The sequence below is a fragment of the Flavobacterium sp. Arc3 genome (genome assembly GCF_041431375.1).
GTDB lineage: Bacteria > Bacteroidota > Bacteroidia > Flavobacteriales > Flavobacteriaceae > Flavobacterium.
In genome coordinates this window covers 1-57,671 of record NZ_JASMRI010000023.1, presented here as the reverse complement: position 1 = coordinate 57,671, position 57,671 = coordinate 1, and the positions used below count along the sequence as shown (strand labels likewise).

General features: G+C 33.4%; 49 protein-coding genes (1 of these 49 running past the window's edge). 16 read left to right on the top strand and 33 right to left on the bottom strand.

Going from position 1 to position 57,671, the window contains the following annotated elements:
• The 7 genes from QO200_RS15415 to ppsA form a co-directional block, all read right to left on the bottom strand.
• Positions 1 to 870, bottom strand: partial view of a M50 family metallopeptidase gene (locus tag QO200_RS15415; RefSeq protein ID WP_371541714.1) — the 5' portion only. It extends 216 nt beyond the left edge of the window; only the first 870 of its 1,086 coding nucleotides appear in the window; the start codon lies at positions 868 to 870; its stop codon lies beyond the left edge, outside the window.
• A 208-nt stretch (positions 871 to 1,078) separates the two neighbouring features.
• Positions 1,079 to 3,658, bottom strand: coding sequence for a calcium-translocating P-type ATPase, PMCA-type (locus QO200_RS15410; RefSeq protein WP_371541711.1), 2,580 nt, complete (start codon positions 3,656 to 3,658; stop codon positions 1,079 to 1,081).
• Positions 3,659 to 3,909: 251 nt separating this feature from the next.
• The gene (locus tag QO200_RS15405) at positions 3,910 to 4,899 is read right to left on the bottom strand and encodes an NAD(P)-dependent oxidoreductase (protein WP_371541709.1); all 990 of its coding nucleotides are present in this window, start codon (positions 4,897 to 4,899) and stop codon (positions 3,910 to 3,912) included.
• 10 nt (positions 4,900 to 4,909) lie between these two features.
• Positions 4,910 to 5,164 (bottom strand): zinc ribbon domain-containing protein, encoded by a 255-nt coding sequence (locus QO200_RS15400; RefSeq protein WP_371541706.1) that lies wholly within the window; start codon positions 5,162 to 5,164, stop codon positions 4,910 to 4,912.
• A 113-nt stretch (positions 5,165 to 5,277) separates the two neighbouring features.
• On the bottom strand, positions 5,278 to 6,741 hold the full coding sequence (locus tag QO200_RS15395) for a trypsin-like peptidase domain-containing protein (protein ID WP_371541704.1): 1,464 nt from the start codon (positions 6,739 to 6,741) through the stop codon (positions 5,278 to 5,280).
• A gap of 77 nt (positions 6,742 to 6,818) precedes the next feature.
• Positions 6,819 to 7,574: an SDR family oxidoreductase gene (locus QO200_RS15390; protein WP_371541765.1), complete on the bottom strand. Its 756-nt coding sequence runs from the start codon at positions 7,572 to 7,574 to the stop codon at positions 6,819 to 6,821.
• 22 nt (positions 7,575 to 7,596) lie between these two features.
• Positions 7,597 to 10,011: a phosphoenolpyruvate synthase gene (ppsA, locus tag QO200_RS15385; protein WP_371541702.1), complete on the bottom strand. Its 2,415-nt coding sequence runs from the start codon at positions 10,009 to 10,011 to the stop codon at positions 7,597 to 7,599.
• 571 nt (positions 10,012 to 10,582) lie between these two features.
• Here ppsA and QO200_RS15380 point away from each other — a divergent pair.
• The 7 genes from QO200_RS15380 (at position 10,583) to QO200_RS15350 (ending at position 20,537) form a co-directional block, all read left to right on the top strand.
• Entirely contained in the window at positions 10,583 to 14,107 is a 3,525-nt protein-coding gene (locus tag QO200_RS15380; RefSeq protein WP_371541700.1) for a PAS domain S-box protein, read from the top strand.
• 3 nt (positions 14,108 to 14,110) lie between these two features.
• Positions 14,111 to 14,839: an ATP-binding protein gene (locus QO200_RS15375; RefSeq protein ID WP_371541697.1), complete on the top strand. Its 729-nt coding sequence runs from the start codon at positions 14,111 to 14,113 to the stop codon at positions 14,837 to 14,839.
• 3 nt (positions 14,840 to 14,842) lie between these two features.
• Positions 14,843 to 15,253, top strand: coding sequence for a response regulator (locus QO200_RS15370; protein ID WP_371541693.1), 411 nt, complete (start codon positions 14,843 to 14,845; stop codon positions 15,251 to 15,253).
• Between the two features lie 25 nt (positions 15,254 to 15,278).
• Positions 15,279 to 15,704: a response regulator gene (locus QO200_RS15365; protein ID WP_371541691.1), complete on the top strand. Its 426-nt coding sequence runs from the start codon at positions 15,279 to 15,281 to the stop codon at positions 15,702 to 15,704.
• Between the two features lie 5 nt (positions 15,705 to 15,709).
• Complete coding sequence (locus tag QO200_RS15360) at positions 15,710 to 18,064, top strand: response regulator (RefSeq protein WP_371541688.1); 2,355 nt, start codon at positions 15,710 to 15,712, stop codon at positions 18,062 to 18,064.
• A 174-nt stretch (positions 18,065 to 18,238) separates the two neighbouring features.
• Positions 18,239 to 18,601, top strand: coding sequence for a response regulator transcription factor (locus tag QO200_RS15355; protein ID WP_371541685.1), 363 nt, complete (start codon positions 18,239 to 18,241; stop codon positions 18,599 to 18,601).
• 403 nt (positions 18,602 to 19,004) lie between these two features.
• Complete coding sequence (locus QO200_RS15350) at positions 19,005 to 20,537, top strand: SulP family inorganic anion transporter (protein WP_371541683.1); 1,533 nt, start codon at positions 19,005 to 19,007, stop codon at positions 20,535 to 20,537.
• Between the two features lie 258 nt (positions 20,538 to 20,795).
• On the opposite strand, the gene QO200_RS15345 is transcribed toward QO200_RS15350, so the two are convergent.
• The 10 genes from QO200_RS15345 to QO200_RS15300 form a co-directional block, all read right to left on the bottom strand.
• Positions 20,796 to 21,110, bottom strand: coding sequence for an HPF/RaiA family ribosome-associated protein (locus QO200_RS15345; RefSeq protein ID WP_371541680.1), 315 nt, complete (start codon positions 21,108 to 21,110; stop codon positions 20,796 to 20,798).
• A gap of 332 nt (positions 21,111 to 21,442) precedes the next feature.
• Positions 21,443 to 22,066 (bottom strand): murein L,D-transpeptidase catalytic domain-containing protein, encoded by a 624-nt coding sequence (locus tag QO200_RS15340; RefSeq protein ID WP_371541678.1) that lies wholly within the window; start codon positions 22,064 to 22,066, stop codon positions 21,443 to 21,445.
• Positions 22,067 to 22,250: 184 nt separating this feature from the next.
• Positions 22,251 to 22,802, bottom strand: a complete 552-nt coding sequence (locus QO200_RS15335; protein WP_371541675.1) for a GNAT family N-acetyltransferase — start codon at positions 22,800 to 22,802, stop codon at positions 22,251 to 22,253.
• Between the two features lie 659 nt (positions 22,803 to 23,461).
• A complete protein-coding gene (locus tag QO200_RS15330; RefSeq protein ID WP_262488538.1) occupies positions 23,462 to 23,593 on the bottom strand; it encodes a hypothetical protein in 132 nt (43 codons plus the stop codon).
• Positions 23,594 to 23,997: 404 nt separating this feature from the next.
• The gene (locus QO200_RS15325; protein ID WP_371541671.1) at positions 23,998 to 24,582 is read right to left on the bottom strand and encodes a fasciclin domain-containing protein; all 585 of its coding nucleotides are present in this window, start codon (positions 24,580 to 24,582) and stop codon (positions 23,998 to 24,000) included.
• Positions 24,583 to 25,672: 1,090 nt separating this feature from the next.
• On the bottom strand, positions 25,673 to 26,197 hold the full coding sequence (locus tag QO200_RS15320; RefSeq protein WP_371541668.1) for a hypothetical protein: 525 nt from the start codon (positions 26,195 to 26,197) through the stop codon (positions 25,673 to 25,675).
• Positions 26,198 to 26,483: 286 nt separating this feature from the next.
• A complete protein-coding gene (locus QO200_RS15315) occupies positions 26,484 to 27,080 on the bottom strand; it encodes a heme-binding protein (RefSeq protein WP_371541665.1) in 597 nt (198 codons plus the stop codon).
• Positions 27,081 to 27,358: 278 nt separating this feature from the next.
• A complete protein-coding gene (locus QO200_RS15310; RefSeq protein WP_371541762.1) occupies positions 27,359 to 28,000 on the bottom strand; it encodes a formyltransferase family protein in 642 nt (213 codons plus the stop codon).
• Positions 28,001 to 28,490: 490 nt separating this feature from the next.
• Positions 28,491 to 30,677: a TonB-dependent receptor plug domain-containing protein gene (locus QO200_RS15305; protein ID WP_371541662.1), complete on the bottom strand. Its 2,187-nt coding sequence runs from the start codon at positions 30,675 to 30,677 to the stop codon at positions 28,491 to 28,493.
• 52 nt (positions 30,678 to 30,729) lie between these two features.
• Positions 30,730 to 31,047, bottom strand: a complete 318-nt coding sequence (locus QO200_RS15300) for a DUF6660 family protein (RefSeq protein ID WP_371541659.1) — start codon at positions 31,045 to 31,047, stop codon at positions 30,730 to 30,732.
• Positions 31,048 to 31,323: 276 nt separating this feature from the next.
• On the opposite strand from QO200_RS15300, the gene QO200_RS15295 reads away from it, so the two are divergent.
• Positions 31,324 to 32,166, top strand: a complete 843-nt coding sequence (locus QO200_RS15295; protein ID WP_371541656.1) for an alpha/beta hydrolase family protein — start codon at positions 31,324 to 31,326, stop codon at positions 32,164 to 32,166.
• Between the two features lie 264 nt (positions 32,167 to 32,430).
• Here QO200_RS15295 and lpdA read toward each other — a convergent pair whose 3' ends face one another.
• The 3 genes from lpdA to truA form a co-directional block, all read right to left on the bottom strand.
• Entirely contained in the window at positions 32,431 to 33,819 is a 1,389-nt protein-coding gene (gene lpdA, locus QO200_RS15290; protein ID WP_371541654.1) for a dihydrolipoyl dehydrogenase, read from the bottom strand.
• 561 nt (positions 33,820 to 34,380) lie between these two features.
• On the bottom strand, positions 34,381 to 36,135 hold the full coding sequence (locus tag QO200_RS15285) for an ABC transporter ATP-binding protein (protein WP_371541651.1): 1,755 nt from the start codon (positions 36,133 to 36,135) through the stop codon (positions 34,381 to 34,383).
• Positions 36,136 to 36,297: 162 nt separating this feature from the next.
• Positions 36,298 to 37,032 (bottom strand): tRNA pseudouridine(38-40) synthase TruA, encoded by a 735-nt coding sequence (gene truA, locus QO200_RS15280; RefSeq protein ID WP_371541648.1) that lies wholly within the window; start codon positions 37,030 to 37,032, stop codon positions 36,298 to 36,300.
• Positions 37,033 to 37,365: 333 nt separating this feature from the next.
• Between truA and QO200_RS15275 the strand changes: the two genes are divergently transcribed.
• Positions 37,366 to 37,848: a metallophosphoesterase gene (locus QO200_RS15275; RefSeq protein ID WP_371541645.1), complete on the top strand. Its 483-nt coding sequence runs from the start codon at positions 37,366 to 37,368 to the stop codon at positions 37,846 to 37,848.
• On the opposite strand, the gene QO200_RS15270 is transcribed toward QO200_RS15275, so the two are convergent.
• The 3 genes from QO200_RS15270 to QO200_RS15260 form a co-directional block, all read right to left on the bottom strand.
• Positions 37,849 to 39,543, bottom strand: a complete 1,695-nt coding sequence (locus tag QO200_RS15270) for a sensor histidine kinase (RefSeq protein ID WP_371541642.1) — start codon at positions 39,541 to 39,543, stop codon at positions 37,849 to 37,851.
• Positions 39,544 to 39,642: 99 nt separating this feature from the next.
• Positions 39,643 to 40,302, bottom strand: a complete 660-nt coding sequence (locus QO200_RS15265; protein ID WP_371541640.1) for a response regulator — start codon at positions 40,300 to 40,302, stop codon at positions 39,643 to 39,645.
• Positions 40,303 to 40,451: 149 nt separating this feature from the next.
• Positions 40,452 to 40,865, bottom strand: coding sequence for a DUF4293 domain-containing protein (locus QO200_RS15260; RefSeq protein ID WP_371541637.1), 414 nt, complete (start codon positions 40,863 to 40,865; stop codon positions 40,452 to 40,454).
• 182 nt (positions 40,866 to 41,047) lie between these two features.
• Here QO200_RS15260 and rho point away from each other — a divergent pair, with 182 nt between their 5' ends.
• Positions 41,048 to 42,787, top strand: a complete 1,740-nt coding sequence (gene rho, locus QO200_RS15255) for a transcription termination factor Rho (protein WP_371541634.1) — start codon at positions 41,048 to 41,050, stop codon at positions 42,785 to 42,787.
• A gap of 167 nt (positions 42,788 to 42,954) precedes the next feature.
• On the opposite strand, the gene QO200_RS15250 is transcribed toward rho, so the two are convergent.
• The 3 genes from QO200_RS15250 to QO200_RS15240 form a co-directional block, all read right to left on the bottom strand.
• Positions 42,955 to 44,241 carry an RsmB/NOP family class I SAM-dependent RNA methyltransferase gene (locus QO200_RS15250; protein ID WP_371541632.1) on the bottom strand — a complete coding sequence of 429 codons (1,287 nt, stop codon included), beginning with the start codon at positions 44,239 to 44,241 and terminating at the stop codon, positions 42,955 to 42,957.
• A 138-nt stretch (positions 44,242 to 44,379) separates the two neighbouring features.
• Positions 44,380 to 46,341, bottom strand: coding sequence for a KUP/HAK/KT family potassium transporter (locus QO200_RS15245; RefSeq protein WP_371541629.1), 1,962 nt, complete (start codon positions 46,339 to 46,341; stop codon positions 44,380 to 44,382).
• 125 nt (positions 46,342 to 46,466) lie between these two features.
• Positions 46,467 to 47,777 (bottom strand): hypothetical protein, encoded by a 1,311-nt coding sequence (locus tag QO200_RS15240; protein ID WP_371541626.1) that lies wholly within the window; start codon positions 47,775 to 47,777, stop codon positions 46,467 to 46,469.
• Between the two features lie 117 nt (positions 47,778 to 47,894).
• On the opposite strand from QO200_RS15240, the gene QO200_RS15235 reads away from it, so the two are divergent.
• Positions 47,895 to 48,071, top strand: a complete 177-nt coding sequence (locus QO200_RS15235) for a hypothetical protein (RefSeq protein ID WP_371541624.1) — start codon at positions 47,895 to 47,897, stop codon at positions 48,069 to 48,071.
• 33 nt (positions 48,072 to 48,104) lie between these two features.
• Positions 48,105 to 48,959 (top strand): oxidoreductase, encoded by an 855-nt coding sequence (locus QO200_RS15230; RefSeq protein WP_371541621.1) that lies wholly within the window; start codon positions 48,105 to 48,107, stop codon positions 48,957 to 48,959.
• 60 nt (positions 48,960 to 49,019) lie between these two features.
• On the opposite strand, the gene QO200_RS15225 is transcribed toward QO200_RS15230, so the two are convergent.
• From QO200_RS15225 to QO200_RS15210, 4 genes are all read right to left on the bottom strand, one after another.
• Positions 49,020 to 49,472 (bottom strand): sensor of ECF-type sigma factor, encoded by a 453-nt coding sequence (locus tag QO200_RS15225; protein WP_371541618.1) that lies wholly within the window; start codon positions 49,470 to 49,472, stop codon positions 49,020 to 49,022.
• Positions 49,473 to 49,507: 35 nt separating this feature from the next.
• Positions 49,508 to 49,927 carry a hypothetical protein gene (locus QO200_RS15220; protein ID WP_371541615.1) on the bottom strand — a complete coding sequence of 140 codons (420 nt, stop codon included), beginning with the start codon at positions 49,925 to 49,927 and terminating at the stop codon, positions 49,508 to 49,510.
• 33 nt (positions 49,928 to 49,960) lie between these two features.
• A complete protein-coding gene (locus tag QO200_RS15215) occupies positions 49,961 to 50,503 on the bottom strand; it encodes an RNA polymerase sigma factor (RefSeq protein ID WP_371541613.1) in 543 nt (180 codons plus the stop codon).
• Positions 50,504 to 50,567: 64 nt separating this feature from the next.
• Positions 50,568 to 51,761, bottom strand: coding sequence for an SRPBCC family protein (locus tag QO200_RS15210; protein WP_371541609.1), 1,194 nt, complete (start codon positions 51,759 to 51,761; stop codon positions 50,568 to 50,570).
• A 328-nt stretch (positions 51,762 to 52,089) separates the two neighbouring features.
• On the opposite strand from QO200_RS15210, the gene QO200_RS15205 reads away from it, so the two are divergent.
• A complete protein-coding gene (locus QO200_RS15205; protein ID WP_371541606.1) occupies positions 52,090 to 54,126 on the top strand; it encodes a dihydrofolate reductase in 2,037 nt (678 codons plus the stop codon).
• A 67-nt stretch (positions 54,127 to 54,193) separates the two neighbouring features.
• Here the strand turns inward: QO200_RS15205 and QO200_RS15200 are convergent, their stop codons facing one another.
• On the bottom strand, positions 54,194 to 54,382 hold the full coding sequence (locus tag QO200_RS15200; RefSeq protein ID WP_339921057.1) for a hypothetical protein: 189 nt from the start codon (positions 54,380 to 54,382) through the stop codon (positions 54,194 to 54,196).
• Positions 54,383 to 54,463: 81 nt separating this feature from the next.
• Between QO200_RS15200 and QO200_RS15195 the strand changes: the two genes are divergently transcribed.
• Positions 54,464 to 54,850, top strand: a complete 387-nt coding sequence (locus tag QO200_RS15195; protein WP_371541604.1) for a hypothetical protein — start codon at positions 54,464 to 54,466, stop codon at positions 54,848 to 54,850.
• A 157-nt stretch (positions 54,851 to 55,007) separates the two neighbouring features.
• Here QO200_RS15195 and QO200_RS15190 read toward each other — a convergent pair whose 3' ends face one another.
• Positions 55,008 to 56,075, bottom strand: a complete 1,068-nt coding sequence (locus tag QO200_RS15190) for a branched-chain amino acid aminotransferase (RefSeq protein WP_371541601.1) — start codon at positions 56,073 to 56,075, stop codon at positions 55,008 to 55,010.
• Positions 56,076 to 56,380: 305 nt separating this feature from the next.
• Between QO200_RS15190 and mnmD the strand changes: the two genes are divergently transcribed.
• Both mnmD and QO200_RS15180 read left to right on the top strand, forming a co-directional pair.
• Positions 56,381 to 57,046 (top strand): tRNA (5-methylaminomethyl-2-thiouridine)(34)-methyltransferase MnmD, encoded by a 666-nt coding sequence (gene mnmD, locus QO200_RS15185; RefSeq protein WP_371541599.1) that lies wholly within the window; start codon positions 56,381 to 56,383, stop codon positions 57,044 to 57,046.
• 154 nt (positions 57,047 to 57,200) lie between these two features.
• Positions 57,201 to 57,398, top strand: coding sequence for a hypothetical protein (locus QO200_RS15180; protein WP_371541596.1), 198 nt, complete (start codon positions 57,201 to 57,203; stop codon positions 57,396 to 57,398).
• Between the two features lie 121 nt (positions 57,399 to 57,519).
• Here QO200_RS15180 and QO200_RS15175 read toward each other — a convergent pair whose 3' ends face one another.
• Positions 57,520 to 57,660, bottom strand: a complete 141-nt coding sequence (locus tag QO200_RS15175) for a transposase (protein WP_371541759.1) — start codon at positions 57,658 to 57,660, stop codon at positions 57,520 to 57,522.
• Between the last annotated feature and the right edge of the window lie 11 nt (positions 57,661 to 57,671).

Below are 57,671 nucleotides of genomic sequence, written 5' to 3'. Positions count from 1 at the left end.
AGCTGCTATAATTTGATCCCGATTTAGAGTTCCAACGGGTTCTTTGTTCTCGACTATCATAAATATCTTGGACTGACTGTCCAGTAGTAACGCAATAGCTTTTTTGATCGGCTCATCTGCATCGATAGTTTGATATTGTTTCATAATTACATCTCGCACTTTAAACCCCTTGAGAATAAATTTGGAAGCTACGTGTTCTGTTTCCATTTGGGCAGCTATAATAACAAACAGCCCTATGACAATTAGAAAAGGATTAGAAAAAAATCCTAAAAAAATAAACCCCACAGCTATAAATTGACCAATTCTTGCTGCTATTCTGGTCGCTACATGTCTTTTAAATTTAAAGGATAGTAATGCCCTAAGAACTCGTCCTCCATCCATAGGAAAGGCCGGAATCAAATTAAAAACGGCTAATACAATGTTTACAATATAGAAATTAAGGAAAAAATTACTTGCATTTACGCCAGCTGATAATTGTGCTGCAAGTGCCTCCGGAGAGTCTGGAAGAGTTATGAAAATACCTGTTATTATTGCTAAAAAAATATTTACCATTGGCCCGGCAAAAGCAACTACTAATTCTTCTAGTGGTTTTTCAGGCATTCTGTCTAATCGTGCTAAACCGCCAATGGGTAATAAAGTGATGTCTTTAGTTTGTATTCCATAGTTTTTAGCGGCTAACGCATGCCCTAATTCATGCATTATAACCGTGATAAAAACACATAGAACGAAAACTACTGACCACAGTATCTGAACGGCATTATAACCTGTTCGATAGTTTATAAAAATAATAAAGGCAATAAGTAACGAAAATGTCCAATGCACAAAAAGATTAATACCAGCTACTTTTCCAATTTTGAATTTTCCTTTCATTTTTCCTTGTTTAGTAATATTATAAATTTCAATATAATTATTATTAAGTATTTAAAAATCAGAGTATTATTTAATTTGTGTAGGGAAGGGGTTTTGTTCTTACACTAAAGTACAATTTTTTTTCTGAAGAAATGATACTAAAGGTAATATAGGACAGACAAGTTTTTTTGTCTCGATCTTAAACCTAAGGGGTATGCTCGTATTACATTTATTTACTACTTCTAATGATCCATTTCCCTATTTCTACGGCCCAAAAAACGATACTTGATGCTAGTAATGTTATTAGTAACTCGTACCACGACAACGGTTGTGTTTTGAAAACCATATTAAAGAAAGGAACGTAGATAATCATCATTTGGAGTAAAACAGTTAGCAGCAGTGCCGCTAAAAGAGGTTTATTCGAAAAAACTCCAATTTTAAATAGAGATTCGCGTCCTGAACGAATTGCCATAATATGTCCCATCTGACTAAAACAAAGAACCGTAAAAGCAATGGTTTGCCAGTGTTGAATGTTTGCTTGTATTGCCCAGTATTGAATTCCCAGAGTTACCAAGCCCATTAGTAGGCCAACACTTAGTATGTGTAATGCCATCTTTCCTGCAAAAATATTTTGCATTGGATCTCTTGGGTGGCGGCTCATTATACTATCTCCCGCTGGTTCAGAAGCCAATGCCAAACCTGGTAGCCCGTCCGTTACAAGATTAATCCATAAAATATGAATGGCGAGTAGAGGAAGGGGTAAGCCAAAGAAAGGGGCAAGGAAAATCGCGCAGATTTCTCCAAAATTCCCCGTCATAATGTACTTTATAAATTTTAAAATATTATCAAATATAACTCGACCATGCTTTACGGCAATCATAACGGTAGCAAAATTATCATCAAGTAAAACCATATCAGCTGCCTCTTTGGTAATGGCTGTTCCATTGATTCCCATAGCAATCCCAATATTTGCGCTTTTTAGGGCAGGTGCATCATTTACTCCGTCACCGGTCATCGCTACAAATTGGTCTTTTGCTTGTAGTGCTTTAATGATTTTTAATTTTTGCTTTGGGTTCACACGAGCATAAACACGAACATGTTCAACCATATCTGAAAACTCTTCTTCTGATAGCGTTGCCAGTTTTGTTCCGCTCAATATAATATCTTCTTCTGAGGTGATAATACCCAGCTGCTTTGCAATGGCTTTTGCGGTGAGTTTGTGATCGCCAGTAATCATTACTGGGATAATTCCAGCTTGTCTGCATTCTGAAACTGCGTTCTTTGCTTCACTTCTAGGCGGATCAATCATTCCTGCAAATCCTATAAAGGTTAATGATGATTCTATTTCATCTATATTTAAAGTTTCTGGCAAGTTTTTCATTTCTTTTATGGCATAGCCAATAATGCGATAGCCTTCATTTGCTACGTCATTTGCTTTTTGATCAAACTCAGAAATAAGCGGTTCTTGTTCGTTAGCGATTTTATTTAACAGTACATCGACAGCCCCTTTAGTGATAACGAGTATTCCTTTTTCTGTTTGATGTAGCGTTGTCATGCATTTTCTTGAAGAATCGAATGGAAATTCTGCCACTCTTGGAAATTCTTTTTCCAAGTCCTTTTTATTCCTGTTTTTACTTAATGCATATTGTACTAAAGCGATCTCCGTTGAATCGCCATGCCAACTTCCGTCTTCTTTTTCTGAGACATCACTATTTAATACCATTGCAGTGAGTAAGGCAGTGTTTTCAACAAACAGAGTTTCCGTTTTTACATTGGGAGTCACATAAACTTGCTCAACGGTCATTTGATTCTTAGTCAGCGTTCCTGTTTTATCAGTGCAGATGTACGTCACCGACCCTAGTGTTTCCACGGCTGGAAGTTTTCTTATCAAAGCATTATTTTTTGCCAGTCGTTTGGCACCAAAGGCAAGTGCAATTGTAACAAGAGCTGGTAAGGCTTCTGGAATGGCAGCCACAGCAAGTGAGATAGATGTTAATAGCATGGTTAATATATTTTCGCCATTAAACCAGCCTATCATAAAAATCAAGGTGCAAATTATTAAGATTACTATGGACAACCGCTTGCCAAATGCTGCTAACCGTATTTGCAGTGGAGTTTGTGATTCATTTACTTGAATCATCTGGGCAATGTGACCAAGTTCTGTCTCCATACCAATTGTCGTAACGTAGGCGCTGCCATGTCCTTTTGTGATAAAAGTACCTTTAAAGCCTAAATTGCTGCGCTCCCCAATGGAGTAGTCACCGTCAGGCAGTTTTTCGGCCATTTTATCAATGGTATTTGATTCGCCCGTAAGCGTTGATTCATCTACTTTTAATTGGTGGGTTTCAATAAAACGAACATCAGCTGGAATCCTGTTTCCGGCTTCAAGCAAAACCAAATCACCGGGAACTATCTCAGTAGAAGCAATGTTTATAGTATTTCCCGCCCTAATTACCCTTGTTTCTTCAGGAATTATATTCTTAAGCGCTTCCATCGCCTTTTCAGCTCGGTATTCTTGCACAAAACCGATTACGGCATTGACAATAATGATGATAAGAATAATAACAGTATCAGTTAAGTCACCCATTATACCTGAGACAATTGCCGCTAGGATAAGAATCAGAATCATAAAATTGGACAATTGATGAAGTATCATCCGTAAAACAGAGTTCTTGTTTTTAAAGTCAATCTTATTTTTACCATACTTGGCCTGGCAGTCTTTAACATTTTTTTCATCTAGGCCTGTTGTGGATGTCTCCAACTTTTCGGACACTTCAGAAAGAGAAAGTAAATGCCAATTCATATTCATCTGACTTTATTTTAATTAACCGTTCTTTCGTTTTTAAATTTCAATCAAGATAAGGATTAATTAAACCCAAAAAGGTAATTATTTAAAGATATTTATATTAGTAAGTAGATAAAGAATTGAAAATTCTAAAAGTAAATTTTTACAAAATGGAGATTTACTTCTTTCGGAGGGAAAAATAAATTTTGATATTAAGTTATTGTTTATTAAGTGTATATATTTTATTTTTCGAAGTTTTTTTTATTCTAAACAAATCAATAGATCTCGTTTTGAGAGACGCCATTGTATGCCCAAGCATTAAAATTAGCAATGATGTCGTGCGCAATTTTCTCTAATGCTTCTTTGGTCAAAAAACCTTGATGTCCTGTAATTAAAACATTAGGGAAGGAGCGAAGTATAATGTACATATGATCCTCAATTTTTTTATTAATGTGGTTACCAAAGAAGATTGTGTTTTCATTTTCATAAACATCTAAACCTGCTGCGCCAATATGTCCAATTTTAATTGCATCTATTAAATCCTCCGTGTTCACGATAGTTCCTCTTGCAGTATTAATAAAGATAACTCCTTTTTTCATCAGGTTAAAGCTGCTTTTGTTGAACATGTATTTTGTTTCATGATTAAGTGCACAATGAACAGAAATCACATCTGAAGTTGCACAAAGATTTTCGAGTGTGGTATAAGTGACAGCTGTTTGCTGGAGTAATTCCTCATTTTTATGTGAGTCGTAGGCCAAAATTTGGCAACCAAAACCAAGCATTATTTTTGCGAAAGCAGTACCTATTCTTCCAGTTCCAATAATCCCAATCGTTTTACCATGCAAATCAAAACCAACTAAATGATCAAGACGGTAGTCACCCATTTGCATGAGTTTTTGACCCAGAATAATTTTCCTGTTTAACGCTAGTAATAATGTTACCGCATGCTCCGCTACTGAGTAAGGAGAATATGCTGTTATATTGGTTACTTTGATTCCTAAAGCTCGGGCTTTTTTTAAATCAATGTAATCATGGCCTACAGAGCGTAAGGCAATATATCTAACACCGTAGAAATATAATTTTTCAAGTACGGTATCAGAGGCATTATCAGGTGTAAATAGAGAAATACCCTCATAACCTTCTGCTAGTTTCGCAGTATTTTCATTTAAAGGTTGGTTGGTATATTCTATTTCTAATTTCCCGTGTGTGGCATTCTCAATAAATGGTTTGTCGAATTCGTATATGCTGTACATTAAAATTTTCATGATGTGTTTTTTATTTCCAACGGTTTAAAGTGGGTAGAATGTTTATAGTATCTTGTATAGCATGTTCAGACAGTTTCAATTTCTTCATTTGGGTTTCTACCGTTTCCTTCATATCGCCGAACGTCATATTTGGCTTTACAAATGAACCTGCATCGTAACAAAATTTACAATAGTTATCCGTTTTTAAACCGTTTGCTTCGGTTCCTTTTAAACTTTCTTTGTCAAGTGGAATTCCACAACTTTGACATAATATTTTTGGTTCCATAATTTCTGATTTTAAGAGTTCAATTGATATGTTTTTAATCTAGTTTAATCCGTTACAAGGATTTTTTTTTTAATGGCTTTCAATATACTAATACACTATCATTTGTTGATTTTTTACATCCCAAATACATAATAATAGAAAGTAGGGTCCCCAGTGTATTTTCCTTGAATCATTATATCTCCTTGGTGGTTCTGTAACACTTCAATGAAAGATTTTACAGTAGTAACGGGTATTTTATTGACAGCGGTAATCACAAAACCTTCTCGAATGTTTGTATACTCTTTTAAATTTCCATCATATAATTTCTTGACCTTTAGTCCATTTCTAACATTATATTTGGTTTTGTCGTCTGCGCTGATTTCTTGTAGTTCGACACCTAATTCTTTCAATAAATCGGCACTTAGAACAATGGGTACGGGAGTATATTTCTTTAGTATTACGGTAAGTTCTTTTTTGTCTTTGCCATTTCTGATTACCATAATGCTAACCATATCTCCTGGACGTTTACGCGAGATAATCTCTTGTAATTTTGAGGACGTAATCGTTTCGATATTATCAATACTGACAATTACATCTTTGGCTCGGATTCCAGCCTGTTTTGCGGCTCCATTGTCCATTACCGCATCTACATATACACCATTAGCACGGTTAATGTTGATCGTTTTGGCAAGTTCACTGTTTAAATCTCTGATGCTGATTCCCAGAACAGCTCTTTGAACAACGCCGTACTTCATTAGGTCATTGGTGACTTTTTTTACAATGTCCACAGGAATAGCAAAAGCATATCCTGCATAAACTCCTGTAGGTGTTGCTATGGCTGTATTTATTCCAATCAGTTTCCCTTCTAATGTTACCAATGCTCCACCGCTATTTCCGGGGTTAACTGCTGCATCAGTCTGTATAAAGGATTCAATGGCTCCTTGATCTTGTAATATGTTGATATTTCGCGCTTTGGCACTTACAATTCCAGCTGTGACCGTAGATGCCAGATTAAATGGGTTTCCAACAGCAACGACCCATTCTCCAATCTCTATTACATCGCTATCGCCAAATAATATAAAGGAGAGATTTTTTTCATCGATTTTAAGGAGTGCTAAATCAGTAAGGGGATCAGTGCCCACTATTTTAGCGGTATAAGTACGTCCATCAAACAAGGTGATATTAATTTCGTCAGCACCTTTTACCACATGATTGTTGGTTACTATATATCCGTCAGCGGTCAATAGTACTCCTGAAGCACTTCCCACTCGTGGCATCGAATTATATTCGGACGAATTAGGGGTCTGAAATTTAAATTGTCTTAAAAAAGGATCGCTTTGAAAAAACTCTTTTAGAGGGTCAGGCAAATTATAAAACTCGTTTTCATCACCATTTTGATTTTGTGGTACTTTAGATTTAAAGAGACTCTTAATATTGACTACGGTGGGGGTGGCTATTTTTGCAGCATATCTAAAATCTACAATCCCAGTGTAAGATATTTTAGCGGTAATGCCAGTTGCTGAATTCGGAATCGTTTCAGTACCTTTTTCGTTTTCTTTATTTTGGGCCTGGCATCCTTGAAAGATCAGAAAGATCATAAACAGATAAAATCTGTTAGTTTTCAAATTCATTTTGCTAGATGTAGTCATGATTAAAATCGATTTTAAAAAATTAGTTACTGAGCGACAAAGCCACCATCTACAGCCATAGCATGTCCAGTCACAAATGAAGCTTCATCAGAACACATCCATAATACAGTATTTGCAATTTCTTCAGGTTTTCCCATGCGGGCCATAGGTTCTAAACTAATAAATTCTTCCTCGACCTCTTTTTTCTCTCCAGTTAAGCGGTCCATCATAGCCGTTTTTATTACACCTGGACAAACTGCATTTACTCTAATTCCATCTTTTGCATATTCTAAAGCTGCAGTTTTAGTTAAGCCTATAACACCATGTTTTGACGCTACATAAGCTGGTAAACCTGCAAAACCAACCAATCCAGCTACTGAGGAACAGTTGATAATCACTCCTTTACTCTTTTTTAGCATCTCGTGAATTTCATATTTCATGCAAAGCCAAATTCCTTTTAGATTAACCCCAATCGTTTTGTCCCAATTCTCTTCTGAACACTCTTGGACAGGAGCAGATTCGCCCTCAATTCCTGCATTATTAAAAGCGTAATCCAATCGTCCGAAAGTGGCAATTGTTGTGGCTATCATCGCTTTTACATCTGAAGATTTTGACACATCACATTTAACGAATAGGACTTCTCCTCCCGATTTTTTGATGAGGTCAATTGTTTCGGTATTTTCTTTCCAATCCACCACAACGACTTTTGCTCCTTTTTTGGCAAAAGCCAGAGCGGTTGCCCTTCCAATACCGAATGAACCACCGGTCACGATTGCCACTTTATTTTTGAATTCAGTTTCTATAATTGATTTATTTAAAAATTATTCATAGCCGTACTGTGTTTTTAATTTCGGTTGCCAAAATATTTTCAATGCCTTTGATAATGGCATCAGGATTAAATGAAATGCTATCGATTCCTTCCTCCACTAGAAACTGTGCAAATTCTGAAATATCACTAGGTGCCTGACCACACAATCCTACTTTTATTTTATTTCTTTTGGCGGCATGTATTGTTTCCCTAATTAAAGCTTTTACTGCTGGATTTTGTTCGCTAAACAAATAACTAATTAATGCAGAATCACGGTCTAGGCCAAGGGTGAGTTGAGTTAAATCATTGGAACCAATAGAAAACCCGTCAAAAAGTTGGGCAAATTCATCTGCTAATATCACATTGCTTGGTATTTCTATCATAACGTATACCTCAAGACCATTTTCGCCTTTCACTAATTTATTGGTAGCCATCTCTGCAAGTACTTTTTGGCCTTCTTCGATAGTTCTACAAAAAGGAATCATTAATTTTACATTGTGAAATCCCATTTCGTTTCGTACTTTTTTCATAGCTTCACATTCTAAGGCAAAGCCATTTCTATAAAAATCGCTGTAATAACGGGAAGCCCCTCGAAAACCGATCATCGGATTTTCTTCATGAGGTTCAAAGTATTTTCCGCCAATTAGATTGGCGTATTCATTGCTTTTAAAATCACTCATTCTCACAATTACATCTTTTGGATAAAAAGCGGCTGCGACTATTGAAACAGCTTCCGCTAGTTTGTCAATGAAATAAGTTTTACCGTCTTTATATCCTTTAGTTAATTCAGATATTTGATTAATTACCGCTTTATCAGTTATTTTATCGGGTTCAAGAAGTGCAAGCGGATGAATCTTAATGCTATTAGAAATGACAAATTCCAATCGCATCAAACCAACGCCTTTATTGGGATAGTTGCTCAATTCAAACGCCTTATCAGGATCTGCAAGAATGAACATAGGATCAGTTTTTGGCATGGATAATTGACTGAAGTCATGTTCTGTTATTTCCCATTTTAATTTCCCATCATAAACATTCCCATCTTTACCTTCAGCGCAGGATACGGTAATTTGCTGTCCGTTTTTTATTACTGTAGTGGCATCTCCACAACCTACTACAGCAACTACGCCCAGTTCGCGTGCTACAATAGCAGCATGACTGGTACGTCCCCCTTTGTTAGTAATAATGGCGGCTGCCTTTTTCATAATTGGATCCCAATCGGGATTCGTTAAATCAGTAACGAGAATTTCTCCTTCTAATAATTGATTCCCTTCCTCTGGGCTATTGAGTATGCGTGCTTTTCCTGTAGCTATTTTATCGCCCAATGCTATACCTTTTGTAATAAGGTTACCTTTTTCTGTGAGTTTATAAATCTCTCTGACTTGTTTTAAATCTTTCCCGTAAATCGTTTCAGGACGGGCTTGAACAATATAGAGCTGATTATTTAGTCCATCTTTTGCCCATTCGATGTCCATGGGTTTTTTATAATGTTTTTCAATTGTATAGCACCAGTGTGCAAGTTGGATTACCTCTTTGTCACTTAAGGAAAACTGATTTTTTTTTTCTACAGTTGTGGAGGTATTTATGATGGTATGTTGAGATGAGGTTTCTTCGCTGCTTTCGGCATAAATCATCGTAAATTCTTTTCGGCCGCAATGCCTTTTTAGAATGGGATTTAGTTTTGAATTTTCTAAAGTGGGCTTAAATACCATCCATTCATCTGGTGTTATGGTTCCTTGGACAATATTCTCGCCAAGACCCCAACTACCGTTAATGATTATTGTATTATGAAAACCGCTGTCAGGATCGATAGTAAAGGCAACACCCGAAGCCGCTTTATCGCTTCGTACCATTTGTTGCACACCTACAGAGATTGCGATGTCTAGATTTGTAAACCCCATATCATTGCGGTACTTGATAGCACGATCTGTAAATAGAGATACATAACAGCGATGTACTGCGTCAATTAATTGATTTTCACCGTTAATATTAAGGAAAGACTCCATTTGTCCGGCAAAACTTGCAGATGGCAAATCTTCTGCTGTAGCGCTACTTCGAACGGCTACCCCAAGATTCTTTGTCTCGCTTTGTTTGCTTAGCGATTGGTAAGCAGTACTAATTTCCGCACGTATTTCGTCAGGAATAGATGCTGATAGAATTAATGCTCTTGCTTTTTCGCCAATTTCAGACAGGTTAATGTACTGTTTTGTGTCTAATAGATTCAATACAGTAGCCAGTGATTTTTCTAAATTGTTTTGCTTTCGAAACAGACGATACCCTTTTGCGGTAACAGCAAATCCATTAGGAACATTGACACCAATAGGATTCAATTGCGTATAAAGTTCACCAAGTGAGGCATTTTTACCACCAACCAGATCTATCGCATTAATGTCAATTTGGTTAAAAAACAAGATGTATTTATAATTTTCCATTTTTATATATTTCTTTTTAAGAGACGACTGATTTGTTTCAAAAATGTAATTGAAAAATAGTAATAGTAGGATTCTATTATTCGAAACCTCAAAATGATTTTTAACCTCATTTTGAGAATTATAAGTACGATTTGGGAACTAAAGAGAGAGCATTGTAGGTGTGCTCTTTTACGACTATTTTAGTGTACTACTAATTTAATCAAAAAAAAATATTTTAGGCATAGAAAGCATGTTTATTTTAAAATTATTTAAATTTAATTAATTAGTTAACAGTGTTTTGTGTTTTTTTTTGTGAGCGTTATCTTTTTTTAATTTTAATAAAGCGGAGCATTACATCTGTTAAAACATAGGATTATTACTATTTTTTTTTGTAATTACGATAGTAAGATAGTGCTATAAGACGCATCGCATAGTACTATAATTAACAGTTAAATAAGAGTTTAATTAAATTATTATTTTATTTTTGTAAGATATCGTGAGTATGCTTTTTGTAAAGAAAGCATTGTAAATAAGTGTAAAAAAAGTTGTTTTTTTAAACGATTAACCTCAAATGAATACCCCAGTCAAAATAATGAAAAAACCTATATTGCCATTAAATGAATCAGAAAGAATCAAGGCCCTTGAAAGTTATTCTATTTTGGATTCTTTACCTGAAGAGGAGTATGATTCCATTACACAGTTAGCTTCTTACATTTGTGGTACTCCAATAGCGTTAATAACTTTATTAGACGAGAATCGACAGTGGTTTAAATCAAGTGTAGGAGGTATAGAAGCAAGCGAAACTTCACGAGACATCTCCTTTTGTCAATATACAATTATGGGTGAGGATGTATATGAAGTAAATAATGCAGAAGAAAACGAGATTTTTGCTAATAATCCCTTAGTGACAGGAAGCCCTGATATTCGGTTTTATGCAGGTGCTCCACTGCATGATGCTAATGGGTTTAATTTGGGCTCACTTTGCGTTATTGATACGAAGCCAAGGATACTTTCTAAAGAACAGAAAAATGCTCTAAAATTGTTAGCTAGTCAAGTTGTTCTATTATTGGATCTGCGAAAAAAGAATGTAGATCTTAACACCACTCAACTAGAATTTCATAATTTTATTGAACTCTCAAGAGATTTAGTTTGTATCGCTAATGTGGATGCTACATTTCATAAAGTAACTCCGGCTTTTACAGCTGTTTTAGGGTACACTAAAGAAGAATTAGAAGGAAGGCCATTTGTAAATTATATTCACCCCGAAGATTTAGATAAAACCTATAAAGAAATAGAAAAACTCGCGCTTGGACACAAAACGATTAGTTTTGAAAACCGTTACCTCTGTAAAAATGGAGCGTATGTTTTGTTAAGCTGGAATACATCACCGGATCCTAAAACGGGTAATCTATATTGCATTGCAAGAGATATTACTTTTGATAGAAAGAAGCAAGAAATTGTAGTACAAACTAAAAATGAATTAAAGGCTATACTTAATTCCTCTGAATTCTCAATAATAGCAACGGACCTTGACGGGACGGTGAAGCAATTTAATAGGGGAGCCGAAAATTTACTAGGTTATCAAGCAGATGAAGTTGTAGGAAAAGAATCAATAACTCTTTTTCATATGGTAAATGAGGTTGTACAACGTTCCCAGGAATTGAGTGAGGAATTAGGTGAATTTATTGAACCAGGATTTGAAGTTTTTTTTGCTAAAGCTTTAAAATTTGGAATTGCAGATACTCAGGATTGGACTTATTTAAGTAAAGATGGTAGTGCTTTTCCAGTACAATTATCAGTTACAGACATAAGAAATAGCTTAGGGGAAATAACGGGCTACTTAGGAATAGCCAAGGACGTCTCAAAGGAAAAAGAAGCAGAGCATAATTTACTTAACAGTAACATCTTATTAGATGAATCCCAACGGATAGCGAAAATAGGAAGTTGGAAATATGATATAGGAACAAATAATTTGGTTTGGTCAGAAGGACATTATACTATTTTTGAGCTCCCTCAATTACCTGAAAATGAACTTAACGATGCGTATCGCAGTCGCATTCATCCCGAGGATCTGATAATTTTAGATGAGTTAAGTGACAATGTCGTTAAGACTGGTGAAAATTTTAAAATTAATTATCGAATAGTCTTACCCGATGGTAGAATAAAGCAAATTGTAGAAATAGGCCAACCTTATAAAAATAGAAGGCGTGAAGTAGTGGGAATGCAAGGGACGATTCAGGATGTTACTGATGAAAAAACTGCCGAACAGAATTTAATAGATGCCAATAAACTATTAGACGAATCACAAACCATTGCTAAAATTGGAAGTTGGAAATATGATTTAGTTACAAACGATTTGTACTGGTCAAAAGGACATTATCAAATTTTTGAGCTAGAGGAATTACCTCCAAATCAGCTCAACGCTATTTCTAAATCAAGAATCCATCCAGATGATTTATCAGTACTTGAAGAGTCTGATAAAATTATGATGGAAACAGGAAATGATTTTAAAATTAGTTACAGAGTATTATTTCCAGATAATAGAGTAAAACAAATTTTAGAAATAGGCCAACCCTATAGGAATAAAAAAGGGGAAATAATAGGAATGCAGGGGACAATCCAAGATATTACAAAGGAAAGAGAAGCAGAGTTAAATTTAATTAACAGTAACAAACTATTAGACGAATCTCAAAGTATAGCTAAGATTGGAAGTTGGAAACTTGATTTAATCACCAATGATTTAACATGGTCTAAAGGGCATTATCAAATTTTTGGTTTAGAAGAATTACCTTCTGATCAACTTTTTAGTGCATATAGAGATCGAATTCATCCAGATGACTTAGCGGCTTTGGATGATATTATTGCACATACATTAAAAACGGGAGATAATTTGCATTACAATCACAGATTTGTGCTGCCTGACGGTAGTTTTAAATATCTGATTGGAATAGGAAAAGCATATAAAAATGAGGAGGGAGAAGTTGTTAGTATTCAAGGTACGATCCAGGATATTACGGAGAAAACACTCGCCGAACAAATTATAATCGAGAATGCTAAAGAAATAAATGATGTCAGGTCAGCTTTAGATGAATCTTCGATAGTAACAATTACAGATCATCAAGGTATTATTACTTTTGTGAACGATAAATTTTGTTCCATTTCTAAATATCCAAAAGAAGAACTTCTAGGTTACTATCATTATCTGGATAATCCACATTACAAATTAAATAGGTTCATTAAAAATATATGGACAACTATTGGTAATGGGCGTATTTGGAAGGGTGAGATTATGAATGTCGCCAAAGACGGATCGTGGTATTGGGTCCATTCAACAATTGTTCCTTTTTTAAACAGTGAAGGAAAGCCCTATCAATATATTGCGATAAGTTCTGATATTACAGAACAAAAACAAGCGCAGAAAAATTTAAACAATGCATTAACAGATCTTGAAAAAAAGAATAAAGAATTAGATCAGTTTGCTTATGTCGTTTCACATGACCTTAAGGCTCCTCTTAGAGCTATTAATAATCTTTCGGAGTGGATTATGGAAGATATGCCTGAGATGCCGGCTGACGTAAGTGCTAATTTTGGATTGTTACGAGGTCGTGTTATGCGTATGGAGAATTTAATTAATGGAGTTTTAGATTATTCCCGTATTGGTAAAACGTCAATTGAAGGGCAGATGACGGACTTGAAAAAAATGCTACATCAGATTGTTGAAACGGTTGTTCCTACTGAAGGATATGAAGTTTATATTGCAGATACTATTCCTGAAATAAAAATTGCAAGAATACTATTTGAGCAGATATTCGCTAACCTAATTAGTAATGCAGTAAAGTATAATGACAAACCAATAGGAAAAATAGAGTGTCAATATGAATCATTACCTAACTTTTACCAATTTACCATAAAAGATAACGGCCCAGGAATAGCTGAAAAATACCATGAAAAAGTATTTAAAGTTTTTCAAACTATTGAAGCTCGAGATAAAAAAGAAAGTACAGGTGTTGGGTTGTCAATTGTACAAAAAATAATTGAAGAAATGGGAGGAACTATTCGTATTGAATCAGAAGAAGATAAAGGCGCAAGTTTTATCTTTACAATTCCTAAAAAATAGAAAATGATTGAATCGCAAGAAAAATGTCAAGAGGAATTAATAGCCCTCAAGAAGGAATATGAAGATTTTGTTTACATTGTTTCTCACGATATAAAAACACCAATGAGAGCTATTGTAAACATAGCTACTTGGATTGAAGATGATTTAGGCGCAAATGTAGATCAGGATATTTTAGATAATTTTAGTCTATTAAAAAATAGAGTGGGGCGTCTGGAAAACATGATGAATGCTTTGTTAGAGCTCTCACATGTTAATAGAACAAAAATGGAGCTATTTGAAGTAAGTATTCCAAAATTAGTAAATGACTGTATTGAAATGCTGGGTGATAAAACAAACCTAGAATTTCATATTAGTTATAATTTAATTGATGAAAAATGCATTACTTTAGGAAAAAAATTAGAAAAAGTAATTTACAGTTTACTCCATAATGCCATTCAATTTAATGACAAAGAAAAAAAGAATGTGTCTATTGAAGTAAGTGAAAATGAAATGGATTTTGAAATTACAATCAGCGACGATGGACCTGGTATTCCAGAAGAGGTAAAAAGTAAGATATTTTCTATTTTCTATACTGTTAGTTCTAAGGATGTTGTCGACTCAACTGGAGCGGGTTTAGCAATATGTGATAAAATATTGAAAATGGTAGGAGGAACAATACAATATACTCCTGGATTAAATGGAGGTTCCGTTTTTAAGTTTAATTGGCCTAAAACAATAACAATAAATAATTAAATTATGATGCAGAAATTGGTAAATATTTTATTGGTCGAAGATGATGAGGTAGACGTAATGAATGTAAAAAGAGCATTCTCAAAAAATGATATCAAGAATGACCTCTTTGTAGCTGGAAATGGTGTTGAGGCACTGGAAATGTTACGTAACTCTATTGTTCCCTTACCGCGAATTATCATATTAGATATTAATATGCCTAAGATGAATGGCATAGAATTCCTTACAGAATTGAGAGTAGATGATAATCTTAAAAATATCTCTGTATTTGTAATGACTACTTCAAACGAGGATAGTGATAAAATCAATGCCTATAACCTTAATGTTGCTGGGTATATTTTAAAACCATTATCTTTTGAAAAATTTATTGAATCAGTTGCCACGCTAAAAGACTTTTGGTCTTTGTGTGAAATGTAACATAGAATAGCAATAATCGTGAATTATGATCAACTCAAACATCTTGTTAGTAGATAATTGTAAGGTTTATGTTGAAAACGCAAAAAAAGCGCTTTTAACTCTAGGTCTTGAGACCGTTTTACATTTTGCTGAAAATGATTTGGAGGCATGGAATAAGCTTCAGGGGGATCATAAAATTTCTCCCATACCAAAAATTATTTTGATTGATATTAATCAGGAAGGGGTTAATGGTATCGCTTTAATTAATAAGATAAGAAACCACTCCGATTTAAAATCAATATTAATATTTGTAATTACGAGTTTTGATAATGAAAAAAATAGAATCGATGCTTTAGATTTAAATATCGCAGGTTACCTACATAAACCAATTGGTAACGATGAAATGATTGATTTTTTTTCAATCCTATATAATTATTGGAATATTATTGAGTATTCAAGTGAAAAAAAATAAATAATATGGCTGTAGCCTTAAATATATTAGTAATCGACGATGACAAGGTTGATTTGATTACTATAATTCGTTCTATTTCGCATTCTGGCATCTTAGCCAATGTGGAAAGTGCTTTTTCTGCCAAAGATGGAATCGAAAAGATTAAATCATTCAGTTATGACTTGATTTTTTTGGATTACCTGATGCCAGACAGTGATGGGATTTCATTTCTCAAAATATTGAAGGGTCTAGGAATAGCGACACCGGTAATTTTTGTCACCTCACAAGGAGATGAAAAAATTGCCAGTCAGGCTATTTTGGGAGGCGCATCAGATTACATACCAAAATCATTATTGACTCCTGATGGTGTTTCGCAAAGTATAAGAAACGCACTTAAACTTCACGAAAGCCTTGAACAAAGAAAGAAAACAGAATTAGAGTTAAAAATTAATTCGAATAGACTTTCAGAGGCTCAAAAACTGGCCAAAATTGGAAGTTGGGAATTAAATCTAGTAGATGAGAAAGTTTTTTTCTCAGAACAATTTTATAGCATTTTTGAAATAGAGAAAGACAGTACTCCTTCGTTAGCTCTTTTAAAATCTCGTTTAATTAATTCAGAGGATATTAAACTCTTTGAAGATAAACTTAGCTTGGTTGAAAAGAATAATTCAGAAGTTAAGTTCAGTCATAGTTTAACAGCTAAAAACGGGAAAGTTAAATACATTAATCAGTACATAAAGTGCTTGAATGATGAATATAATCAGCCTTTAAAGATTTTAGGAACCATTCAAGATGTTAGCGATCAAAAACATATTGAAACGGAACTTATAAAAGCAAAAGAACTGGCAGAACAATCGGTACGAATAAAAGAGCAGTTTCTTACTAACATGAGTCATGAAATCCGTACGCCAATGAATGGTATTATAGGTTTTGCAAGAATCCTGGAAGGAACAAATTTAGATAGCGATCAGGAACAAAGTGTAAAAGCGATAAAAAGGGCAGGAAAAAACTTGATGGTTATTATTAATGACATCCTTGATTTTTCAAAAATTGAAGCTGATAAAATGATAATTGAAGAAGTGCAATTTTCTTTATCAAAAAATATAAAAAGTGTTGTAGAATTACTTTCTACAATTGCTGAAGAAAAGAACGTAAAATTACTTCATGAAATTGACCCCGAAATTAATAATTCGTTAATTGGAGATCCCACAAGATTGTCCCAAATTTTAATTAATTTATTAGGCAATGCCTTGAAATTTACTGAAAAAGGATATGTTGAGTTAGTTGTCTCGCAAGAAAGAGAATCTGAAACAGATACTTTTATAAAGTTTACAGTCACTGATACAGGAATCGGTATTCCAAAAGACAAAATTGATTCGATTTTCGAAAGTTTTAATCAAGCTTCTAATGAAACGTCCAGAAAATTTGGAGGCACAGGGTTAGGATTAACGATAACCCGTAAACTGATTGAACTTCAAGGGGGGACGATTGTTGTAAAAAGTGAAATGGGAAAAGGAAGTGAATTTTCATTCCTAATTCAATACCCAAAAGATAAAAAAGGAATAGCTAATGTCTCTATTGTAGAAAGCAAAAAGCTGACTTATGATTTCTTAAAAGATATTAGGGTACTATTGGTTGAGGATAATGAACTAAACCAACTTTTAGCCGTAAAAGTTTTTAAGAAATGGAACAAAGAAATTGATATTGCCAATAACGGTAAAATAGCCATTGATAAAATTGAAAAAAACAATTATGATATTATTTTAATGGATATTCAAATGCCAGAAATGGATGGGAATGAACTGGCGAAATATATTAGAACTGAAATGGGAGTTAAATCAAATATACCAATAATTGCGATGACGGCACATGCTACATTAGAAGAAGAAAAGCGCTGTTTAGAAAATGGTATGAATGATTATTTATCAAAACCTTTCCATTTTGACGAGTTATTAGAAAAATTAAATAAAAACTTAATGAAAAAAAACAATACTGTTTCTTCTGATAAAGTTTTGGATAAAGTTGAAACTGAAAATTTAATTGATTTTACCTATTTAAATGAATTTACTGATGGAGACACTGGTTTTATGGAACAAATGGTGCATCTATTTATGGAAAACTCGCCAATCTCATTAAACATAATACTAGAATCAAACGAGGCAGACGAGCTAAATGTTCTAAAAAATGAAGTACATAAATTGAAATCTTCTATCAATTTGTTAGGAATTAGTTCAGCAATACAAAGTATTGAAATTATTGAGGAAGAGATTAATACTAATCCACATGGAAAAAAGAGAAAAGAAGAAGTGAACCGCCTTAATGAAATTTGCCAATCTGTTTTTACTGAATTGGAGTCATTGCATGGTTTTTCAAAAATATAGTTTAATTTTGCGACTAGAATGATATAGACCAGAATTATCGAGATCGTTTATTTCGAAGCCATTAAAATTAATAACCTACAAATGCTAATTTTAAAAAGTGTACTCTAGAGATAGCTGTATATAAATCAGTTTTTATGTAATTATTTCCCCCAAATAATAATTAAATTAAGACAAATGAAAATTCTAATAGCCGAAGATGATGTAATGATGCTTAAAACAATGGAGTTTAAGCTAAAAAAAGAAGGATTTACTGTAATTGCTTGTGCCAATGGTGAAGAAGCAATTACAAAAATTAAAACGGAAAATCCAGATGTAATAATTACTGACATTATGATGCCATTAATTAATGGACTTGAAATGGTCAGAAAAGTAAAAGCCGAATTGAAACTAAACATTCCTATAATAGTATTATCTGGTGTAGGTCTTGAGAAAACGGTCTTGGAAGCTTTTGAATTAGGTGCAGATGATTTTATAACTAAGCCGTTTAGTCCAAACGAGTTAATAGTCAGGATAAGGAGACTTATGTTAAAAGTATAGAGAATAGTCGTAGCGAGTAGCTCAACACTAATCCTTTCATATAGACTAAAAAATCGTTACGATAAGTAACGATTTTTTTTATGCTCAATAGAAATGAAAAAAAATGGAATAGTCGGATGTGTTGTAAGTGTCTGTAATCTATTTGTTTGTATTGCTATTTTTGTACTAAGTGCTGTTTTAATATTTATTCTGTTTTACATTTCGACATTCCTTTTTGAACACGAAAAAAAAACAAGTACATTTGCAACCTAAACGGCAAAAATAATTTTTGTTAAAAGGCACGCATTGATTATGCGATTTCGGTAATTGACTTAACTGTCAATTTTTTATCGGTTTTAGAAGTTGGTGTGTTTTTGCTAATTCCTTTCCAGACCATAATCTCACAATTCTTTTATAAAATAAAATGAAACAGTATTTTAACTTATTCGACTTTACACAAAAAGTAAATTACAGAACCGAAGTTTTAGCCGGTTTAACAGTTGCAATGACCATGATTCCAGAGTCATTATCATTTGCAATATTAGCAGGATTTCCACCTTTAGTTGGGTTGTATGCGGCATTTATAATGGGTTTAGTGACCGCTATATTTGGAGGTAGACCAGGAATGGTATCGGGTGGAGCAGGGGCAACAGTGATTGTTTTAATTGCTTTAATGAAGTCAAATGGCTTAGAGTATGTTTTTGCAGCGGTAGCTTTGGCTGGGGTAATACAGATTTTGATAGGCTTGTTTAAGCTAGGCAAGTTTATACGCCTAGTACCACAACCCGTAATGTTTGGTTTTGTTAACGGTTTAGCGATCATTATTTTTATGTCGCAGCTGGAGCAATTTAAAACGGTTGTAAATGGTGAAAGTGTTTGGTTGTCAGGAAGTCCTATGTATATTATGCTGGGCTTGGTGGCGTTAACCATTGCCATTGTTATATTTCTTCCTAAAATAACTAAAGCTGTTCCAGCTTCGCTAGTAGCGATTATTGTGGTTTTTGGATTGGTTTTAGGATTGGGAATTGAAACAAAAACAGTTGCTGATATTGCTTCCATAAGCGGTGGATTTCCACCATTTCATATTCCTGAGATTGCTTTAAGCTTAGAAGCGTTAAAAATAATTTTTCCATATGCCTTAATTATGGCCTCAGTAGGATTAACAGAAGGATTACTGACCTTAAACCTAGTGGATGAAATAACGGGGACAAAAGGGAAAGGAAATCGCGAATGTATTGCTCAAGGAAGTGCTAATGTTTTAAATGGTTTTTTCTTCGGAATGGGAGGTTGCCCAATGATAGCCCAAACTTTAGTAAACCTTTCTGCTGGTTCCAGAGCTCGCTTATCGGGTATAGTTGCTGCACTAGCAATTCTTGTTATTATTTTGTTTGGAGCACCAGTAATTGAACTATTGCCAATCGCAGCTTTGGTTGGGGTTATGATTATGGTTGCGATAGGTACATTTGAATGGATTAGTTTTAGAATAATAAATAAAATGCCAAAACATGATATATTTGTTGGAGTCTTAGTGGCAATAATTACTATTATGTTGCATAATTTAGCCTTGGCCGTTTTAATCGGGGTTATCATTTCAGCTTTAGTTTTTGCTTGGGAAAGTGCAAAACGCATTCGTGCCAGAAAATATATCGATGAGAAAGGTGTTAAGCATTATGAAATATACGGACCATTATTTTTTGGTTCTACTACTGCTTTTGCCGAAAAATTTGATGTACTTGATGATCCTGATGAAGTAATTGTTGATTTTAAAGAAAGCAAAATTACCGATATGAGCGCAATTGACGCCGTTCATAAATTAACAGAACGCTATGCAAAAGTGGGTAAAAAGATTCATCTGAGACATTTAAGTGCTGACTGCCGTCAGTTGCTACATGCTGCAGACGATGTAATTGACATTAATATCATGGAGGATCCTACTTATAAAGTGGCTGCTAACTAAATCAGAAGTAATTTAGGATTTGTGTCAAATGATTTAACATGGTTATGGATTTTAAAAAAATCGAATAACTCTTTAGATATGCACTATTAACTTTTATATGTAAAACTTTTTTAGGTTGAGATAATAGAAAAAAAAGCGAGCTCATTTACTTTAATAAATGAGCTCGCTTTTTTATAGATTAAGGAACTGCTTAAGTACCTCAATATTAAGATGTAGTTCTTTGTAGTATTTAAAACTAGTAAGATCCACAATGATCAATTAATGATTATTCAAACGACCAAGTGTGCTGTCAAGTGACGTTTTTAACTTACTAATTGCACCTTTTACGGCTAATTCATGATTGTTTGCATGATTTGAGACAACGATTGGTTTCATTCCTTCTAGACGTGCTTCAAGTTTACACAGTTTATCGTTTTGACCTTCTTTGTGTCCGTTTTCATCTGAAAAATGAGCTTCGATCCTTGTGATGTGTGCACCAAATCTACTTAATTCTTCAGTTAGTAGGGTGTTTAATTGTACTCTGAATGCTTCGTGTAATGTTAAGTTGTTGTCTGAATTTAATTGAATAGTCATAAATGTACTTTTTTTGTTATTAATTTTTTGGATGAAAGAAGGTATTCAAAGTAAGAAGATATTATTTTCCTTCATTTATTTACAATTTAGAATAATATCTTGTCACTCTAATACAGAAAATTTGCTACCGCATTTTTTGATGCAATGCCTTCTTCACATTGAATTTGTTATTATGTAAATTTAAGTATTCTTGGATGGAAAGTATTACATATAACCAAAAATAAATTACATGATTCACACATCAGGGTAATACTAGTCCTCAATAGGAGTGTATATAAATTAGGTATATAGAAAAGTGTATAGAAGGCTAAGAAAAGCTGCGATAGCGTAATTTAATAGTAAATATCTAAAATGATATGACTTCTTGAATTATCAATTAGTTTTTCAATTCTTTGATAATATTGTTCATTTACCATCGGACAGCCAAAACTGTATCCTATTTGATTTCCCTGTTCTTCATAAGGGACATCGCTACTTTTATGTAAGACAATATTTCTGGCGAATGATTTATTATTAGTCGCGTCTAAGCCATGTAACTTGTATGCTTTACCAAATTGTCCATTATAACTGTTTCCGATACTGTAGCTACCTAAAGAAGTACAAAGGGAGCCACTTTCATTGCTAAATTTTTGTATGCCATCGCTTTTTATTCGGGAACCAAAACCATGTGCCACCAATCCTTGATCTAGTAGCATATCATTTTTTAAATCATAAACAAAAAACCTATTTTTTCCAGAATTCACTTCCATATCTATGAAGAAGGCGATTTCTTGATTGTAATTAGAACTATGACTGACTAAGTCCCTAATCCTTTTTACGTGTTGTAAAAGTTTTTCTTCAGTTGCACTATTCAATTCAGAATAGCCAAAGGGATTGATATCAACTTTTTTAGCAAAACTGTTAGTGCTAGAAAAGAAGAGACCTATTGATAGTAAAATAAAGAGTGTTTTTCTCATTCTGTAGGGGAATTAAGATTGTTTTTATTTGTACCGCTACCTTGTAACTGATGTAGGTATTTGATTTGGAACAGACTAAACTGCTTTACAAAGTTATGGAAAAAATATAGATGTCGTAGTCTGCAGGTCAGTATTTTAACAGATGTAAGATGAAGGCTACCTCCTGAATTTGTTTTGTTATGGCTTAAATAGTTTTATACATCCGGTACATTCCTCTTAAAGTGGGATGTATTAATTCATATTCTAATTTGAATGTACCACAAATTTTATAATCCATTTTTTCATAAAATGCCAGGGCTTTTTCCTGAGTATCTATCGCTTCCAACCATAGAATCGTATGACCACTAGAGGCCACTCTATTTTCTGTCCAATGGATAAGGGTTTTTCCGATGCCTTTACTATGGAAAGTGGGGTCAAGATAAATTCGATCCAGTTTAGCTAATTTTTGATCTTTAAATCCAACCAAAGGAACATTTTCGATTAGTTTCAATATACCAATGGTTTCAGACAGATAATCAACAAAATAATAGGAAGAATTAGGGGTGGCAAGATCTCTTTCCAGATTAACGGAGGAATATATCTTATTCATATACCAGTTACCGGCATCAAACCACAAATGGCTGTATTCGGGTAGGTATATTTTAGTCATTAGCGAGAATAGTTTTTCTCGATCATTAATTGAAATTGGTGTAAGTGTAACTGTCTTTGATACTGCTATCCTGTTTTTGTTGTGCATTTTCTTTATGATTTAGGGTATCGAATAACTGTATTCTTAAGCAAAAAGATCATTTACCGTAAAAGTAGGGAATGATAGGAAAAATTATCTTTTTTGTTCCAATTTTACTGAAATAATAAAGTGAAAGTACAACTCAAGTGCGTTGTTTAGTTTTAATAAGTAAAAAATTCTCCAATGTGCCATAGGATACCAGAGGGATCATGTAAGAAACATTCTTTTCCCCAATCGTATTCCTGAATGGGAACAAGTTTTACATCTGTATATTAAGTAGTAATATCTAGCGCTAAAAGAGATGTCCAAAAATCATCGACATTATCCACTTCCAAAAAAATCATAGAATTGTCTATCCAATCCTGAACGTTAGCATCTTGTAAATAAAAGGCTAATTCCTCCTTTTGAATAGTGACATCGTATTGCCTAAAATGGTTTCTTCAAAGCGTAGTTCACGATAAAAGCGGCGTGATAATTCAAAGTCTTTAGCACCAATGAAAGGACGAATTGATTTCGTTTTCATAGTTTGGTTTTACAGCGTCCCGCATATTAGCGTAAAGCTACATTTTGTGTAATTAATTGATAGGATACTGCGATGTCAAATTTTGTAAGATGGTATAAAAGAGGTGCTTCACTCATTGTTAAGTAAAGCCCTCTAATATACTGGTTTATAGTTTACTATCCTTAATCTTTTTTTCCAGTTCTGCGTCTTTTTCACTAGTACTTGTTAAAGCATAAGCAAATGCAACACCAAACAATAAGGTGATTATTCCTGCGAAATAGGGTATAAAATCAGTCATTTTTATTTCTTTTTATTAGATGTAAGTAAATGCCAAAACAAAGTATCGAGGGTACCCAAAGTCCGATGAAAATCGCATGATTTTCGTGGCCATTAAAAAATAAAATTTCAGAGTACACTAATGAAGCAAAGGCCGCAATAAATAGCAACTTATCAGTCAAGTTAAATTTATAAAACATATTTTATTAATTATTTTAGTCCTACATGTATGGCTTGTGGGATGACGCCCCGTTTTTTTTAGTGGGTTCTGGACTCCACGTTTTAAAGCGATTGCTTTAATATTAGATGATAATACCAGTTTATTTAGCCAAATGAGTTGTATGATCGAACAACTTACATACAACCTTAGTGGTAGAATAAACCGTTACACTGCTGCAACGGTTTTTAAATGAAGAAGTTAAAATTTTATTTAGGCATTACCACGGTATCGATTGCATGAATAACTCCATTTGAAGCAGCTACATCGGCAAGTATAACTGTCGCTGTTCCACCATTTGCGTCAGTCAACATCACTTTTCCGTCTTTCAAGCTTAAAACGATTGTACCTCCCTGAACAGTTGTAACACTATATTTTCCGTTATTTTTGTTTATTGCATCAATTACTGTTGCAGCGTCAAATTTTCCTGCCACAACGTGATAAGTCAATACTGCTTTCAGTTTTTCCAAATTTTCTGGTTTCAATAAATTATCTACAGTTCCGGCTGGAAGCTTTGCAAATGCAGCGTTATTTGGGGCAAAAACGGTGAAAGGCCCATCTCCGCTTAAAGTTTCAACTAATCCTGCAGCTGTTACTGCTGTTACAAGCGTTGAGAAATCTGCATTTGCAGCTGCTACACCTACGATGTTTGGAGTCTCAACAACTGCCGTTGTGTCCACTGCTACTGCTGTTGAATCAATCAATTTGGTCGATTCAGCTTCTTTTTTTTGACCACAAGAAGCAGTTATTAACCCTACTAATACAAATGCACCAATTGTTTTTACTAATTTCATAGCTAATATTTTAAGTTTAAATTAAATTAAGATATTCAAAGATAAACATTTATATGTTTTGTTTAACATTTTTAATTAATAATTAAACAAAATATAATATTGATACTTAATAGGTACTAGCGCTTGTTCTTAAATTAGCCCATTTTAGAGGTAAAATGGCTTTCAAAAACCTAGGCACAACTTGTCTCATTATTAGTAGTTTATTTATTTACTAATCCATTTTCTCAACGATTCTTAATCCTGGAAAGTCATATCTTATTCTAAAGATGGCAATTTTTAATGTTTAAGTTGGGTTTCTGTGTAGAAGCTGACGCAATGGTTAAGACGGGCATACCAAGAAAAGAAGGAAACCATGCTATTAGGTCTTCCCTAAAAAAGAAGAGGTATTCGAGCCTCTTGTATACTTTAAATTCTGATTACTATAACACAAGGAAGTATTATTGGCGACCTCTAACCGCCGTGGAGGGTTCAATAAAAGATTATTACTTCGTTTATTCACTATCGCTCGGGTACTAACTTTTGGAGTACAACTGCACCTTAGCTGTGGGTGGTTGTTTTTACTAATATGTTTTCCAATCAGGAAAAAAACAGAAAAGAACATATCCTAAATTGCTTATTTTTGTTTCAATAGAGCTTTTCAATTCTCTATAATTCGCTAGGTGTAATTCGGATATAAGAACCAGACTTTTTTTATTTTTCATCAAATACACTACTCCGTATCTTACCGTCCTAGATGTTTCAATTAAAGTTTTAAAAGTATCAAAAGTGCTTATGCTAATTTTTGTTTCAGAAAATAGAATGTTAGTATTCTTATTTCGTGGGTATTTATTTCTATCCAAAGCACGCGTTTTATAGGTTCTATAATAAACCAAAAGCATGTAAATAACATAATTGAAGAGACAAATAAAAATTTCAAATTATAATTTTCTCCACATGCTTCAACCCTCTTTTTAAATTACTGCTAACGTTGAAAAGGTACACGATTCAGAAGGGTGTGGAAACCCATCGCTTTTAGGTTAACATAGATATCGTTGCGAGACGATAATTCCACTAAAGCCTTTTACAGGAACTGTCGTCTAGTACTTTGTTACTAGCTTTTTTTATTTTTTGAAATGTCTTTCCAAATATGATTACTTACTGATTTTCCATTTGTCATTATCAAAAATCCGATTACTGTTGAAAAGAAATAATAAATCAGATAGCCCGTTTCACGGTAATTTCTAATCAGTTCCTTTTGTTTTAAAAAGTCAAATATTGAAGTAGCAAGACTTGGAAATGATTTTAAAAACCATATTGCTCCAATTATAGTTACGGTTATTGCTAAAACTGTTTGCGCAGGAAGTTCTAATTCAATTCTTTCGTCTAAGAATTTTTGATCTAGTTTTAAGATTTTAATAATCCATTCCGTTTTAAATAAAAATAGCCTCACAACCAAAACATAAATTAGTAAAGTTATAAGAGACATAAACCAGACCAAAATCAAACTATTCCAATCAATTTCACCGTCTACAAAATTTAAAGTTGACGTAAATTGAGGAATTATCCAAACACAATTTATCAAAAGCCATAATCCAATTGACTTGATAACAATTTTCCAAAACGTATTTATATGCATATGATTTCGTTATAATTTTGGTTTTTCGACAAAATTTTAAGCAACTGGAGTATAAGTCTCATAGTAAGCAGACTAAATCCAAAAGATAATATATAAATAAAAAAGTACAAGTCATCTAGTATGTTCTAGCCTCGCGTTAGGGATGGAAGCCTTTTATGGAATGCAATGAAATAAAAGATATAGCAAACAGTCAGACCGCGCTGAAACGCAGTGGAAGCGGGGATACGCCCAGAACATCATTACTTCAAAAATCGGACTTGCCTTCAAAAATCAGATTTTTGCACTACTAATTTGAGATTGTCTTTAGTTCGACAATAACTTCATTTTTACGATTAAAAACTTCAAAAGGAGGATTGTATCCTAAAAAGTAAAATCGGTTAGTGTATTTTATTCCCTCGGCGTCTAAAGCTGCCTTTAGTTTTTCTTTATACTTTTCTATTTTCTTATCATTAGCCCAACCGCCAAAGTGTATTGCAGCAACAGTTTTTGCGGGTTCTTCTATGAATTGTATCTGCGATTGGCTAGGCTGAGGAAGTGTTTCTTTTTTGAATTTCTTTGGAACTAAAAACATCATCGTCATAGAATCTTCGAGAGACATCGCTACAGGTGAGGTCATGGATATTTTTTCGTTTCTTTCATTACCGCCAAAAATATACCCTGCTAAAATGGAGAAACCTTTACTGGATGCCTCTTTGTATTCCTTTGTGGAGAGTTTGACAGAGGTAAACAAACTGGCCTCGTAGCTACGAATTTCAAATGTGTCATATTTTTTATCGACAACATAAGGATAGGTTTCAATATTTTTTTGCTCCCTCGTAACATAAATTTGTATGACAATAAAGGCTATGAGTAGTACTCCAAGTGAGATATATATTATTTTCATTGTTTTGATTTAGGTAGATAGCTAATTTTACTTTAATAGCAACATTAAGGCTTTATAGATAATTACGTTTCAGGTGCGCTTAGTATGATTTACTTTGGTTAAAGATAAGATTTTTTTGGAAGAACAAATCAAATGTTTTATACAACTTACTATAACGTTAAGTTTTCAATTATTGCCATCTAAAGGGAATCAAACAATTTGGTGAGCTCGTTTAAATAAAATTATTTTTAAGTTTATCTAATGTCTTTATAAATAAGTAACAGCGTTTCGGGAAACTTTTACCAGCTACTTTTTATAAAATTTATAAGTTGTACTCTATCGATTTCAGATAAGTCTTTCAAAATATAATTTGTCAAAACATGGGTGTAGTCTTCTATTGAAATTATTTCTATTCCTAAACTCTCGATTTGTTCAAAATCACTTTTTGATGGGACTGAAAAATAACTCCCTTCTTGAAGATTTTGTTTTTGAGTTTTAAGAAATTTATTATGTTCAATTATTTTTAAATTTTTAAGAATAAGTTCAGTTCCCAAAGGGTAGAGTTGAATAATATTCCAAAACAGTGATTTTTCAGGATTAATATCAAGCGTAGCGATTTCTATTATTTCTCCTGTATCAATTCCGCTATTCGGAATAGTATGAAGAGTACACCCTATTTTGCTTTTTTTCTCCTTAATAGCATGTAAAGTTCCCATAATTCCTCTATAGTCAGGTAAAATAGCAGAATGTAGGTTTATTAAACCGTTTTTTGGAACTTTAATTATTTCATCCTTGAAAATTTTACCAAAACGAATTGAAATAAATAAATCAGGATTAAAACCTTTCATTTCATTTATGAATTCTACAGAATTGACATTAAAGCTCTTCTCAAATGGAAAAGATTTGAAATTAGAATCAAAGAACTCGAAAGAGTGGTCAATTTTATTTTCATTTATGAATTTAGATAATTCGCCGAATACAAATCCTTTTTCATAATACTATAGTTTTAGTAAATCGGAAGGTTTGTTATTTGAATTCCCAACAGTATCAGAATAATAAATTCGAACATTATGTTTTAAAAGTTCTGATTTAAGTAGGTTATAAGCAATATTTGCTTGAAGATCCTTGTTAAGGAATAATACTATTTTCATTTATTTCTAAAGATTGTTTTTCTATTACATCTCACTTTCGTAGCGCTCTGCAAACCCAGAGTTACCTATTAAGCTAATATAAACATAAAAAAGTACAAATCGTTATCAGGAAGCCCGACCTTATCGTGAAAAGATTTCAGGGAAAAGTTCATTTCTAAAAAGCAAAGTATAAAAAAATCCGACTTGCTTTCACAAATCGGATTGTTGTAATTATGGGATGAGATTGTTAGCACATAAATACTTTCGTGCTATCTTCTAAGCTTGCTAACTCGATTTAGTTCTAATGCTCTTCATTTCCAAAAGGTTTTATAATAATTCCTAAACTAAATATGAATCCATCAGTTGGTGCGTATAGCTCTGGAAATACAGGATTTTCGTGTGTAGGTAATATAATTGGCGAAAATCTACTTTGCCTTCTGTCGGTAAAGTTTTCAAAATTAACGAAAACACTGGTAAACTTGAAATTTCGCATGAGTAATAAACCCAATGTAGCAAAATCTGTTGTCTCTGTTCCGTTTGATAACAACTGCTTTCCTGTATAAAAGGTTTCGAAGCCGATGCGCCATTTTTCTGATTCGTACATAAATACACTTCCTCCGTTGTGTTTTGCAGTTAAAGGTTTTTGTGGATTTCCTTCTAAATAATTTAATTTGGTATCAATTAGCGCATAATTTAGAAACCATACAAAATCTTTGTAGCTGAACTTGATGTTAGTTTCAGCTCCTTTGCTTAGAATTTTATCTTTTGCATTTTCATAGCTAAAAAAGCCATCGGTTGTACTGTTCAATAGCAATGCGTTATTAATTGCTGTGACGTAAAATAGTTGGTTAATGGAAAAACCTACTTCACCAAATAAGTTTGCTTTATAGTTTACATCAAAATTAGCACCGTAGGAACGCTCTGGTTTTAGTATTGATTTATCGATAGCAAGTACATCTTTGAAATTAATATATTCGGCTTCTTCAGTAAAAATATCAGGAATTTTATAGCCTAAACCACCACCAATTCTGCTCGAAAATCCACTGTTATTTTTGTATAGTAAAGATAACCTTGGAAGTGGAAAAAATCCAAAGTCAGTGTTGTAATCACCTCTTAAGCCCGTTTCTAAAATCCAATTGTCTGAAAGGTCATGAATGTTGTTGATAAACATTCCATAGCTAAGGTCGTTTTGATCGCGCTGTAGTGGAGCATTATCATTTTCATCAAAATTTGAGGAGTATATATTTGCTCCAAAAATCCATTCTGTACTTTGAGATTCTCTTTGATAGCTAACTTCGGTGAAGGTGTTGGTTTGCTTGCCATCAAAATTAAAATCAGGAACGGTAAGATTACGGTCAAAAAAAGAAATGCTGTTTTTAATATGAAAAGAACTTACTGAATCCAATTGAGTTTGATAAACTGCTTGACTGCTCAGTCTTTTTGAAATGTTTTCTTCGGTATATTGGTGAATCCCATTTTTCCCGCTTTTAATTGCTGTCATATCTCCACCGATTCTATCATCGTAAGTTCCGTTTAATCCAAACCAAAAAGTAGTTTTTTCAGATGGGTAGTAATAGAATTTAGGATTAAATGAAATGGATTTCGTTTTAGGTAAATTACTAAAGTCATCGTCTTCTGTATCGTATGCTTTTTGATAATGGCCTGAACCATATAAAGAAACACCATAACTCTCATTCCTTTTACTATAAAATATATTGGCGGTACTTCCTAACGCCTGTGTTTGCGTTAGCATAATGTCTAAATCAGCTTCGTGACCAGGTGTTTTTGATACCATGTTTACCAAACCTGCAATAGCACCGCCGCCATAAAGCGTAGAAGAGCTTCCTTTAATAATCTCAAACTGTTGCAAGTCCAAGGGTGGGATTTGCAAAATACTCAAACCACTTGAAAATCCTCCGTATAGTGGAAATCCGTCTCTTAAAAGTTGTGTGTATCGCCCATCAAGACCTTGAATCTTAATATTTGTACTTCCGCTGCTTAAGGAAGTTTGCTGCATTTGTATTCCTGTACTTTCTCGAAGTACCATCGAAATATTGGTTGGATTCATAGCCGCTTTTTCACCCAATTCTTCTCCACCAATAAATTCGATTCTTGTTGGAATTTTTCTAACGGTTCTTGTACTTCTCGAAGATTGTACCACAACCTCGTCCAGTTCTTGATCGTGGTCAGTTGTTAATTTAAAAAGTAAAGGTGTTACGCTAGGTGTAAGAATACTTGTTTTTAGGGTTTCATAGCCTAAATAAGAAATTGTAATTATGTGTTGGCCATTTGGAATTTCGGTAAAATTGGCTATTCCGTCACTATCGGTTATTGCTCCTTTTTCTAATTTTTCAAAATAAACTGTTGCTCCTAATAAGGGTTCGTTTTCGGTTGCTGTAATTACATTTATTTGCACGTCCGACGTTTGCGCTTTTAATGAAAAGCACGCTGTAATTATAAGCATTACGCTCAAGATGTATTTCTTCATTGAAGATATAAATTGATTAACTAAATTATTTTTTGACTTTATAGTCAGTTAATTAGCTAGTCAATTGTGGCGGTTGCCAAATATTAGAATCTAAATCAAATCGGTAGATTGATTGATAAGAAGAAAATACTGTTGTTGAAATTTCTGTACTTACTTCAAAATTAAAAGATATAATAGGTTCAGAAGTAATTGACATCCCACAACAGCTGCAAATGCAAGTAACAGGGCATGAATCATCGCTGTCGTTTTGATGATTGTGGTTAACACTTATTTCGTCCTGGTGTTGGTCTTCCGCATTATTGAGGTCAGAACAAGGTTTTATTGACAAAAAAAGTATTATCAGCGATAATATGATTGTTATTCCTTTCATAATTAATCGCAAAGTTACTAAATACAATGGTTATACTATTGAATTGTTTTGTTTGTTTTTTTAGCGGTGGTAGGAACCACTTTTTTGGCGATTGGTGAGGTTATGAGCTATGGAACTACTAATTTTTTTGCTTTACGAAAAGCTGAAACGAAAGGTAATTGCGTTAATACAACGTTGTCTTTTTAGGTCATTAAAAACCATTGGTTAATAAAAAAAAATCACCATCAACTTCTTATCTTTGTTAGACTACTTTATTGAAGTCTAAAAATAAAAATCATGATATTAAATAGAAAATTTATTCTAGAAGGAGCATTACAGCAAAAATTTGCAGTGGATTTTAGTTATTCTGAATCTCTGCAACAAAAAGGGGTAATCATTTTTTGTCATGGATTTAAAGGCTTTAAAGACTGGGGTTGTTGGCAGATGGTTGCCGACTATTTCGTAGAAAATGGCTTTGCTTTCTTAAAGTTTAATTTTTCGCATAACGGAATGGGGCTAGAAGACTCAGTCGAATTTACGGATCTTGATAAATTTGCCACTAATACTTTAGGAAAGGAAATGGAAGATCTCAAGAGTGTGGAGCAATTTATAGTCACCGAATTACCAGCGATTTTACCCGTAATTAACACGGATAAAATTTTTATTATCGGTCATAGTAAAGGAGGCGTTTCCGCATTATTGTATTGCACACAATATGATACTAAAATACAGAAAGTATGTACATGGGCGAGTCCGTTTGATTTTCACCGTTCTTGGAACTCAAAATTTATAGACAAGTGGAGAGCTGATGGTGTCCAATATATTAAAAATGCGAGAACCAATCAAATGATGCCTTTGGACCTTTCGGTTTTAATGGATTTGGAAACCAATAAAGAAAAGTACAGTTTGATAAATGCAGGTCAAAGCCTCCAGATCCCGTATCTCATTATTCAAGGAACAGATGACCAAGCGGTTAAAATGGAAGAATTCAATTTGCTAAAGAAACATTTTAGTAAAGCAAAAAGTCATGTTATTGCAGAGGCAAATCATGTTTTTGGAGGCTCACATCCTTGTTTAGGATCAGATTTACCCGAACAGACTAAAGAATTGGTTAGTGTTACTAAGGATTTTTTCTTGTAGTTGCATATGGATAAATGATATAGCTAGTATAGCGCAATTTAACGAATTTAGATTTTACTTACTGATGATTAAAAAAATGCATTCCCGCATAGAGTAACTTCACCATCGTAAAAGAGATTATAACGCATAGCCAGACCTAGCTGCAACGGAGTGTTGGTGATATGCCCAATAGAACCAGACATAAAAAAATCCGATTGGCGTACACCAATCGGATTTCTATATTTAAGAGGAGTGTTTTTTTACTCCATAACTTTAAATTTTAACCTACAAATGGATCACTTCTCCATATGCGTCAGCAACGGCTTCCATCACTGCTTCACTCATTGTAGGGTGAGGGTGAATTGATTTTAGGATTTCATGTCCTGTAGTTTCAAGTTTACGTGCTACAACTGCCTCAGCAATCATATCAGTAACCCCAGCACCTATCATGTGACATCCTAACCATTCGCCATATTTAGCATCAAAAATCACTTTCACAAATCCGTCTGGTGTTCCAGAAGCTTTTGCTTTTCCTGATGCTGAGAAAGGGAATTTACCAATTTTCAATTCGTATCCTTTTTCTTTAGCTTGTTTTTCAGTTAAACCTACAGAAGCAATTTCAGGAGTAGCATAAGTACAACCCGGTACGTTTCCGTAATCGATAGGCTCTACATGCATTCCTGCAATTTTTTCCACACAGTTGATTCCTTCAGCAGAAGCTACGTGAGCTAATGCTTGTCCAGGTGTAACATCACCAATGGCGTAGTATCCAGGAATGTTAGTTGCATTGTATGCGTTTACAAGAATTTTATCTCTGTCAGTAGCAATTCCTACTTCTTCCAGTCCGATGTTTTCAATGTTGGTTTTAATTCCAACAGCTGAAAGTAAAATGTCTGCTTCAAGGATTACTTCTCCTTTGGCAGTTTTTACAAATGCTTTTACACCTTCTCCTGTAGTATCAATTTTCTCAACAGAAGAGTTGGTCATGATTTTTACTCCAGCTTTTTTCATTGAACGTTCCATTTGTTTTGAGATGTCTTCATCTTCAACAGGAACAATATTAGGCATGAATTCAACAATAGTTACATCAGTACCCATTGAATTGTAAAAATGTGCAAATTCTACTCCAATTGCTCCAGAACCAACTATAATCATCGATTTTGGTTGGGTAGTTAAAGTCATTGCTTGACGGTAACCTATCACTTTTACGCCATCTTGTGGCAAGCTTGGCAACTCACGAGAGCGAGCTCCGGTAGCAATGATAATATGATCTGCGCTATATTCTGTAACTTTATTGTCTTTATCAGTAACATCAACTTTTTTACCTGGTTTTAGTTTTCCAAAACCATTAATTACGTCGATTTTATTTTTTTTCATCAAGAATTGAACTCCTTTGCTCATGTCTGAAGCAACAGTTCTACTGCGTTGTACTACGGCAGGGAAATCTTTGTCAAATGATGAAACTGTCAATCCATAATCAGAAGCATGTTTTAGATAATCAAAAACCTGAGCTGATTTTAGTAATGCTTTGGTTGGGATACAACCCCAGTTCAAACAAACACCACCTAAGCTTTCTTTTTCAATTACGGCTACTTTAAAGCCTAATTGCGATGCTCTAATGGCAGTAACATATCCGCCTGGCCCACTTCCTAAAACAATGATATCGTATTTCATTTTACAAGTTTTTCTAAATTAATTGATTTGGCGAATTTAAGGATTTATTCTGTTTTTGGAAACATTAGGAGTAACAAAGTTTTAAAGATTGAAAAAGAGAGGTTTAGTAGTGGGTTTGAAGGAAGGGTAGTGGGGTAAAAGAGGGGGTGAAGCTGCGTAAAAATGATGAATTTAGCTTTAATGACGTTAGAAAACATAAAAACCTAGAAGTCATATAAGTTTTAGAAATTTTCCTTCCTAATCAATATAGGAATAATAATAACGGCCTATGTGTTAAAAAGATTGGTTTCATCCACGATATATGTGGTTAGATTTTCTTTGTAAAAACACAGAGAAACATAGATGGCTTATATCGTTTTAAAGTCATCTCATTCTTCATGTCATTAAATAGCAACCTTATTTAAACGCAAAAGTTGCTTAATCAATAAAGAGATAAAGTCTCTTTCTGTTTGAAATTATAAAAGTTCGACGGAAGGGGTGAAGCATAGTTTATTCTCAATATTTAGAGAAGACAAAAATGGAGCCTTTGCGACATCTTTGTGTTCTTCGCGGTTAATAAAATTAATTAGCAACAGAGAATTGAGAATCATATAGGTTCTTATAGTAACCGTTTTCTTTATTGATTAATTCGTGATGCGTTCCTTGTTCTACAATCAATCCTTTGTCCATGACCACAATTTTATCAGCATTGATAATCGTTGCCAGTCTGTGGGCAATCACAATCGAAGTTCTTCCAGTTGTAATGGTTTCGGTAGCACGTTGAATCAATTCTTCAGAATAGGTATCAATCGAAGAAGTCGCTTCATCCAGAATAAGAATACTTGGGTTACTCACATAAGCTCTTAAGAAAGCAATCAATTGACGTTGTCCAGAAGACAACATCACACCGCGTTCTTTTACATCAAAGTTATAATTGTCAGGCAAACTCATGATAAAGTCATGCACACCGATTTCTTTGGCCGCAGCCAAAACATCTTCTCTTGTAATTTCAGGATTGTTCAACGTTATGTTGTTGAAAATAGTGTCAGCAAATAGGAATACATCTTGCAGTACTACCGCAATTTGCTTACGCAGTGAACCTAAAGTGTAGTTTTCAATATTTTCATTATCGATGCAAATGGTACCGCTGTTGATTTCATAAAAACGATTTAACAAATTGATAATAGTCGATTTTCCAGCACCTGTAGAGCCTACAATAGCAACTGTTTCTCCCGCTTTGACATTTAAATCAATTCCCTTTATTACCTCTTCATCAGGGATGTAGCTGAAATGAACGTCTTTGAAATAAATGTTTCCAAGGAAAACTGGTGCTTCAACAGTTCCTGTATCCTGAATTTGATCCTCGGTATCGATAATGGCAAAAACACGATTGGCAGCAATCATTCCCAGTTGCATCTCATTGAATTTATCAGCAATCTGGCGCAAAGGGTTAAATAACATGCCAATAAACATCGTGTACGAAAATAAATCTCCAAAAGTGGTGAAATTATCACCGTTTAGAATCTTGATTCCACCGTAAAATATAATAAAACCAAGGGTTAACGACGAAATAATATCGGCAATTGGAAAGAAAATGGAGTTATAAAGGATTGTTTTTATCCACGCTTTTTTGTGTTTGTCATTGATTTCTTTAAATTTGTCTGCTTCAATTTCTTCCCTGTTGAACAGTTGTACAATCTTCATTCCCGTCACACGTTCCTGTACGAAGGAATTCATGTTTGAAATTTGGTTTCGCACATCCTCAAAAGCCACTTGCATCTTGCGTTGAAATATTCTAGTGATAAATACTAAAACAGGCATCGCAACAATCACAATCCAAGTTAGTTTCCAGTTCATGTAGAACATAAAAATCAGAACGACTACCATTTTCATTAAGTCACTGATAATCATAAATAATCCCTGACTAAAAATTCGTGCAATTGATTCAATATCAGATACAGATCGAGTTACCAGTTGACCTACTGGTACCAAATCAAAGTATTTCATTCTGAAACTTAATATGTGTTTGAATAATTTAATTCGAATGTCTTTAACGATATCCTGACCTAGCCAGTTTGCCCAAAAAACAAAGTAAAATTGGGAGAAAACTTCGCATAATAACACAATACCCATCAAGGTAATGTAGTATAATAGACCTTTGGCATCCTCGGTTTGAATGTATCCATCTACGGTTTGTTTCAGTAAATACGGGCGTAAGGCAGCAAATACTGATAAGGAAATGGCAAACACAATTACGCCGTTAAAACGCCATTGATACGGTTTGGTATATTGTAATATTCTTTTGAATAATCGGGTGTCGAATGCTTTTGCTTTCATTTTTTTTAAGCTGAATTTATTTCAGTTTTTATTTGAAGCTATTCCTGCTATTCATTTCAATCTTAATGTTTTTAAAGAAAAAACATTAAGGATTTTCATTGCTATCAGGGCTAGCGTATTTAGTGTTCCTAATTTACAAATGGTTTTTCAACTCCATTTATATTATAAATAATCGTATTCTATTTCAGTCAGATACAAACCATGTGCCGGTACTGAAAACCCAGCTTTTTCTCTATTTTTATTTAGTATGATGGTATTAAAATCATCAATTGTAATCTTATGCAACCCAACATTTACAAGTGTTCCCACAATGGAACGAACCATATTTCTCAAAAAACGATTGGCCGAAATCGTAAATACAAGTTGGTTCTTATTTTGTTTCCAGTTAGCTTCAAAAATCGTGCAATCAAAGGTGTTTACGTCTGTGTTTACCTTCGAAAAACATTGAAAATCGATGTGATTAAACAATATTTCTGCTGCTTTATTCATCAACTCAACATCTAATTTATGGTGAAAGTACCAACTTTGCTCTTGCAAGAATGGATCCTTAAAAGTGTTAATATGGTATTCATAGGTTCTCTTTAAGGCATCAAAACGAGCATGGGCTTCATCTGTAACTGCAATAATATCATAAACTGCGATATCTTTTGGTAAAAAAGAATTGAGTTTATGGACTAAACTCGGAATATCAAAAGAGGTTTCAAAATCAAAATGAGCATACATTTCCTTTGCATGGACTCCGGTATCTGTCCGTCCAGCTCCCATAATACTGATTTCTGAGTTGAGTATAGTAGAAACTGCCTTGTTCAGTGTTTCTTGAACTGACGAGGCGTTCGGTTGGTATTGCCAGCCGTGGTAAAGAGTTCCGTTATATGCTAATTTTATAAAATACCTCATTTGATCTTTCAGATTTCCCTACTGTACTTCAGAATCATATTGCGCCGAAGGAAATCGTGTTTACATATTTAAAGAAGCAAAGATACTTATTTAATTTTTTTCAAGTAGAGGCAAAGTCAGAATGTTTTTGAGTTGAAACTTATTTTTTATTTGGAATAGGAATGTCTAATTTTACTGGAATTTCTAGCCCAGATAGAAGCGTTATCCTTTTTATTTTTTTTCTTTCAAAAAATAAAAAGATAGTAGCGGATAGCTGGATTAGCTCCAGAAAAATAAATTTCGAATTCCACAAACACCTGTAAAAAACATAAAATTTTGAGTAAAAAAATTCTTTTGCTTTCTGATACACACAGTCACATTGACGAAACGATATTGAAATATGTTGCTCAGGCTGACGAAGTTTGGCATGCCGGAGATATTGGGGATTTAGTTGTAACGGATACGTTGAAAAAACTAAAGCCGTTGCGGGCGGTTTATGGAAATATTGATGATGCGAAAGCACGTTTGGAATTTCCGCTGCACAATCGTTTTATGTGTGAAGGGGTAGATGTTTGGATCACACATATTGGTGGTTACCCGGGAAAATATAATCCTGCTATTAAAACGGAGATGGTAGCTAATCCTCCTAAATTATTTATTTGTGGGCATTCACACATTCTGAAGGTTATGTTTGACAAGAAAAACAATTTGCTGCATATGAATCCAGGTGCTTGTGGGAAAAGTGGGTTTCATCAAGTACGCACCATGCTACGTTTTGTGATTGAGGGGGATAAAATAAAAGACTTGGAAATTATTGAAATTGAAAAGAGGGTATAACTATAAAGTATGTAAAATAGGTACTTTTATATGTATCGACGTTTCAGCGTTTAGCGTGGACTCTACAACTACTTCGCCTTTCATATTGTTTATTCTGGCATGAATTTGATTTAGTCCAAAACCTTGAATGGTATTGTATTCATTGGTGTCAAAGCCTTTTCCATTGTCCCATACATGGATTATTAGTGTGTTATTTATTTCTTGTAAGTTTAGTGTTGCGTTGTTTGCACCACTGTGTTTATTGATATTATTGAGTAGCTCCGTAATTATAAAGTACATTTTCATTTCAAATTCATCATTGTAACGTGTCTTTTCATCTATAGTACTAGAATATTCAAACTGAATATTGGAATTTGAGTTTTTCTCGCACAAATCATTAAGTGCATAGAACAATCCGAAACGCGCTAATAATGAAGGCAAAAGTTCATGTGATAAATCGCGTACCTTATCATGAGCTTCTTTTAAAATGGCTTTCGTTTTTACTATTTCTTCTGACTCGATATTGTTTTTAGAAGTAAATACGCTTAAATGTAAGCCAGCCGATGAAAGCAAAGCACTTATGTTGTCATGCAGAAAATTGGCTATTTTTTTTCGTTCTAGTTCTTGACCGTTGATGGATGCGGTGATCATGTTTTCCTGAATTTGACTCTGGATGTCGTTGAGTTTATTTTTTTGTTTCAGTTTTGTGTTTTGAAAGAAAAAGTAGAAAAGAATAATTGCAAATAGCAGTATAGAGATAATTATAATGCTTATTTGTTTGTTTTTGGTCTGTTTTTCTATCAGATACTCTTGCTTCGTTTTGTATTTTATTTCGATATTATCGATCTCTCTTTTATACTCATCTAATTCGAGATTTATTCCTGCAACATTGATTTTTTTTAGCTTCTCTTCATAATTTAGGGAAGCCGTGATTGTATTGTAAGATGCTAGATTCTGATATGCTTTTTCAAAGTCACCATTTTTTAATAAAAACTTAGAATATTCTTGATGTGCAAATGATAAGTCTGATTTTTCATTCCCTTCATTGCCTAGTAGAAGAGCTTTTTCAAAGAATGTAGTTGCTTTTTTAGTTTCGTTTTTGTAACCATAATACATTCCATTCAGCATGTTTAAGGCTACAATTGTTGATTCGTCACCAAATTTTGAATGGTATTTATTAATCAACTTTAGATGTGATTCCCCTGAGTTAAAATCTCCAATATCAAAATAGGCCCACGTAATATTCAGGTTTGTAAAAACTATTTGGACTGAATCGCCAATTTTTCCGCTATAATCAAGTGACTTTTTATAATAATAGATGCCTTTTTTGTATTCTTTTTTATCAAAACAATAGATGTTTCCTAAGTTGTTGTAAAGCCAATTTTTTAATTCACTGTTATTAGTTTTGTCTGCATAGACGAGTCCTTTTTGGTAATAGAAAAAAGCTTTGTCATATTCACTCAGTTCATCAAAATTTGCTGCAATAGTATTATAAGAAGTGGCAATACTATTATCGTCTTTAATAATGATGGCAAATTTTAAAGCTTTTCTTGATTTTATTAAAGATCTTTCAAATTTCCCAGCGTGCATCAGCGTGGTAGCTTCATTTGTTAGCGCTGTAATTTCTTCTATTGATGGAATTTTTTTTTGAGAAAATAAAGGAGAACAAGAAAGACATAAAAGTGATAACAAAAACAATAATCGGATTTTTAACATAGATAGAAGGGTAGTATTTTGTATGTCCTATTCATTGTTAAAAGTGAATGAGGAGGAACGATTTATTATTGTGTAGGGTTTTTTTTTTAGACCGATCTATCATTTAATCAATTTGTTTTTAATAGCAAATTTGACCAAGCTGATGGTGTTTTTTGCTTTTAGCTTCTTCATTATGTTTTTACGGTGAGTTTCAACGGTGTTAGTGCTAATAAATAATTTTTCACTAATCTCCTTCCCACTATGCTCTAGAGCAATCAAAGTGATGATTTCAACTTCTCTTCCAGTCAAGACGGAATCTGCTACTGGATTTTGCTTATTTAATTTTGAATTGTCTTTGGTTGCTGAGTTAAATATTTTCTCTCTCACAGTATTGCAGAAATATTCTTCTCCATTTATAACTGCTTGTATCGCTTCTACGATATTTTCTCCAGCACATTGTTTGGTTAAATAACCGCTTACTCCTAATTTCATGAGTTCTTGGATAATCTTTAAGTCGTCATAACTAGATAGGATAATCACTTTACAAGGATATCCTTTTTTAGAAAACTCTTTAATTACCTGTATGCCGTCTTTTTTTGGCATGCTAATGTCAAGAATAAGAATGTCAGCTTTATTGTTTGTTAAATCATCATATAGCATGCTGCCATCCAGAGAAAAGCCGATTACTTCAAAATTAGAAATCGTATTTAATAGTGTACGCATACCGTCTATTAGTACTTGATGATCATCTGCAAGGTGTATTCGTATCTTATTTGTCATATTATATAGAGATGGATCAAAAATATGAAAAAAAACGACAATAATATGTTTAAAAAGTTTTATTTGTTGCGTTATTCTCATTAATAAGCACAAAAAAACCCGAAAATTAATTCGGGTTTTCTTCGCACTAATAAACTAATGTTATGGGTTTATCTCAATCTATCCACAGATTTTACAAGATCTTCATCCTTCTTGATGGCCTTATTAGCTAATACTAATAATACGATAGCGACAATAGGTAGAAACATCCCAATACCTTTCTCAGAAACAAGAACTGATTCTCCAGATATGTTTAGTGAACGATATACAAATAATCCCAATAAAATTAAATTTAAAATTATATTCAATCTGCCAATTACAAATTGATTTTGTCTTTTTTTATAGGAAACAACACTCACTATTGAAAGTGTCGTGGTTAAACCCAAAAGTATAACATAAATCTGATTTTGCACAAAAAAATATTCCCTTCCATCATTCATTGTCCATAGTGGAAATAAAAAAGGCAATATTCCTGTCACGACAAAAGCAAGAAATAAATATATCGTTTGAATTCTTTGTATCATTTTTTTTAATTTGTTGTACAAAAATATATTTTCTTTTTTTAAAATACTATTGTATCATTAAATTTTATTCGTATTATTGCATAACAGTACCGTAAGCACTTCATACTGCGGTCAGTTCAAGATAAATAATTACTACCTATCTTTTTAGTATTATCCAAATTAATTAAACTAATAGAACATTCATGTTTGATATTTCTGCATTAAAAGAAATGAAGCTTTCTGAGCTTCAAGCTATAGCTAAAGCAGCTAAAACCATAAAGTTTAACGGTGTTAAAAAAGAGACCCTGATAGGTCACATTTTAGAACATCAAACGACTAAAGTTGAGCCAACTTTAGATTTAAAATCAGAATCCATTGCGGAGGACGATAAGCCTAAAAGAGCGCGTATCGTTCCTGTTAAAAAAGTGGCCATTCAAAAAGCAAAAATAACTCCTACTACTAAAGAAGATGCTACAGTCGATACAGATCTTCAGGCGACTATAGATGTTCCTGCAGAAGTACTTTCTCAAGTAGAAGCTGTTAATGAAGCTGAGTCAGTAAAAGAATCTTCAGTGCCAGAAAAAAAAGTAGGTAAGATTATTAAGTTTAATAAATCAGCATACGAAAAGAAAGTTGCTTTAAAAAAGGATAAAGAAGAGGCAAAAGAATTAAATAAAGAAACGGAAGAGGTTGTCGCTACTGAACCTACTGAAGTTCCAGAAGTTGCTGCTCCTGCAAAAAAAGTAAATCCAAATCAATTAAATAAACAAAATCAAAACCCGAATTTTAAAAGTAAGAAAAGTAACTTTAGAGATTCTGATTTTGAATTTGATGGAATAATAGAAAGTGAAGGTGTTCTTGAAATGATGCCTGATGGCTATGGTTTCTTGCGCTCTTCAGATTATAATTACCTCGCTTCACCAGATGATATTTATTTATCAACTTCTCAAATCAGACTATTCGGACTTAAAACCGGAGATACTGTAAAAGGTGTGGTGCGTCCTCCTAAAGAAGGCGAGAAGTTCTTCCCTTTAGTAAAAGTGTTAAAAATAAACGGACATGACCCGCAGGTTGTTCGTGATAGAGTTTCATTCGAACATTTAACACCTGTTTTTCCTTCAGAAAAATTTAATTTAGCGGCGAGACAAAGTACAATTTCAACTCGAATTATTGATTTGTTTTCTCCTATAGGAAAAGGACAGCGTGGTATGATTGTCGCTCAGCCAAAAACGGGTAAAACCATGTTGCTGAAAGAAATTGCAAACGCAATTGCTGCTAACCATCCTGAAGTTTATCTTATTGTTTTATTGATTGACGAACGTCCAGAAGAGGTTACAGATATGCAACGTAGTGTGCGTGGTGAAGTGATTGCTTCTACTTTTGACAGAGAGCCTCAAGAACACGTTAAAATTGCTAATATCGTGCTTGAAAAGGCAAAGCGATTAGTAGAATGTGGGCATGATGTAGTGATTCTTCTAGATTCTATTACGAGATTGGCTAGAGCATATAATACGGTTCAACCGGCATCAGGTAAAGTATTGAGTGGGGGAGTAGATGCTAATGCGCTACAAAAACCAAAACGCTTCTTTGGAGCTGCTCGTAATGTGGAAAATGGTGGGTCTTTGAGTATTATTGCAACTGCATTGACGGAAACTGGATCTAAAATGGATGAAGTGATCTTTGAAGAATTCAAAGGTACTGGTAATATGGAATTACAATTGGATAGAAAAATTGCTAATAAACGTATTTTCCCTGCAATTGACTTGACATCTTCTAGTACAAGACGTGATGATTTATTATTAGATCAAAAAACATTACAAAGAATGTGGATCATGAGAAAATACCTATCAGATATGAATCCTGTCGAAGCCATGAGTTTTATAAACGATCGTTTTAGACAAACTAAAAATAATGAAGAGTTTTTAATCTCTATGAACGATTAAGGCAGAGAATAGAATTAAGAAAATAGATTAGTTTATTTTTCAAACATAAAATCCACTAAATAGTAATTTACTATTTAGTGGATTTTTATTTTAGATAATTATTCTGTTAATAAAAAAATGCCTTCGTAGTGAAGGCATTTTTTGTCGTATTAAGGCGGAAGTAAATGTTATTCTTTTACTTCTTCCTTTATTTCTTTAGTATCTTTTTTTGCTTCTTTAGCTTCTTTTGGTTTTACTGCTTCTTCTTTTCTTTCTAGAAGCGCCATATAAAATCCATCAAAACCAGACTCAGCAGCTAGAATTTTTTGATCTTTAATAAAGTTAAATTCTTTTCCGATATCTGTTGTTAAAAAACGAGCAACTTGCTCTTGATTTTCAGAAGGTAATATAGAACAAGTAGCATAAACTAATTTTCCACCTGGTTTTACAATTTTAGAATAACTTTCTAAAACTTCTGCTTGTATTTTGCGAATATTATCGATAAACTCAGGCTGCAATTTCCATTTAGCATCAGGGTTTCTTTTAAGAACTCCTAAACCACTACATGGCGCATCAATAAGAACGCGATCTGCTTTCTGATGCAATTTCTTGATCACTTTTGTAGTATCAATAATGCGGTATTCAATGTTGAATGCTCCGTCTCTTTTAGCTCTTATTTTTAATTGCTTTAATTTACTTTCGTATAAATCCATAGCAATTAACTGCCCTTTGTTTTCCATCAAAGCTGCAATATGCAATGTTTTACCACCTGCACCTGCACAAGTATCCACTACGCGCATTCCTGGCTTAACATCAAGAAAAGCAGCAACTAGTTGTGAATTGGCATCTTGAACTTCAAAAAAGCCTTGTTTAAAAGCATCAGTCATAAAGACATTAGCTCTTTCTTTTAAAACTAAAGCATCGGGCTGATTTTTTAAATAATCTGTTTCGATGTTTAAATCCATAAGGATCGCTCTTAAAACCTCTTTGGTAGTTTTAAGTGTGTTTACTCTAAGAACTACTTTTGCGGGTTGGTTTTGAGCAGTTATTTCTGTAGCCCATACCTTTTCTCCTAATTCTTTTACGCCCATCTCATCCATCCAGTCTGGAATAGATTCTTTTAATGCTCTTACTTTTGATAATTCATCAAAGCGTCCTTTTATTTTTCTTTCCGGAGTTCCCTCTAATTGGCGCCAGTCTGGAATAGGATAGCCTCTTAAAACCGCCCATACCGCAAACATTCTCCAAATATTATCTCTATCGAAAGGTGCCTTTACCTCTGCAATTTCAGCATATAATCTTTTCCATCGTACTACTTCGTAGATGGTTTCGGCAACAAATTTTCTATCAGAGCTTCCCCAACGTTTGTCTTTCTTTAAGGCTCTTGCAACCACTTTATCTGCATATTCCCCTTCGTTAAATATTGCATTTAGGGAATCAATGGTGGTATAAACTAAATTTCTGTGTAATCTCATTTTAAATAATTGAGGTGCAAAGGTACTATTAATTGGTCGAAACTTAAATTTTAAATAATGAATGTTGTTTTATATTTTCATTATCAAAAAAAAACACTGCAATAACACAGTGTTTTTCTTAATTTATTGTAAACCGAACTATTTAATTCGGGTTAATCCTATGTTTTCGGGTGCATGTAATACCATCGGGAATTTCTCTATTTTGACAGAGCTACTATCAAGTCCAAAGGCACTTTCTTCTGATAAGCTTAGTTTTTTGATTAAGAAATAGGAATTCATTACAATTTTTTCGTCCCATCTCATGTCACTATCGTTTGAAAGGAATTTTTCGGATAGTACAAATTTAAAGTCACCAATGATATTATTTTTATTCAAAGATTCATATCTACTTGTAATATCGACTTCTCCTTTTTTAACCATATCCTTAATTACCTCCTTAAACATTAAGTTGATTTTAGTAGGCTCTCTAAATCCTAGATTAAAATCTACGCGGTACAAATCATCTTTAAGGATTTCAGTTACTTTATATTCTGTTTTATAAGGTTCGCTTAAAATGTTAACATGTACAAACCAGTATATATCGGCTCTTTTCGGTCTTTTTTGTAAAATAGAGTACATTACTTTTTCCTCAATTTCATCAACACGGTTAGCATTAGTCATGTAAACTAAGTGTGTCGCATATTTTGGAATTGATAAGTCGGCGCTAAGCTCCATTAAGACTTTTTGATAATCAGCAATCTTAACTATTTTAGTGTAGTTCTTACTTATTTTTTTGGCTAGATACCAAGTGGTCATTATTGAGATTAGCATTAAAGCAATAATCAATGTAACATAACCTCCGTCAGCAAATTTTGTAATATTAGCCGCTAGAAAACTGAATTCAATCAAAAGATAAACGGTTATCAAAGGAACAATAAAATATAACTTTACTCTTTTCATAATTAAATAAAAGTTAAGTAATATAGTGGTCATTATCATGCATAGAATTATGGCCAGACCGTAAGCATGTTCCATGTTGGCAGATTCCTCAAAATGCAAAACTATACCAACACACCCAAAAAACAACAACCAGTTTATAGATGGAATGTACAATTGCCCTTTAAGTTCTGTGGGGTATTTTATTTTTGCTTTTGGCCAGAAATTTAAGCGCATTGCTTCATTTATTAATGTAAATGAACCGCTAATAAGCGCCTGAGAGGCTATAACGGCAGCAAGTGTTGCGATTACAATACCTATAGGTTGAAACCAATCCGCCATAATCAGATAAAACGGATTACCATTTGGCCCTCCTAAGCTAGTCAAAGTTTCTCCTTCGTGATGGATTAAATAGGCGCCTTGCCCAAAATAATTTAACACTAGAGTAGTTTTTACAAAAATCCAACTGATTCGAATATTTTTTCTTCCACAGTGTCCCATGTCGGAGTACAATGCTTCGGCACCTGTCGTACATAGGAATACAAGACCTAAAACGAAAAAACCGTCGGGATGTATCGATAATAAATGATAGGCGTAATAGGGGTTAAATGCTTTAAAAACTTCAGGGTGCTTTGTGATTTGTATTAAACCAAGGACAGCAAGCATACTAAACCAGATAAGCATCATGGGCGCAAAAAACTTGCCGACTAATTTTGTCCCGAATTGTTGGATGCTAAATAGCACAAACAAAATGCCTATAACGATAGGTATTGTATTTATTTGAGGGTAATAGGTTTTAATTCCTTCCACCGCAGAGGAAACGGAAATAGGAGGGGTGATTATACCGTCTGCAAGCAATGCGCTACCACCAATAATGGCGGGCACGATTAACCACTTAATTTTTGTTTTTTTTACCAAGGCATACAAAGCAAAGATTCCACCTTCACCGTGGTTATCTGCGCTTAAAGTAATGATCACATATTTTATGGTAGTCTGTAAGGTAAGAGTCCAAAATACTGCTGAAATTCCTCCTAAAACAATATCGGCATCAATAATATTTTCGCCAAGAATGGCTTTCATTACATATAGTGGGGATGTTCCAATGTCACCATATATTATTCCCAATGTAATCAATAATCCGCCTAATGATAATTTGGAATGTAGGTTTTTATGCGATGCGCTCATGTAGTACTTTTAAAAAACGTGTCAAATTTACTCTTTTTAAATATAAAAGGCCTGTTTATTTAGAAAAAGACAAAAAAAAAACACGCTCAGTTGAGCGTGTTTAAAATCATATTATTTCACTGTTTTTAAGATCGTCTATTGTTTCCTCGGGAAGAACCTTCTCCTCTTGATTCGGTTCGCTGTGGAGCACTCTTTTGAGAATCTCCTCTTTGAGTTTGAGTTCTTTGTGGAGCACTTTCTCTAGAAGTGTTTGCTCTGTTTTGAGAATAGTCTCTTTGCGTTTCAGTTCTTTGTGGTGCACTTTCTCTAGATTGATTAACTCTGTTTTGAGTGTCGCTTCTTTGCGCATTAGTTCTTTCTGTAGCAGATTCTCTAGAAGAATTATTTCTGTTCTGAGAATTGTCTCTCTGCGTTTGAGTTCTTTGTGGGGCATTTTCTCTTGAAGTATTTGATCTGTTTTTCGTATTTTCTCTTTCTGGTCCAGTTCTTTGTGAGGTATTTTCTCTTGAAGTCGCACTTCTGTTTTGAGAATAATCTCTCTGATTTGTTGATCTTTCCGGAGTAGATTCTCTTGAAGTAGTACCTCTGTTTTGAGAATAGTCTCTTTGATTTGTATTTCTTCGAGATTCAGTCGCTCTTGGTGATTGATTTCTGTTTTGAGAATAACCTACTTCGCTTCTGGACGCTACATTTCGAGTATCTCTTCTTTGTTCTAATTCATGACGATTTGAAACGTTCGAGTTTCTTCTTGAGAAATTATTATTAGGATGCTGTCTTTCATACCCATTTGAGCGTCTTGAATTGTAAAGTACTACTGCTTGATTGCTTCGTCTGTTGTTGACGTAATTATAGTTATTGTTAATATTCAAGCTAACTTGGATGTTATTTCTATATCTGAATACTGGGAACGGGTTCCAAGCATAGTAATATGAGGGGTAGGAATTCCAATACCAGTTTGAAACATAAGGTCTATAATTATATGACCAGAAAGAAGCATAAATAACCGGTGTTCTGTAATATACAGGTTCGTAAATATAGTTTGGCCCATACATGTATTCATTACCTACAACTTGTAGATGAACGGTATTGTATCTATCTTTTTCTATTTCGATTGTTGCGACGTCTTGGTAAACATCACGATCAAGAACAGATTGTATTATAACAACATGGGTTCTATTATCGACGGTTTCTATAACCCGTAAATAATCTACTTCGTCATCGTTGTTTAAATCTAAATTTGATATTTGAAGTGATGGGTCATTTAGTTGTCTTTCAAATTCTTGAAGATCTCTTGAATCTCCAAAAATATCAGCAACGGCTCTCAAGTCTAAATTATCGCTAATTTCATTGTTCATTGTACTGATCCTATTTCTATCTTGTGCTTGCACTATAAAAACAGATGTGAGTAGGCTTAATAATAGTAGTTTAGTTTTCATAGTAAGTGTATTTATGTTTAACAATAGTAGAATATCCAATTACTGTGCCAATAAATTTTAAAAGCGTTTCGTATTACTACATTAAATCGTAAATTAGCTTTAAATAAAAGGATTGAAATGAGAAATGTTTTTTTGATTGTACTAGCTGTTACTTTTTTAACTTCGTGTAAAACTGCAGGATATAAAGATTTAAGTCCTGATAAGACCGTTTTTAAAACAGTAAGTATAGACACGCTTTTTCAAGATAATATCAGTATCAGAGCAATTAGCGTTGATGGGAATAAGATATGGTAGGGAGCGAATAATTCAAGATTTGGTTTTTATGATTTGGTTATCAACGAAAAAATAGAAAGCAAAATAACGAAGGATACTTTAAAATTAGAATTTAGAAGCATTGCTCAAACAACAAAAAACATATTTTTATTGAGTGTTGCTAATCCAGCTTTGCTTTATAAAGCTTCTAAGACGGGTTTAAAAACGACTTTAGTATATCAGGAAAATAATCCAAAGGTTTTTTACGACAGTATGAAATTTTGGAATAAAAATGAAGGAATTGCAATGGGGGATCCAATAGATAATGCTCTTTCGATTATCACTACAAGAGATGGAGGAAATACATGGAGTAAAATCCCTGCAGATCAATTGCCCCAAATTGCTGATGGTGAGGCTGCTTTTGCTGCCAGCAATACAAATATAGTTATAAAGGGAAATAAAACCTGGATTGTTTCTGGTGGTAAAAAAGCCAGAGTATTCTATTCAGGTAATAAGGGAAATAGTTGGAAAGTATATGATTCTCCAATCGTACAAGGAAAGGCTATGGCGGGAATTTTTACTGCCGATTTTTATGATGCCAATAGAGGATTTATAGCCGGAGGTGATTATGAAGCTCCGAATCAGAATTTTCAAAACAAAGCTAGAACTATCGATGGAGGTAAAACATGGGAACTCGTAGCAGAAAACCAAGGTTTTGGGTATGCCTCTTGTGTGCAATATATTCCGCATAGTAATGGAAAATCATTAGTTAGTGTGGGTGCATCAGGAATTTATTACTCCTATGATAGCGGGAATACATGGAAACAACTGGCTTCTGATCCGAGTTTGTTTACTATTCGATTTATAAACAATCATACCGCAATTGCTGCCGGTAAAAATAAAATGATTCGGATTCGTTTTCAAAAATAAAACCCTACTCTATGCGAGAAGACATGGAATAGGGGTATAGTTTTTTTTAATTGATAGAAATTATTTTCTTGAACTTCTATATTGGTGCAATAATTTTCTGTTGAAACCTTCTTCAGATTTTCTAAGTTTTATAATTTTTACTGCAGGGATAACTTCTTTAAGGCTCTTATTTAATTTTTTACGTAATAAAAATAATTCCTCATCAGCACTTTCCATTTCTGCAAGAAAGGCAATTGCCTCTTTTTCACTCATTTCATCTAAGGCACTATCATTCATTCGGGTTTTTAAGGCACTCATTTTTTGATATCTTATCTCAAACTGTTTATCATCATATGTATTGTAGATAGGCCAGAATTTTTGGGCTTCACGCGTTGTTAGGTCTAATTCAGTGGTTAAAAAAGCCGCTTTTAATGCTTTAATTTGATCTTTTTTATCTTTAATTCCGCCAGTTTGTGCATAGAAACTAAAGGAAGTCAATAGCAAAAGTATCGGGATGATTTTTTTGATGTTCATTTTTTCTAATTTTATATTATACTTTTTCACAAGATTTATTCTATTATAAGATGCTCTAAATTAGCGTTACTGACCAAGATGTCTTCAATAGTAGCATCTTCTAAAGCGACGTTTGTATGGATATTATCAATTTCATCAACCTCCAAATCGTTAATAAGATCATATTGATTTATATTGGATTGGTAACTTAGATAATTTTCTAAAGTAGCTGTGTCTATTTCATTGTTATTTACGTTTACAGTACTAGTGTAAAATACCGGTACAAGTAATGCTATAACTAAAACAGCGGCAACCATCATAAGAATCTTTTTATTTTTTTGAAAAAGAGAAATTACCTTTGTTTCTTTTTTTGGTAATTTATGCATTAGCTGTTCTGAAAAATTTTCAAAGTAATGCTCTGGAGTTTTATATCCAGACTCTATTTTCGGCTCGTTTTCTAATTTAAATGCTTTCATAACGTATATAGGACTTAATTTTAGACAAAAGGTTTAATTTGAGGTAACAAATGCTTCTATTTTTTTTACGGCATGATGGTAGGAAGCTTTCAATGCACCCACTGAAGTGCCTAATATCTCTGAGATTTCTTCATATTTTAACTCTTCAAAATATTTCATTTTAAAAACCAACTGCTGTTTTTCTGGAAGAGTAACAATTGCTTTTTGTAATTTGATTTGGATTTCATTTCCATCAAAATAGCTATCGGATTTAAGATTGTCGATAGTTTTATTTTGCAATGTTTCAGATGAGATTCCTCCTTTTTTAGCTTTTTGACTTAAAAAACTGAGGGCTTCGTTTGTGGCAATGCGGTACATCCAAGAAAACAATTTACTTTCTCCTTTAAAATTTTTTAAATTTTGAAAGACTTTAATAAAAGTATTTTGCAACACATCATCGGTGTCATCATGATTTAAAATGATGTTCCGAATGTGGTTGTACAATGGTTTTTGATAGGTTAACAAGAGTTTTTGAAACGCCTCATTCTGCGTTTTTGGGGCCAATAACTGTTGTATAAATTCCTCTTCTTCCTCCAAAGTTGTATTTTATATAGTTAGATAGGAATTTATGAAATAGGTTTAATCTTAAATTGAAAATAAATTAAAATTCAGAAGGTTCTTCCTCCGTCGCTTTTTGTGCAGGTAGTTTTTTTTGCTCAGCAGGTTTTGCTGCAGGCTTAATGATTTTTGCGGGAGCAATTGGACTTGCTGGTATAACTTCTGGTGAGACAGCGGTTGTTTTGACCGGAGTCTTAGGGTATGTTTTTACCGGTATAATTTTCGGTACTATTGGAATGTAAACTTCAGTAACCCATTTAGAAGGGTCTTTTACTTCGTTTTTACCAGTCGCATAGATCTCTATATGTGAAATTAGCGGATCTTGAGTCAGTTGGTTTTTATTAAGAAATGTCAGTGCCTTTTCATATCCGTCTTTGATATGTGAATAGTCTCCTGTTAAACTTGTTTTTACACCTTCAGAAGCTTCCAGTTTTCCAGAAACGATATCACTTCCTGCGCTAATGAATATTTCCTTATTTATAGGTACACAGATTGAAATTTTTGCTAATCCTTTTGCAGTATCGTAGGTATGATAGATTACAAATGGTTTTCCGTTGATAGGAATATCATTTTGCTCACAGAAAGCAACAATAGTAGGAATGACTATCTTAGTGTTCTTATTGATTTTAGATAGCTCGCTTGTAAAAGTTTGACCTAAGTAAAAGATTTGAGGTTTTTTTACTAGTCCGTTTACTTTTACCGAAAAGGTATTTATTTCATAATCAAGAGCTTTATCTAAATTTGCTAAACTTTTTTCATACATTGTTCCAATAACCTTGTCAACTCCACCATTTAAAGCAGTGTAGACTTTAAAAAGAAAACTCATCTCTCCAGTAGTTTTCCATGTAACCTTTGTGCCACCAACTGTATCTTTAAAGCTCCAAAAAACGGATGAAGTTGTTTCGTTCAAATTCATTTTTTGAGAGATGCTGTCATTTTCTTTAACAAATAGAGTACGCATTTCACCGTTTCCATCTTTCCCTTCCCAAGAATAGGATGCTCCTTTACCAACAGTTGTTGCGGGATATTGTATTTTTATTTCAGGATCTTCTGTTGTCCAAGAACCAAAGTCAGCCCAATTTCTGTAATCATTCACGTAGTTAAACACAGCTGATTTTGGTGAATTGATAACTTTGCTTCTTTCGATAGTAAAATTGCCTTTTTGAGTGGCAATAAAAATGGACAAAGCTACTATACTAAGTAATAGTAAAAGAAAAATATATTTTAAAATCCGCATAATAGATTAATTGTTTTCAGTTGTAAAGTTAGAATTTTTATTTATATGTAAGACGAATCATAAAAAAAAGATAAAAAAGCTGTTCTATTAGTGTAGAAGGACTTTTTCTCTGCAGTTATTTTATAATTGTAAAGGCATTATGATATCTAAATGATTCTTAGTGCAATAGTACTACTACTAGTATAAGAATTTATGGAAATAGTTCTTAAAATGTCCTATTTTCCTGTTTGGTAGTAGAAGCATTATAAGTACTGATTTTTATATTTTATTTAAAGAATATGTATATTTGAGGAATTATAATTTATTAAACTTCTAAAAATCAATAATAATGAAATTATTTAAAACCGCAGTTGTTTTTATAACTCTAGCAGTTTCTGTTGCTTGTACTTCACGAAAGGTGGAGACAGCGGCAGTAAAAACAGCACAGAATGAGACTTTTGATTATCTTGTGGAACAGTTTGCCGACATTAAAGTATTACGATATCAAATTCCTGGATGGGAGGATCTTACTTTAAAAGAGCAGAAACTAGTTTACTACCTTACACAGGCTGGAACTTCGGGGCGCGATATTATGTGGGATCAACATTATAAGAGCAATCTAAAGATTAGAACTGCATTAGAGCATATTTATCAAAATTACAAGGGTGATAAAACGACTGAAGACTGGGGAAATTTTGAGATTTATCTTAAAAGAGTTTGGTTTTCAAATGGAATTCATCACCATTATTCAAGTGATAAAATCAAACCTGATTTTTCAAAAGATTATTTTGAGGTTGTGATGAAAGCCACTAAAACTGAATTAGAGCCTGCTGTCGTTGCAGTTATTTTTAATGATGTAGATTCTAAAAGAGTTAATCTCGATGAATCGAAAGGACTATTGGAAGGTTCAGCAATTAATTTTTATGAAAAAGGAATTTCGTTAAAAGAAGCGGAAGATTTTTATGCTAAAAAAGTGAATCCAGATCCTACTAAACCGTATTCTTATGGGCTAAACTCTAAATTAGTTCGTAACTCAAAAGGGCAATTAGAAGAAAAAGTTTGGAAGTCTGACGGTATGTATGGTAATGCAATCAAAAAGATTATTTTTTGGTTGGAAAAAGCAAAAAGTGTTGCTGAAAATAAAAACCAAGGTGATGCTTTAGGGTTATTGATCAAGTACTACCAAACAGGAAGTTTAAAAACTTGGGACGACTACAATATTGCATGGTTGTCTGCTAAAGAAGGGAACATTGACTATATCAATGGATTCATTGAAGTATATAACGATCCATTAGGATATAGAGGTTCATATGAGGGGATTGTCCAAATTAAGGATTTTGATATGTCCAAAAAAATGGAAAAGGTTTCTAAAAACGCACAATGGTTTGAAGATAATTCTCCGTTAATGGAACAACATAAGAAGAAAAATGTAGTAGGTGTTTCTTATAAAACAGTAATTGTTGCTGGAGAATCTGGAGACGCGTCGCCAAGCACACCAATTGGAGTGAATCTTCCGAATGCTGACTGGATTCGTGCGGAGCATGGTTCTAAATCAGTTTCTTTAGGTAATATCATCGATGCTTATTCTAAAGCTGCCGGAAAAGGAAAGTTAGAAGAATTTGCTAATGATGAAGAAGAAATAGCTTTAGCCAAAAAATATGGAGAAATAGGGGATAAGTTGCATACTGCTTTACATGAAGTGGTAGGACATGCTTCAGGCCAAATTAATCCTGGTGTAGGAACACCTAGAGAAACATTGAAAAGTTATGCTTCAACTTTGGAAGAGGGTAGAGCTGATTTAGTGGGATTGTTTTATTTGTATAATCCTAAGATTCAAGAATTAGGTTTAGTTGACGATTGGAAAAAAACTGGAATGGAATCTTATGACAGTTACATTAGAAATGGATTGATGACCCAGTTAGTCCGTTTAGACCTAGGAGCTGATATCGAAGAGGCTCATATGAGAAATCGCCAATGGGTTAGTGCTTGGGCATTCGAAAAAGGCAAGAAAGACAATGTGATTGAAAAGATTAGCCGCGATGGAAAAACGTATTTCAATATCACTAATTATGAGAAGTTACATGATTTGTTCGGACAATTGTTGCGTGAAGTACAACGTATAAAATCTGAAGGAGATTACAATGCTGGTAAGGCTTTAGTAGAAAATTACGGTGTAAAAGTGGATCAAAAGATTCATGCAGAAGTATTAGAACGTAATAAAAAATTCCCTTCGGCTCCTTACAGCGGTTTTGTTAACCCAGTTTTGGTTCCTAATTTAGATTCAAAAGGAAATATTATTTCTATTGATGTAAAACAACCAAAAACGTTTGCAGAACAAATGTTGAATTATTCTAAAGACTTTAGCTTTTTACCGCTTGTGAACTAGTAAATTAGAATTGAAAGAATATAAAAATGCCCGCTGAGAAGCGGGCATTTTTTGTTTGAGAAAGTGATTAACGTTTGAAATAAACTTTTATCACAAATAGAATCCCGATAAAAACGAGGAAGCCTATTAATATTTTGTAATTTCCTTTGTAAAATTCTTTGTGAATTTTTATATCTTTTCGATAAGCAAAAATCATTGCAATAACAAAAGCAACAAAAAAGCAGACTGCAAATATCAATTGTCCTTGGCTAAACATAGTGTAGATTATTTTCGGCAAATTTAATCAATTGTTTAGGATTAGTTGCTAATTTGCGGTTTGATTTAATCAAATAAAATTATGCAAAAGCAAATCGACTCAGTCAAAGAATTTCATACCGCATTTAAAATTGGGCATAGTGAAACTCCAATCGCTAGTTTAGGAGGGAGTAAGAACACGCTAAGGTATCATTTGATGAAAGAAGAAAACGAAGAATATCTTGAGGCTGTTCAAAATAATGATTTAGTAGAAATAGCTGATGCCCTAGGCGATATGATGTATATCCTTTGTGGAACTATAATTGAACATGGACTGCAACATAAAATAGAAGCTGTTTTTGATGAAATTCAACGTAGTAATATGAGTAAGTTAGATGAGTTAGGAAATCCTATATACCGTGAGGACGGTAAGGTAATGAAAGGTCCTAATTACTTCAAACCCGATTTTTCTAAAATATTGGGCGAGTAAGAAGCGTGAATTTACCCTTTTGCTGTAAGTGGATTTTACGTATTATAGAAAGACTGTTTCAATACACTTAAAATAAGAATATAAAAAAGCGATTTCCAAATTTGGAAATCGCTTTTTTGTTTAAGGTAGTAACCGCTAAAAGCGGGGACTAAAAAATCTATACTTTTACAGTCCAACCAAATGTATCTTCGGCTAGTTTGTGTTGTATGTTTGTTAATTTATCTTTTAGTTGTATTGCATATGAATTTTCGATTTTTGGCAATTCATAATAAACATCTTGGTAAGAGAATCCTATAATCGGATTAACCACCGCTGCAGTACCTGCACCAAATATTTCTTTTAAAGTACCATTTTTAGATGCTTCAACAAGTTCTGAAACTAGAACAGGACGAACTTCAACAGTAATACCATCTTTTTTAGCCATGTCAATAAGACTCTTTCTAGTAATACCATCAAGGATTCTCTCACTTGTAGGAGCAGTAAATAAAGTATCATTTATTCTGAAAAACACATTCATTGTACCTGCTTCTTCCAGTTTTGTGTGTGTTGCATCATCAGTCCAAATTACCTGCTGAAAACCAGCTGCATTTGCTAAGCTAGTTGGGTAAAATTGAGCAGCATAGTTACCTGCGGCTTTTGCAGCTCCAATTCCACCATTTGCGGCTCTACTGAAATGCTCTGCGATTAATACTTTTACTTCTCCAGAATAGTACGATTTTGCAGGAGATAAAATAACCATAAACTTATAATCATTAGATGGGTTTGCAATAACTCCCTCTCCAGTCGCTATCATAAATGGTCTAATATACAATGAGTTTCCTTTTCCTTTTTTTATCCAAGCTTGATCTAACTTTAGTAATTCGTTTAAACCATCCATAAAAACATCCTCAGGTACTTCTGGCATAGCCATTCTTACCGCCGAATTATTAAATCGTTTGTAGTTTTCATCAGGTCTAAAAAGCCAAACGTCATCACTTTCATCTTTATACGCTTTCATTCCTTCAAAAATAGCTTGACCATAATGAAAAACTCTAGTAGAAGGGTCTAGTAAAAATGGAGCATAAGGCTTAATGACTGGTTTTTGCCATTCGCCATTTATATAGTCACATTCAAGTAAATGATCGGTGAATACCGATCCAAAGCTTAGGTTATCAAAATCTACTTCATTAATTTTTGTAGTAGCTGCTTTTATGATGTCAATTTTGTCAGTGTGAGTTGTGCTCATAATATTATTTTATTGTTATTTTAATATTGGATACAATGTATGTAATTGCTTAGAATATAGTTTTTATGCGAATTAAACTTTAATTCAAGCAAAATTAAATAAAAATCAATGAAATTCTTATGAAAATGTCATTAATTATAGCTTTTAATTGTGATTTATTTACATTTATCAAAATCAACGAAAAAGCTTAAATTTTCTGTAGAATTTACAATAAATCGGGTTTTTTAGGCGAACTATAACAGATTTTATTAAATTTGACCAAGTACAAAAAACACAAAATTAATAATGCCTTCATAAATAGTATTTTGAAAAGAGAAATTATACAGACGCTTGATGGTTCTACTACCATACAAATTAAGGAATGGGATGAATGCTATCATTCCAAACATGGTGCAATACAGGAAGCGCAACATGTTTTTATAAAAAATGGACTATCATTATTTCAAAATAAACAAATTTCGATTTTAGAAATAGGTTTTGGCACCGGACTGAATGCATTTATTACTTTTTTGCAAGGAAAAAAAATGAATCAATCAATTGATTATGTAGGAGTAGAAGCTTATCCCATATCAGCAGAGGAATTAGTTTCTATGAATTATGTCGAAGAATTGAATGCAGATGATGATAAAAGTGTTTTTGAACAAATGCACCAATGCAATTGGCAAGAGAAAGAGATTTTTGGGGAAAAATTTTCACTCACCAAGAGGAAACAGCTATTTGAAGAAATTGATGATTTGAATCGATTTGATTTGATTTATTTTGATGCTTTTGGTTATCGAGTGCAACCAGAATTATGGAGTACTGCCATATTCAAAAAAATGTTTGATGCCCTTAAAGACAATGGGGTATTAGTCACTTATGCGGCAAGAGGTGTAGTGAAAAGATCTATGATTGAAGTAGGTTTTACGGTAGAGAAACTAGCAGGTCCTCCAGGTAAAAGAGAGATGTTCCGTGCAAGTAAGATAGTTTAACTTTATACTGAATTGAAATTTTATTTTGATTATAGTTAGAGGATGTTGAAATAATATTCATAATTACACGTTAAATTTACAAACTATCAATTTAAAAAATGTATTTTTACAATAAGATAAAAACCTTAATTTAACCATAAATTCTTAATTTATTATGTCTAAAATTATGTTTGATTACACAAAATCAATATTAGAAAGAGTGAGTTTCGATCCGATACTTTTTTGCAAAGAATTAGAAAAAGCTATCAAAGCATTGTTGCCCTATGAGATGGAACAATTACGAGAATGGTTATTTAATTTTATAATCGAAAAACCAGAATTACAGCAATGTGTATTAAGAGTAAACCTATAATAAAAAAAAAGAACCTATTAAGGTTCTTTTTTTTTATTATAGAACGTAAATAAGGTATTACAATGACGGTTGTCTTAGAGGTTATTTAGGATCAAGTCGAAAACCTGTGGAGCGATAAAAATTAGGCATAAATATTAGTTAGTCTAAAAAGAAAGAATTCCACATTTCGAACACCTCTAAACTGAGATCTAAATGATTTTATTTTAGCATTGAAAGATTCAGCTGAAGCGTTTGTGCTCCTATTGTCAAAATAGTTTAATATGGTTTGATAAT

What these genes read in the sequence shown, in the direction of transcription:
- QO200_RS15410 (WP_371541711.1), bottom strand. Translation starts at nt 3,658, where the DNA reads ATGAATATGAATTGGCATTTACTTTCTCTTTCTGAAGTGTCCGAAAAG.
- QO200_RS15405 (WP_371541709.1), bottom strand. Translation starts at nt 4,899, where the DNA reads ATGAAAATTTTAATGTACAGCATATACGAATTCGACAAACCATTTATT.
- QO200_RS15400 (WP_371541706.1), bottom strand. Translation starts at nt 5,164, where the DNA reads ATGGAACCAAAAATATTATGTCAAAGTTGTGGAATTCCACTTGACAAA.
- QO200_RS15395 (WP_371541704.1), bottom strand. Translation starts at nt 6,741, where the DNA reads ATGATCTTTCTGATCTTTCAAGGATGCCAGGCCCAAAATAAAGAAAAC.
- ppsA (WP_371541702.1), bottom strand. Translation starts at nt 10,011, where the DNA reads ATGGAAAATTATAAATACATCTTGTTTTTTAACCAAATTGACATTAAT.
- QO200_RS15380 (WP_371541700.1), top strand. Translation starts at nt 10,583, where the DNA reads ATGAAAAAACCTATATTGCCATTAAATGAATCAGAAAGAATCAAGGCC.
- QO200_RS15375 (WP_371541697.1), top strand. Translation starts at nt 14,111, where the DNA reads ATGATTGAATCGCAAGAAAAATGTCAAGAGGAATTAATAGCCCTCAAG.
- QO200_RS15370 (WP_371541693.1), top strand. Translation starts at nt 14,843, where the DNA reads ATGATGCAGAAATTGGTAAATATTTTATTGGTCGAAGATGATGAGGTA.
- QO200_RS15365 (WP_371541691.1), top strand. Translation starts at nt 15,279, where the DNA reads ATGATCAACTCAAACATCTTGTTAGTAGATAATTGTAAGGTTTATGTT.
- QO200_RS15360 (WP_371541688.1), top strand. Translation starts at nt 15,710, where the DNA reads ATGGCTGTAGCCTTAAATATATTAGTAATCGACGATGACAAGGTTGAT.
- QO200_RS15355 (WP_371541685.1), top strand. Translation starts at nt 18,239, where the DNA reads ATGAAAATTCTAATAGCCGAAGATGATGTAATGATGCTTAAAACAATG.
- QO200_RS15350 (WP_371541683.1), top strand. Translation starts at nt 19,005, where the DNA reads ATGAAACAGTATTTTAACTTATTCGACTTTACACAAAAAGTAAATTAC.
- QO200_RS15345 (WP_371541680.1), bottom strand. Translation starts at nt 21,110, where the DNA reads ATGACTATTCAATTAAATTCAGACAACAACTTAACATTACACGAAGCA.
- QO200_RS15340 (WP_371541678.1), bottom strand. Translation starts at nt 22,066, where the DNA reads ATGAGAAAAACACTCTTTATTTTACTATCAATAGGTCTCTTCTTTTCT.
- QO200_RS15335 (WP_371541675.1), bottom strand. Translation starts at nt 22,802, where the DNA reads ATGCACAACAAAAACAGGATAGCAGTATCAAAGACAGTTACACTTACA.
- QO200_RS15330 (WP_262488538.1), bottom strand. Translation starts at nt 23,593, where the DNA reads ATGACTGATTTTATACCCTATTTCGCAGGAATAATCACCTTATTGTTT.
- QO200_RS15325 (WP_371541671.1), bottom strand. Translation starts at nt 24,582, where the DNA reads ATGAAATTAGTAAAAACAATTGGTGCATTTGTATTAGTAGGGTTAATA.
- QO200_RS15320 (WP_371541668.1), bottom strand. Translation starts at nt 26,197, where the DNA reads ATGCATATAAATACGTTTTGGAAAATTGTTATCAAGTCAATTGGATTA.
- QO200_RS15315 (WP_371541665.1), bottom strand. Translation starts at nt 27,080, where the DNA reads ATGAAAATAATATATATCTCACTTGGAGTACTACTCATAGCCTTTATT.
- QO200_RS15305 (WP_371541662.1), bottom strand. Translation starts at nt 30,677, where the DNA reads ATGAAGAAATACATCTTGAGCGTAATGCTTATAATTACAGCGTGCTTT.
- QO200_RS15300 (WP_371541659.1), bottom strand. Translation starts at nt 31,047, where the DNA reads ATGAAAGGAATAACAATCATATTATCGCTGATAATACTTTTTTTGTCA.
- QO200_RS15295 (WP_371541656.1), top strand. Translation starts at nt 31,324, where the DNA reads ATGATATTAAATAGAAAATTTATTCTAGAAGGAGCATTACAGCAAAAA.
- lpdA (WP_371541654.1), bottom strand. Translation starts at nt 33,819, where the DNA reads ATGAAATACGATATCATTGTTTTAGGAAGTGGGCCAGGCGGATATGTT.
- QO200_RS15285 (WP_371541651.1), bottom strand. Translation starts at nt 36,135, where the DNA reads ATGAAAGCAAAAGCATTCGACACCCGATTATTCAAAAGAATATTACAA.
- truA (WP_371541648.1), bottom strand. Translation starts at nt 37,032, where the DNA reads ATGAGGTATTTTATAAAATTAGCATATAACGGAACTCTTTACCACGGC.
- QO200_RS15270 (WP_371541642.1), bottom strand. Translation starts at nt 39,543, where the DNA reads ATGTTAAAAATCCGATTATTGTTTTTGTTATCACTTTTATGTCTTTCT.
- QO200_RS15265 (WP_371541640.1), bottom strand. Translation starts at nt 40,302, where the DNA reads ATGACAAATAAGATACGAATACACCTTGCAGATGATCATCAAGTACTA.
- QO200_RS15260 (WP_371541637.1), bottom strand. Translation starts at nt 40,865, where the DNA reads ATGATACAAAGAATTCAAACGATATATTTATTTCTTGCTTTTGTCGTG.
- rho (WP_371541634.1), top strand. Translation starts at nt 41,048, where the DNA reads ATGTTTGATATTTCTGCATTAAAAGAAATGAAGCTTTCTGAGCTTCAA.
- QO200_RS15250 (WP_371541632.1), bottom strand. Translation starts at nt 44,241, where the DNA reads ATGAGATTACACAGAAATTTAGTTTATACCACCATTGATTCCCTAAAT.
- QO200_RS15245 (WP_371541629.1), bottom strand. Translation starts at nt 46,341, where the DNA reads ATGAGCGCATCGCATAAAAACCTACATTCCAAATTATCATTAGGCGGA.
- QO200_RS15240 (WP_371541626.1), bottom strand. Translation starts at nt 47,777, where the DNA reads ATGAAAACTAAACTACTATTATTAAGCCTACTCACATCTGTTTTTATA.
- QO200_RS15235 (WP_371541624.1), top strand. Translation starts at nt 47,895, where the DNA reads ATGAGAAATGTTTTTTTGATTGTACTAGCTGTTACTTTTTTAACTTCG.
- QO200_RS15225 (WP_371541618.1), bottom strand. Translation starts at nt 49,472, where the DNA reads ATGAACATCAAAAAAATCATCCCGATACTTTTGCTATTGACTTCCTTT.
- QO200_RS15220 (WP_371541615.1), bottom strand. Translation starts at nt 49,927, where the DNA reads ATGAAAGCATTTAAATTAGAAAACGAGCCGAAAATAGAGTCTGGATAT.
- QO200_RS15210 (WP_371541609.1), bottom strand. Translation starts at nt 51,761, where the DNA reads ATGCGGATTTTAAAATATATTTTTCTTTTACTATTACTTAGTATAGTA.
- QO200_RS15205 (WP_371541606.1), top strand. Translation starts at nt 52,090, where the DNA reads ATGAAATTATTTAAAACCGCAGTTGTTTTTATAACTCTAGCAGTTTCT.
- QO200_RS15200 (WP_339921057.1), bottom strand. Translation starts at nt 54,382, where the DNA reads ATGTTTAGCCAAGGACAATTGATATTTGCAGTCTGCTTTTTTGTTGCT.
- QO200_RS15195 (WP_371541604.1), top strand. Translation starts at nt 54,464, where the DNA reads ATGCAAAAGCAAATCGACTCAGTCAAAGAATTTCATACCGCATTTAAA.
- QO200_RS15190 (WP_371541601.1), bottom strand. Translation starts at nt 56,075, where the DNA reads ATGAGCACAACTCACACTGACAAAATTGACATCATAAAAGCAGCTACT.
- QO200_RS15180 (WP_371541596.1), top strand. Translation starts at nt 57,201, where the DNA reads ATGTCTAAAATTATGTTTGATTACACAAAATCAATATTAGAAAGAGTG.